Annotated in this window: 50 protein-coding genes and 2 pseudogenes (1 of these 52 running past the window's edge); 20 read left to right on the top strand and 32 right to left on the bottom strand. The window is 66.0% G+C overall.

From position 1 onward, the window contains the following. Both AC1DKD_RS00260 and AC1DKD_RS00255 read right to left on the bottom strand, forming a co-directional pair. Nucleotides 1–789, bottom strand: partial view of a cytochrome P450 gene (locus AC1DKD_RS00260; protein WP_477142805.1) — the 5' end (the start) only. 1,560 nt of this gene lie to the left of the window's left edge; 789 of the gene's 2,349 nt are visible here — the first part of the coding sequence; it begins with the start codon at nt 787–789; its stop codon lies off the left edge, out of view. Between the two features lie 54 nt (nt 790–843). Then, on the bottom strand, nt 844–1,794 hold the full coding sequence (locus tag AC1DKD_RS00255) for a Bug family tripartite tricarboxylate transporter substrate binding protein (RefSeq protein WP_414629495.1): 951 nt from the start codon (nt 1,792–1,794) through the stop codon (nt 844–846). 218 nt (nt 1,795–2,012) lie between these two features. Between AC1DKD_RS00255 and AC1DKD_RS00250 the strand changes: the two genes are divergently transcribed. Further along, nucleotides 2,013–2,864 carry an IclR family transcriptional regulator gene (locus AC1DKD_RS00250; protein WP_441625564.1) on the top strand — a complete coding sequence of 284 codons (852 nt, stop codon included), beginning with the start codon at nt 2,013–2,015 and terminating at the stop codon, nt 2,862–2,864. Nucleotides 2,865–2,904: 40 nt separating this feature from the next. On the opposite strand, the gene AC1DKD_RS00245 is transcribed toward AC1DKD_RS00250, so the two are convergent. Both AC1DKD_RS00245 and AC1DKD_RS00240 read right to left on the bottom strand, forming a co-directional pair. Next, the gene (locus AC1DKD_RS00245) at nt 2,905–3,804 is read right to left on the bottom strand and encodes a recombination-associated protein RdgC (protein ID WP_035875521.1); all 900 of its coding nucleotides are present in this window, start codon (nt 3,802–3,804) and stop codon (nt 2,905–2,907) included. Between the two features lie 179 nt (nt 3,805–3,983). Beyond that, nucleotides 3,984–4,562, bottom strand: coding sequence for a BPSL1445 family SYLF domain-containing lipoprotein (locus tag AC1DKD_RS00240; RefSeq protein ID WP_441625562.1), 579 nt, complete (start codon nt 4,560–4,562; stop codon nt 3,984–3,986). A 311-nt stretch (nt 4,563–4,873) separates the two neighbouring features. On the opposite strand from AC1DKD_RS00240, the gene AC1DKD_RS00235 reads away from it, so the two are divergent. Continuing rightward, on the top strand, nt 4,874–5,269 hold the full coding sequence (locus tag AC1DKD_RS00235) for a hypothetical protein (protein WP_428178970.1): 396 nt from the start codon (nt 4,874–4,876) through the stop codon (nt 5,267–5,269). A gap of 189 nt (nt 5,270–5,458) precedes the next feature. Further along, on the top strand, nt 5,459–5,707 hold the full coding sequence (locus AC1DKD_RS00230) for a DUF6388 family protein (protein WP_441625559.1): 249 nt from the start codon (nt 5,459–5,461) through the stop codon (nt 5,705–5,707). On the opposite strand, the gene AC1DKD_RS00225 is transcribed toward AC1DKD_RS00230, so the two are convergent. The 5 genes from AC1DKD_RS00225 to AC1DKD_RS00205 form a co-directional block, all read right to left on the bottom strand. Then, nucleotides 5,704–7,332, bottom strand: coding sequence for an MFS transporter (locus AC1DKD_RS00225; protein ID WP_441625557.1), 1,629 nt, complete (start codon nt 7,330–7,332; stop codon nt 5,704–5,706). The two genes, AC1DKD_RS00230 and AC1DKD_RS00225, sit on opposite strands and share 4 nt — an antisense overlap. Before the next feature lie 28 nt (nt 7,333–7,360). Beyond that, on the bottom strand, nt 7,361–8,764 hold the full coding sequence (locus tag AC1DKD_RS00220; protein WP_441625555.1) for an FAD-containing oxidoreductase: 1,404 nt from the start codon (nt 8,762–8,764) through the stop codon (nt 7,361–7,363). A 49-nt stretch (nt 8,765–8,813) separates the two neighbouring features. After that, the gene (locus AC1DKD_RS00215) at nt 8,814–9,647 is read right to left on the bottom strand and encodes an aldo/keto reductase (protein WP_441625553.1); all 834 of its coding nucleotides are present in this window, start codon (nt 9,645–9,647) and stop codon (nt 8,814–8,816) included. Between the two features lie 130 nt (nt 9,648–9,777). Further along, nucleotides 9,778–11,169: a GntP family permease gene (locus tag AC1DKD_RS00210; RefSeq protein ID WP_441625551.1), complete on the bottom strand. Its 1,392-nt coding sequence runs from the start codon at nt 11,167–11,169 to the stop codon at nt 9,778–9,780. A 141-nt stretch (nt 11,170–11,310) separates the two neighbouring features. Beyond that, nucleotides 11,311–11,703 (bottom strand): tautomerase family protein, encoded by a 393-nt coding sequence (locus tag AC1DKD_RS00205; protein WP_441625549.1) that lies wholly within the window; start codon nt 11,701–11,703, stop codon nt 11,311–11,313. Between the two features lie 140 nt (nt 11,704–11,843). On the opposite strand from AC1DKD_RS00205, the pseudogene AC1DKD_RS00200 reads away from it, so the two are divergent. Further along, nucleotides 11,844–12,449 (top strand): annotated as a pseudogene (locus AC1DKD_RS00200) (LysR family transcriptional regulator); the annotation flags it as partial. Between the two features lie 184 nt (nt 12,450–12,633). Next, nucleotides 12,634–14,751 (top strand): TonB-dependent receptor, encoded by a 2,118-nt coding sequence (locus AC1DKD_RS00195; RefSeq protein ID WP_477142804.1) that lies wholly within the window; start codon nt 12,634–12,636, stop codon nt 14,749–14,751. 56 nt (nt 14,752–14,807) lie between these two features. Here AC1DKD_RS00195 and AC1DKD_RS00190 read toward each other — a convergent pair whose 3' ends face one another. The 7 genes from AC1DKD_RS00190 to AC1DKD_RS00160 form a co-directional block, all read right to left on the bottom strand. Then, the gene (locus AC1DKD_RS00190) at nt 14,808–15,494 is read right to left on the bottom strand and encodes a Fe2+-dependent dioxygenase (protein ID WP_477142803.1); all 687 of its coding nucleotides are present in this window, start codon (nt 15,492–15,494) and stop codon (nt 14,808–14,810) included. 90 nt (nt 15,495–15,584) lie between these two features. Then, nucleotides 15,585–17,825: a TonB-dependent receptor gene (locus AC1DKD_RS00185; protein WP_441625541.1), complete on the bottom strand. Its 2,241-nt coding sequence runs from the start codon at nt 17,823–17,825 to the stop codon at nt 15,585–15,587. A 344-nt stretch (nt 17,826–18,169) separates the two neighbouring features. After that, nucleotides 18,170–19,153 (bottom strand): Bug family tripartite tricarboxylate transporter substrate binding protein, encoded by a 984-nt coding sequence (locus AC1DKD_RS00180; RefSeq protein ID WP_441625539.1) that lies wholly within the window; start codon nt 19,151–19,153, stop codon nt 18,170–18,172. A gap of 169 nt (nt 19,154–19,322) precedes the next feature. Beyond that, nucleotides 19,323–20,225, bottom strand: a complete 903-nt coding sequence (locus AC1DKD_RS00175; RefSeq protein WP_441625537.1) for a LysR substrate-binding domain-containing protein — start codon at nt 20,223–20,225, stop codon at nt 19,323–19,325. 266 nt (nt 20,226–20,491) lie between these two features. Next, nucleotides 20,492–21,724, bottom strand: coding sequence for a metal-dependent hydrolase family protein (locus AC1DKD_RS00170; protein WP_477142802.1), 1,233 nt, complete (start codon nt 21,722–21,724; stop codon nt 20,492–20,494). 38 nt (nt 21,725–21,762) lie between these two features. Beyond that, nucleotides 21,763–23,085, bottom strand: a complete 1,323-nt coding sequence (locus tag AC1DKD_RS00165) for an MFS transporter (RefSeq protein WP_441625533.1) — start codon at nt 23,083–23,085, stop codon at nt 21,763–21,765. Nucleotides 23,086–23,461: 376 nt separating this feature from the next. Further along, nucleotides 23,462–23,914 (bottom strand): DUF2147 domain-containing protein, encoded by a 453-nt coding sequence (locus AC1DKD_RS00160; protein ID WP_441625687.1) that lies wholly within the window; start codon nt 23,912–23,914, stop codon nt 23,462–23,464. A 1,785-nt stretch (nt 23,915–25,699) separates the two neighbouring features. Here AC1DKD_RS00160 and AC1DKD_RS00155 point away from each other — a divergent pair. Together AC1DKD_RS00155 and AC1DKD_RS00150 are read left to right on the top strand one after the other, a co-directional pair. After that, nucleotides 25,700–26,278: a histone H1-like DNA-binding protein gene (locus AC1DKD_RS00155; protein WP_441625531.1), complete on the top strand. Its 579-nt coding sequence runs from the start codon at nt 25,700–25,702 to the stop codon at nt 26,276–26,278. Between the two features lie 205 nt (nt 26,279–26,483). Beyond that, the gene (locus tag AC1DKD_RS00150; protein ID WP_441625529.1) at nt 26,484–26,801 is read left to right on the top strand and encodes a DUF167 domain-containing protein; all 318 of its coding nucleotides are present in this window, start codon (nt 26,484–26,486) and stop codon (nt 26,799–26,801) included. Between the two features lie 244 nt (nt 26,802–27,045). Here the strand turns inward: AC1DKD_RS00150 and AC1DKD_RS00145 are convergent, their stop codons facing one another. The 10 genes from AC1DKD_RS00145 to AC1DKD_RS00100 all read right to left on the bottom strand — a co-directional run bounded on the left by AC1DKD_RS00145 (nt 27,046) and on the right by AC1DKD_RS00100 (nt 36,196). Further along, nucleotides 27,046–27,513 carry an outer membrane lipoprotein gene (locus AC1DKD_RS00145; protein WP_441625527.1) on the bottom strand — a complete coding sequence of 156 codons (468 nt, stop codon included), beginning with the start codon at nt 27,511–27,513 and terminating at the stop codon, nt 27,046–27,048. A 21-nt stretch (nt 27,514–27,534) separates the two neighbouring features. Continuing rightward, a complete protein-coding gene (locus AC1DKD_RS00140; protein ID WP_477142801.1) occupies nt 27,535–28,482 on the bottom strand; it encodes a carbohydrate kinase family protein in 948 nt (315 codons plus the stop codon). 114 nt (nt 28,483–28,596) lie between these two features. Continuing rightward, the gene (tpx, locus tag AC1DKD_RS00135; RefSeq protein ID WP_035875481.1) at nt 28,597–29,097 is read right to left on the bottom strand and encodes a thiol peroxidase; all 501 of its coding nucleotides are present in this window, start codon (nt 29,095–29,097) and stop codon (nt 28,597–28,599) included. A gap of 71 nt (nt 29,098–29,168) precedes the next feature. Next, entirely contained in the window at nt 29,169–31,019 is a 1,851-nt protein-coding gene (locus AC1DKD_RS00130) for a DUF3426 domain-containing protein (protein WP_477142800.1), read from the bottom strand. Between the two features lie 9 nt (nt 31,020–31,028). Then, entirely contained in the window at nt 31,029–31,943 is a 915-nt protein-coding gene (gene prmA, locus AC1DKD_RS00125; protein WP_276291423.1) for a 50S ribosomal protein L11 methyltransferase, read from the bottom strand. Between the two features lie 43 nt (nt 31,944–31,986). Continuing rightward, the gene (gene accC, locus AC1DKD_RS00120) at nt 31,987–33,354 is read right to left on the bottom strand and encodes an acetyl-CoA carboxylase biotin carboxylase subunit (RefSeq protein WP_477142799.1); all 1,368 of its coding nucleotides are present in this window, start codon (nt 33,352–33,354) and stop codon (nt 31,987–31,989) included. Nucleotides 33,355–33,545: 191 nt separating this feature from the next. Further along, on the bottom strand, nt 33,546–34,004 hold the full coding sequence (gene accB, locus AC1DKD_RS00115; RefSeq protein ID WP_441635543.1) for an acetyl-CoA carboxylase biotin carboxyl carrier protein: 459 nt from the start codon (nt 34,002–34,004) through the stop codon (nt 33,546–33,548). 160 nt (nt 34,005–34,164) lie between these two features. Then, on the bottom strand, nt 34,165–34,659 hold the full coding sequence (gene aroQ / locus AC1DKD_RS00110; protein WP_441635545.1) for a type II 3-dehydroquinate dehydratase: 495 nt from the start codon (nt 34,657–34,659) through the stop codon (nt 34,165–34,167). 206 nt (nt 34,660–34,865) lie between these two features. Beyond that, a complete protein-coding gene (locus tag AC1DKD_RS00105; protein WP_441635547.1) occupies nt 34,866–35,414 on the bottom strand; it encodes a TlpA family protein disulfide reductase in 549 nt (182 codons plus the stop codon). Between the two features lie 77 nt (nt 35,415–35,491). Beyond that, the gene (locus AC1DKD_RS00100; protein ID WP_441635549.1) at nt 35,492–36,196 is read right to left on the bottom strand and encodes a UDP-N-acetylmuramate--alanine ligase; all 705 of its coding nucleotides are present in this window, start codon (nt 36,194–36,196) and stop codon (nt 35,492–35,494) included. A 351-nt stretch (nt 36,197–36,547) separates the two neighbouring features. Here AC1DKD_RS00100 and mpl point away from each other — a divergent pair. From mpl to mtgA, 8 genes and pseudogenes are all read left to right on the top strand, one after another. Next, nucleotides 36,548–37,505 (top strand): annotated as a pseudogene (gene mpl, locus AC1DKD_RS00095) (UDP-N-acetylmuramate:L-alanyl-gamma-D-glutamyl-meso-diaminopimelate ligase). A 12-nt stretch (nt 37,506–37,517) separates the two neighbouring features. Further along, nucleotides 37,518–38,138 carry a YqiA/YcfP family alpha/beta fold hydrolase gene (locus AC1DKD_RS00090; protein WP_441635553.1) on the top strand — a complete coding sequence of 207 codons (621 nt, stop codon included), beginning with the start codon at nt 37,518–37,520 and terminating at the stop codon, nt 38,136–38,138. A 7-nt stretch (nt 38,139–38,145) separates the two neighbouring features. Further along, nucleotides 38,146–38,766 carry a chorismate--pyruvate lyase family protein gene (locus tag AC1DKD_RS00085; protein WP_441635555.1) on the top strand — a complete coding sequence of 207 codons (621 nt, stop codon included), beginning with the start codon at nt 38,146–38,148 and terminating at the stop codon, nt 38,764–38,766. Nucleotides 38,767–38,831: 65 nt separating this feature from the next. Beyond that, nucleotides 38,832–39,572, top strand: coding sequence for a 3-oxoacyl-ACP reductase FabG (gene fabG, locus AC1DKD_RS00080; RefSeq protein WP_441635557.1), 741 nt, complete (start codon nt 38,832–38,834; stop codon nt 39,570–39,572). A 181-nt stretch (nt 39,573–39,753) separates the two neighbouring features. Continuing rightward, a complete protein-coding gene (locus AC1DKD_RS00075; RefSeq protein WP_477142798.1) occupies nt 39,754–41,877 on the top strand; it encodes a ribonuclease catalytic domain-containing protein in 2,124 nt (707 codons plus the stop codon). 161 nt (nt 41,878–42,038) lie between these two features. Next, entirely contained in the window at nt 42,039–42,908 is an 870-nt protein-coding gene (locus AC1DKD_RS00070) for an energy transducer TonB (RefSeq protein WP_441635566.1), read from the top strand. After that, nucleotides 42,908–43,801: a shikimate dehydrogenase gene (gene aroE / locus AC1DKD_RS00065; RefSeq protein ID WP_081862466.1), complete on the top strand. Its 894-nt coding sequence runs from the start codon at nt 42,908–42,910 to the stop codon at nt 43,799–43,801. Before AC1DKD_RS00070 ends, aroE begins: the two co-directional genes overlap by 1 nt. A gap of 93 nt (nt 43,802–43,894) precedes the next feature. Beyond that, complete coding sequence (gene mtgA / locus AC1DKD_RS00060; RefSeq protein ID WP_477142820.1) at nt 43,895–44,596, top strand: monofunctional biosynthetic peptidoglycan transglycosylase; 702 nt, start codon at nt 43,895–43,897, stop codon at nt 44,594–44,596. 29 nt (nt 44,597–44,625) lie between these two features. Here mtgA and corA read toward each other — a convergent pair whose 3' ends face one another. Together corA and AC1DKD_RS00050 are read right to left on the bottom strand one after the other, a co-directional pair. Then, nucleotides 44,626–45,588: a magnesium/cobalt transporter CorA gene (gene corA / locus AC1DKD_RS00055; protein WP_035875456.1), complete on the bottom strand. Its 963-nt coding sequence runs from the start codon at nt 45,586–45,588 to the stop codon at nt 44,626–44,628. A 499-nt stretch (nt 45,589–46,087) separates the two neighbouring features. Then, nucleotides 46,088–46,990 carry a DMT family transporter gene (locus tag AC1DKD_RS00050; protein WP_477142797.1) on the bottom strand — a complete coding sequence of 301 codons (903 nt, stop codon included), beginning with the start codon at nt 46,988–46,990 and terminating at the stop codon, nt 46,088–46,090. Nucleotides 46,991–47,160: 170 nt separating this feature from the next. Between AC1DKD_RS00050 and pyrF the strand changes: the two genes are divergently transcribed. Next, nucleotides 47,161–47,979 carry an orotidine-5'-phosphate decarboxylase gene (gene pyrF, locus AC1DKD_RS00045; protein ID WP_441635561.1) on the top strand — a complete coding sequence of 273 codons (819 nt, stop codon included), beginning with the start codon at nt 47,161–47,163 and terminating at the stop codon, nt 47,977–47,979. A 39-nt stretch (nt 47,980–48,018) separates the two neighbouring features. Here the strand turns inward: pyrF and AC1DKD_RS00040 are convergent, their stop codons facing one another. The 3 genes from AC1DKD_RS00040 to thiL form a co-directional block, all read right to left on the bottom strand. Further along, entirely contained in the window at nt 48,019–48,516 is a 498-nt protein-coding gene (locus AC1DKD_RS00040) for a CinA family protein (RefSeq protein WP_035875451.1), read from the bottom strand. A gap of 36 nt (nt 48,517–48,552) precedes the next feature. Then, nucleotides 48,553–49,119, bottom strand: coding sequence for a phosphatidylglycerophosphatase A family protein (locus AC1DKD_RS00035; protein ID WP_035875449.1), 567 nt, complete (start codon nt 49,117–49,119; stop codon nt 48,553–48,555). A 105-nt stretch (nt 49,120–49,224) separates the two neighbouring features. Then, nucleotides 49,225–50,205, bottom strand: a complete 981-nt coding sequence (gene thiL / locus AC1DKD_RS00030; protein WP_441635564.1) for a thiamine-phosphate kinase — start codon at nt 50,203–50,205, stop codon at nt 49,225–49,227. A 350-nt stretch (nt 50,206–50,555) separates the two neighbouring features. On the opposite strand from thiL, the gene AC1DKD_RS00025 reads away from it, so the two are divergent. After that, the gene (locus AC1DKD_RS00025; RefSeq protein ID WP_477142796.1) at nt 50,556–52,892 is read left to right on the top strand and encodes an NADP-dependent malic enzyme; all 2,337 of its coding nucleotides are present in this window, start codon (nt 50,556–50,558) and stop codon (nt 52,890–52,892) included. Nucleotides 52,893–53,015: 123 nt separating this feature from the next. On the opposite strand, the gene AC1DKD_RS00020 is transcribed toward AC1DKD_RS00025, so the two are convergent. Continuing rightward, nucleotides 53,016–53,576: an LbetaH domain-containing protein gene (locus AC1DKD_RS00020; RefSeq protein WP_441628424.1), complete on the bottom strand. Its 561-nt coding sequence runs from the start codon at nt 53,574–53,576 to the stop codon at nt 53,016–53,018. A gap of 342 nt (nt 53,577–53,918) precedes the next feature. Here AC1DKD_RS00020 and AC1DKD_RS00015 point away from each other — a divergent pair, with 342 nt between their 5' ends. The 3 genes from AC1DKD_RS00015 to AC1DKD_RS00005 form a co-directional block, all read left to right on the top strand. Then, nucleotides 53,919–55,001, top strand: coding sequence for an enolase C-terminal domain-like protein (locus AC1DKD_RS00015; protein ID WP_441628422.1), 1,083 nt, complete (start codon nt 53,919–53,921; stop codon nt 54,999–55,001). Between the two features lie 131 nt (nt 55,002–55,132). After that, nucleotides 55,133–56,200: a carbon-nitrogen hydrolase family protein gene (locus AC1DKD_RS00010; protein ID WP_045240866.1), complete on the top strand. Its 1,068-nt coding sequence runs from the start codon at nt 55,133–55,135 to the stop codon at nt 56,198–56,200. A gap of 201 nt (nt 56,201–56,401) precedes the next feature. Then, the coding region (locus AC1DKD_RS00005) for an L-lactate permease (protein ID WP_477142795.1) at nt 56,402–57,671 on the top strand (1,270 nt) is incomplete at its 3' end.

Here is a 57,671-nt window from a genome sequence, read left to right as displayed (position 1 = left end):
CGTCACGATCTCCGGGTGCTCCTGCTGCTTGCGGATGCCGTAGCGCATCCACCCCGGCCCGGACGGGTCCTGCCGCATCTTGTCGAGGATCTTGCCGGCGAGCTGCCAGAAGTTGCCCACCGCATGCGCGACCTCCACCTGCTCCTCCGGCTTGGGCCGCCCCCAGGTGTTCACCGTATGCGCGATGGAATACTTGCGCAGCAGGTCCATGTCTTCCTCGGGCACGCCGAGAAAATGCAGCGCCACGGTCAGCGGCACTTCCCACAGCATCTGGTCGACCAGGTCGGCGCGGCCGTCGTCGATAAAGCGGTCGACATACTCGCGCGCCAGCCTGCGCACCATGGGTTCGTGATGCTTGAGTTCCTCCGGCGTGAAAGGCTCCATCAGCACGCGGCGCCGCGGCATGTGCGCGGGCTCGTCTTCGTTGACGAGCGTGCGGTTCATGGCGTAGCCGTAAGAGGCCAGCACGGCGTTGGCCTCCGGCCCGGTCGGCGTGATCTTCTCCAGCGCGATGGAGGGGCTGAACGTGAGGTTGTCGCGGAAGATCGCTTTGATATCGTCGTAGCGCGTCACCRCCCAGTAGCCCAGATTCGGGCTGTAGAAGACGGGCTCCTGTTCGCGCGCCCAGCGCACGTATTCGGGCGGGTCCTGCTGGTAGGCATCCTCGAAGGGATCGAAGCCGGCGGCGCCCTGGCTGACCGGGCAGCCGGTTGGCGTGCGTTGCGCCGCCAGCAAGCTGTGGTCAACGGGGCATCCCGAGGCGCGCGGATTGGGGGTGGCGTTGGCCATGCTTGTTGCTCCGGTGTTCGTTTTGCGGGGTCCTTGCGCGACAAGGCGCGGCGGTCAGTCCAGGGTGATCTTCAGGTCGCGGATCAGCTTGTGCCAGCGTGTGGTCTCGCTGCGCAGCAGCTCAGCGTATTGCGCGGGCGTGTTGCCCACAGGCTCCACGCCGAAGTCCACCAGCCGCTTGTTGACGGCCGGCTCCTTGATGGCGGCCACCACCTGCTTGTTCAGCGTGGCGATGATGTCCGGCGGCGTGGCGGCCGGCACTACCATGCCGACCAGGGCCGCGGCTTCCACGTTCTTGTAGCCCGCCTCGGCAAAGGTTGGCACGTCCGGCAACTGGGGCAGGCGGGTCGGGTTGGCCACGGCCAGCGCCTTGACCTTGCCGCCCTTGATAAAGCCCGCGCCCGCGGCGAGGTCGACCATCATGGCCGGGACCTGCCCGCCGGCCACGTCGGCCAGCGCGGGCGCCGCGCCGCGATAAGGGGCGTGGACCATATTCAGTCCGGCTTCCACCTTGAGCAGTTCCATCGCAAGATGGTGCGGGCTGCCCGCGCCCGCGGAGGCATAGTCGATGCCGCCCGCCTTGGACCTGGCGCGGGCGATGAACTCCTGCACGTTGCTGACGTTCATGCCGGGGCCGACCACCAGGATCATCGGGAAGCGGCCCAGCAGGGTGACGGGTGCCAGATCCTTGACCGGATTGTAGGAAAGGGTCTTGTACAGTGCCGGGTTGAACACCAGCGTGCCGTTGTCCGCCGACAGCACCGTATAGCCGTCCGCCGGGGAGCGTGCGGTCTCCGCCGCGGCAATTGCCGTGTTGCCGCCCGGCTTGTTGTCTACCACCACCGGCTGGCCAAGCCGGGCGGAAAGCGCCTGGCCGATGGAGCGCGCCAGGAAGTCAGATCCGCCGCCGGCCGCATAGGGCACCACCCAGCGGACCGGCTTGGACGGGAAGGCGGTTTCCGCGCTGGCGGTGGCCGCCAGCAAGGGGATGGCGGCCAGGCCCATGGCGATGCATTTGCGGACTGTGATCATCTTGTCTCCTGTTTCCCGTTTTGTTGTCGGCAGCGGCTTGGCGGCTGTTTGCGTCTTCGACTTCGTTATGCGTAAATGATATACGCATTGCGTAATCTGGCGATGCGGGTTAACGTGGATTAACGCGGGTTTGCGGGCGCCGTGCCAATGTTCCTGACGCGGCGGCCCGCACCGCACTAGAATCTCCGGCCATGAAGACAACACTCGATCCAGACGACGCCGCGTTGCCCGCGGAGCCGCCGGCGCGCGAGCGGCGGCAGCGCGTGCAATCGGCGCAGACCGGCATGACCGTGCTCAAGGGGCTGGCCAATCTCGGCGGGCGCGCCAGCCTGACCGCGCTGGCCGCGCATATCGCCGAAAGCCCGGCCAAGGTGCACCGCTACCTGGCCAGCCTGATCGATGAGGGGCTGGTGGCGCAGGAGTCGGGGTCGCAGCAGTATTTTCTCGGCGTGGAGGCCATGCTGATCGGCCTGGCGGCGATGCGGCAGGTGGATCCGGTCCGGATCGCCGAGCCGTCGCTGATCCGCTTGCGCGAGAGCCTTGACGTCACCTGCTTCGTGGCCGTGATGGGGAACAAGGGCCCGACCATCGTGCGTTTCGAGGAGCCCGGGCTTCCCGTGACGGTCAATGTGCGCGTGGGATCGGTGTTGTCGATGTTGTGGTCGGCCACGGGGCGCACGCTGCTCGGCCTGCTGGACGAGCCGCGCGTGCGCGCGATGGCGGAAGAAGAGCTCGCCGCGGCGGCGCCGGAGTTGCGCGCGCAGCTCGATCGTGACGATCCTGTCGGGGTGCTGCGAGAGGAAGTGCGGCGAGCGGGGTGCGCGGTGGTGCGGGATACCAACCTGAAGGGCATCAGCGCCGTGGCCGCGCCGTTGTACGACTACACAGGCCGCATCTGTGGGGTAATCACGGCGCTGGGCGCCACGGGCGGCTTCGATGCCGCGATGGACGGGCCGATTGCCATCGCCGTGCGCCGCGAGGCGCAGGCGGCCAGCGCGCTGCTGGGATACGCCGCGGCACCGCAGGGCGGCGGTGCTGTTTAATGCTTGCCAGGGCGCGGGCCTGTCAATCAGGCCCGCCGGCTCAGGCCTTGCGCTCGCCGCCCAGTGCTTCGGTCAGATCCGACAACATATTGGCCAGTTCGCCGGCCATCATGGTGAAGTCGCCGTCGAAGCGTTCGTCTTCATCGCTTGCGCTGGCGCCGGCCTGTTCCTTGATCACGTCCAGCGGCGCCACGCGCTTGATCGTCAGTGACTCGGTCAGCACGAAGGACACGCGGTCGTTCCAGGTCATCGCCAGGCGCGTGCAGCGCTTGCCGGCGGCGATATGGCGGCGCAGGTCCTCGGCATCCAGCGGGTGGCGCACATAGCGCACCGTGGCTTTGCTTTCGGCGCTGGATTGCAGTTCCATCTCCTGGTCGACGGTGAAGCCGGCCGGCGCCGTGTCGGTGGCCAGCCAGTCGGTCATGGCGGCGACCGGCGACTGGTTCACATGCAGGTTTTCCAGCGGCAGCGGGTCGATCGCCTTGAACAGCAGGCCGCGCACTTCGTCGGCCTTGGCGGGGGCGGCGGCGTCGATGGCAAGCCAGCCGTTGACCGGATCGATCCACACACGGGTGTCCCGGCGGATGCTGAACGCGCGCGGCAGCAGCTCTTCGGTGATCTGTTCCTTGAGTTCGCGCATCTGCTTGCGGCCCGGCTTGAAGCCTTGCTGCTCTTCCAGCTCGGCGGCGCGCGCCTTGGTGACCTGGTTGACCACGGTGGAGGGCAGCAGTTTTTTCTCGGTGCGCATGGTCAGCAGCATCTGCTTGCCGACCTGATGCACCAGGGCGCCGTTTTCACGCGGCGAGGCCCAACCCTGGGTCTGCATTTCCAGGCTGGTGCCGGGGAAGAAGGCGTGGCGCGCCAGGCAGGCTTCGACCTCGTCGGCGGCGAGGGACCACGGTGCGGACAGACGGTGCAGCTGGAGATTCTTGAACCACATGGGAATTCGGCCAAAGGGAGCGATTCTAGCCGGTTAGCGTGTCGGATGCGGTAACAATGCGTGAGGGAGTTTGGCCGGAGTGGCGGCGCAGTGGCAGCAGGGCCGGAAAAGACAGGGGCCGGGCTGCTTTCGCAACCCGGCCCCGCATGCAGGCCGGCGTCAGGCCGGCTTGCGTGGCTTCAGATATCGAGCTTGCTGATCTTCGAGCCTGTCAGGCTTACGCCGCCCATCAGGCCCGCGTTGGTGACCACGAAGCCAACGATAGGCTGCTGGGCGGTATTGGTGTCCAGCTGTCCATTCGCGCCGATCGTCGCCAAAGCCACGGTGGCGTCCACGCCAGCGGTCCAGCCGCTGCTGGCGACGAACTTGTCGAATGCATCCTGCGTAATGAACATGAGGATGACGGCCTTGGACTGCGCCCCGAACTGAAAGCCGAACGAGCCCGTGATGAGACGGTAATAGCCACGGTTGGCGCCGCCCGCGCGCAGTGCGCCATCGCCATATTCGCCGCCCACGAAGAAGCCGGCCGAGATGACGTTGGGGAAGACCAGGATGCCGCGCGCGCGGTTGGCGAGTTCGTGCGAACCCTTCGCCGTCTCGTACAGCTTGTTGAGCGTACCGTCCACGCCGCCATCGATCTCGCGGCGCTTGGCCGCCTTGTCGGTGGGGGCATTGGGTGTGGTGGTACACGCGCCCAGCAGGCCTGAACTTGCCACCACCAGTCCAGCCCCTACCGTCAGAAACGATCTGCGTTCCATGCTCACTCTCCTGATTGTTTTACCTCTCACTGCACCGGATACCCCGGAGCCACTCTGCGCACCCCACATAAAGGATAGGCGTAATCGGCACTTGTAGAAACTTGAAATCTCGCCGCTAATCTTGTTCTCGGGTTTTCCCGAAAAGCCGGCGTACTCCCACCGTTTCTGGAGCAATATACAAGGCATTCTTGCGAATGGCTGTAGGACGGAGAATGCATTTTTGAGGCGCGGCGTCCTACAAGCGTGGGCGCTTTGCAACAACCTGTTTCATCTGGACAGGAACCCGGCCGCGCGAGATAAGTCCATGACACATGAAATCCGTTCTCGCCCTCATTCCCGTTACCTTGCTGGCAGCGGCTTGTGCTTCGCACGCGCCCGCCGATCCGCAAGCCTCCGCCGAAGCCAACGAGCAATGGCAATCACTGCGCGCCGCGTACACCACGTGCGCCAAGGACCAGGCCGATGCCGGCATGTCCGGCCGCGCCTCGGCGCAGGATCTCGCCGCCTCCGCGCTCAAGGCTTGCCAGCCGCGGCTGGACGCCATGCGCACGGCATTTCGCGAGTACCTGGACGCGCAGATGGTGTCCTCGCATGGCCGCGACGGCGCGCGCCAGGCCGCGGACCGCGTGAGCCGGGATACCGAAGCCAAGACCCGCAACTATCTGGTTCGCTACGTGGAGCGGGAGCGCTACACCGCCAGGCAGTAACGGCATGGATGGGCGGCGTGCATGGGCCGCCGCTCACGCCGTTCTTGCCTCGCATGCCTGAGGGGGATCGCGTACTGTGGTGTAATGCGCGGGCCCTGGCGCGCAAGTCCGGTCCCGTCCGGTTCCGTTCCGGGCCGCGTCGGCCGACGCGGCAGCCGCGCCCCACCAACCTCAAAGCGGTCCCTTCCGATGACTCTCTCTCCCGAACGCCTGCAGCTAGCCCACGAGCGTTTTCTTGCCGACAATCCCGAAGTGGTGGCGCTGCTCAAGGTGATCACTGAGCGCCATGCACGCGCTGCCGGCATGAGCGTGGAAGCCTTCCAGCGCTCCGAACTGGAGCGTGCCATCGGCCGCGAAGCCAGGCTTCGGCGCCTGAGCGTCGAAGAACTGCTGCTTGTGTACCTGGGCGAGCGCGCGGCGCCGGCACCCAGACGCTAAGGGCCCGGGGCTTGCTTTACCGGGCCGCGCGCCGGGCGCAGAAATAGCCAGGCGCAGGCCGCTCCGCCGGTGGCCAGCAGCGCCGAGAGCAGCATGACCCAGCGAAAACCTGCCACGAAGGCGTTGTCCACTGCTTGCCGGACGGCCGCTGTCACGAGGGGATCCGCCACCATCGGGATCTCTATGGCGGCGAGCTTCCCGCGTTGTGCCAGTACGGCCAGCGTCACCTGTGGCGGCAGGGCGCCGGCCGCCGGCGATTGACCAGGCGGCGCGCCAAGCGCCCGCTCCAGCCGGTGGTCGAACACGCGCGCCATCACAATCCCCAGCACCGCAATCGCCAGCAGCGTGGCCACGCGTGCCGCCGCATTGTTGATGCCCGACGCGGTACCGGCCGCGCCCGGCGGCACCGCATTCATGACCGTGGTGGTTAGCGGCGCCACGCTGATCGTCATGCCGACGCCCAGCACCAGCACCGCGGGAAAGAAGGTCAGCCAGTAACTGCCGCCGCTGGCGGGTAGCGCGAACAGGGCAAAGCCCGCTGCCGCCACCAGCGGGCCCACGATCAGGGGTTTGCGCGCGCCGTGCCGGTCCACCAGCCCGCCGGCCCAGCCTGAGAGCAGGAACATCAGCAGGATAAACGGCAGCAGGGCGGCACCGGCGGCCGTCGAGGAATACCCCTGCACCTGGATCAGGTTGAGCGGGAAAAAGAACAGGCCGCCGCCCAGCGCGGCGTAGAGCAGCAGGGTGAGCAGGTTGGCGCCCAGGAAGGCGCGCGAGCGGAACAGCGCCGGCGGCATGACGGGATTCGGTGCGCGGGCCTCCACGATCACGAACAGGCCAAGCGCAAGCACGCCGGCGGCAGCCGGTATCCACACCGCAGGGTGGCCCCAGCCCAGCGCCGGCGATCCGATCAGGCCATAGACCAGGCCACCCAGGCCCAGCGCGGCGAGCAGGCTGCCTGCCCAGTCGAGGCCGCCCGCTTGCCTGGGGCCGCGGCTGTCCGGCACGCGCCAGAACACGATCAGCAATACCGCCGCAGCCAGCGGCAGGTTGACCAGGAAGGCCGCGCGCCACGACAGGTGCTCGATCAGCCAGCCGCCCACCACCGGGCCTAGCGCGGTGGTCATGGCGGTGGCGCCGGACCAGGTGCCGATGGCCTTGCCGCGCCGGCTCTCGTCGAAAGAAGCCGACAGCAATGCCAGGCTGCCCGGCACCAGCAGCGCCGCGCCCACGCCCTGCGCCGCACGCGCCGCGATCAGGTGGCCGATGTTGCCGGCCAGGCCGCACCATGCCGAGCTGGCGGCAAAGATCGCCACGCCCAGCGCGAAGACGCGGCGCCGCCCGAAGCGGTCACCGGCGGCGCCCCCAACCAGCAGCAACGCCGCCAGCAGCAGCGCATAGGATTCCACCGCCCATTGCATGCCGCTCAGGCTGGCGCCGAAGTCCTTCTGCAGCGCGGGCAGCGCCAAGTTGACCACGGTGCCATCGATAAAGGCCATGCTCGAAGCCAGGATGGTGGCGGCCAGCACCCACGGCTCGTCGGCCCTGGCGCAGGGCGGCCCGCCGGGACTGGCCCGGATCGCGGCGTCGTCGCACGGGCCCTGGGCCAGCGGGGTTGTGGACATGTTCAGCGGCAGGCTCGCCGCCCCCCGGTCACGGTGCCGCCGGTTCCAGCGGGCGAAGCTCGCCCAGCATGGTCGGGATCAGCTCGGCCACCGTGGGGTGGATGTGCATGGCGCGCTGGACCACGGTGTACGGCGCGCGCGCATACATCGCGTCGAGGATGCAGTGAATCACCTCGTCGCCGCCCACGCCCAGCACCGCCGCGCCAAGGATCTCGCGGCTGCCGGCATCGACCAGGATCTTCATGAAGCCCTGCGTCTCACCCTTTTCCACGGCTCGGCCCACCCGGGTCATCGGCCGCATGCCCACCAGTACCTTGCGCCCGGACTGCCTCGCCTCGTGCTCGTTCATGCCGACCCGGCCCAGCGGCGGATCGGTGTAGAGCGCATAGGCCGGGATGCGGTCGCCAACGGTGCGGGCGGCTTCGCCGGGCGCCGCGTCCAGCAGATTGGCGGCGACGATCTCGAAGTCGTTGTAGGCGGTATGGGTGAAGGCGCCGCGGCCGTTGCAGTCGCCCAGCGCCCAGATGCCCGGCACATTGGTGCGCAATTGCTCGTCGACCTGGATATAGCCGCGCGCGTCGACGGCCACGCCGGCGCGGTCCAGGCCGAGGTCGTCGGTATTGGGCCGCCGGCCCACCGCCAGCAGCACGTGCGAGCCGACGACTTCGGGCGCGCCATGCGCGCAATCCATCTTCACCGCGACCTCGCCGCCGCGCTGCTCCAGTTCGATGCACTCGGCGTCCAGGCGCAGGCCGATGCCCTCGGCGGCGAGGATGTCGCGCACGGCGTCAGACACATCGGGGTCCTCCCGCTCGATCAGGCGCGGGCCGCGCTGCACAATGGTGACCTCGCTGCCGAAGCGGCGAAACATCTGGCCGAACTCCAGCCCGATATAGCTGCCGCCAACCACCAGCAGATGCCGGGGCAGCGACTCCACACGCATCATGCCGGCGTTGGTCAGGTAATCCACCTGGTCCAGCCCCGGCATCGGCGGCGCCGATGCGCGCCCGCCCACGTTGATGAAGATCTTGCCGGCGCGCAGCACGGTGTCGTTCACGCGCACGGTATCGGGGCCTTCGAAGCGGGCGTGGCCGAGATAGACGGTGCCGTGGTCCAGCTTGCGCATCCACGTTTCCACGCCATGCCTGGCGTTGCCGACCACGCCATCCTTGCGTGCCTTGACCCGCGCCATGTCGACCGTCACCGGCCCGGTGGGCACCACGCCGTATTCGGCCCCGCGCCGCGCCAGGCGGGCGGCATAGGCGCTCGCCACCATGGTCTTGGTAGGGATGCAGCCGTTGTTGACGCAGGTCCCGCCAAACGCCTGGCGCTCGATCACGGCCACTTTCTGTCCGTCGGCGGCGAGGCGCGCTGCCAGCGGGGGACCGGCCTGGCCGGTGCCGATGATGATGGCGTCGTAGTCGATGGTCATGGCGGGGGCTCCTGGGACGGACTGCGATGTGATGGGCCAGCGCCTGGAATCACAGCATTTCGAGCGGATGCGGGCCGCGCGGCGGCGGGAAAGCCACGTCGAGCGCGGCCAACTGCTGTGGCGACAAGCGCAGCGCCAGCGCGCCGTGATTCTCGCGCAGGCGTTCGCGGTGGCTGGTCTTGGGAATTGCGATGACGTTGTCCTGCGCCAGCAGCCAGCCCAGCGCGGCTTGCGCCGGCGTGATCCCGTGCTGCCCGGAGAAGCGGACGAGCCCGGCATTGCGCAGCAGCGTGGCCTGCTCGATCGGCGAGTAGGCCATCAACGGCACCCCGTGCTGGCGCAGCCAGGGCAGCAGGTCCCATTCGATGCCGCGGCGGGCGAGGTTATATAGCAGCTGGTTGGCCGCGACCTGGTTGCCGCCGGGCACGCGCCAGAGCGCCCGCATATCGTCCAGGCTGAGGTTGCTGACGCCGAAATGCCGGACTTTGCCCGCCTTCTGCAGCGCCATGAAGGCCTCCATGGTCTCGGCCAGCGGCACGCCCCCGCGCCAGTGCAGCAGGTAGAGATCCAGCCGGTCGGTGCCCAGCCGGCGCAGGCTGCGCTCGCAGGCGGCCACGGCGGATTTGCGCCCGGCGTTGTGCGGGTACACCTTGCTGACCAGGAAGACCTCGTCGCGCCGGCCCGCGATGGCTTCGCCGACCAGTTCCTCGGAGCGGCCCTCGCCGTACATCTCGGCGGTATCGATCAGGGTCATGCCGAGATCCAGGCCAAGCCGCAGCGTGGCGAGTTCCTCCGCGCGCGCGGCCGGATTCTCGCCCATGTTCCAGGTGCCCATGCCAAGCGCGGCAACGGTTTCGCCGCCAGGCAAAATCGCGGTCTTCATGTGGTAATCCGGTGAAGGAGCAGGCAGGGGCGGGCAGCGTGCGCCGCAAACAGCACGCACGCGACGCCCGGTTACTCACACACACTAGGTAAGGACGGCGCGATGCACAAGGTGCGGCGCAGCGCCGCATTCAGACCACGCCGGTCAGGTAGTACACCGTGATCACGAAGAACACGGCCATGGTCTTGATCACCGTGACCGCGAAGATGTCGCGGTAGGACTCCCGGTGGGTCAGGCCCGTCACCGCCAGCAGGGTGATCACCGCGCCGTTGTGTGGCAGCGTATCCATGCCGCCGCTGGCCATCGACACCACCCGGTGCAGTACGTCGAGCGGGATGCCGGCAGCCTGCGCGCCATGGATGAAGGTGTCCGACATGGCGGCCAGCGCGATGCTCATGCCGCCGGAAGCCGAGCCGGTGATGCCGGCCAGCGTGCTGACGGAGACGGCCGCGTTGACCAGGGGATTGGGGATGCTCTTGAGCGCGTCGCTGACCACCAGGAAGCCGGGCAGGGCGGCGATCACGCCGCCGAAGCCATACTCCGAGGCCGTGTTCATGGCCGCCAGCAGCGCCCCGCCGATGGCGCTCTTGCTACCCTCGGCAAAGCGGTCGCGCACCGCGCCGAAGGCGGTCGCCATCACCACCACGATGCCCAGCAGCAAGGCCGCTTCCACCGCCCAGATCGCGGTCACGGTGGCGATCTGCGTTTCCACGGGCTTGGCCAGGCCGGGCAGCGACACACTGTAGCTGCTGCCGTACCACTGCGGAATCATCCGCGTGAAGACGAAATTGGCCACGCCTACCACCACCAGCGGCAGCAGCGCCAGCGCGGGGTGCGGCAGGTGCCCGGTCTGGCTGCGCTCCGGCTCGTTGCGCAGCGCCGTGCCGTAGCCTTCGCCGCGCGCCATGGCCGCGCGGCGGCGCCACTCCAGGTAGGACAGGCCGACCCCGACGATAAACAGTGAGCCAAGCACGCCCAGCAACGGCGCTGCCCAGGTCGTGGTCTTGAAGAAGGTGGTGGGGATGATGTTCTGGATCTGCGGCGTACCCGGCAGCGAATCCATGGTGAAAGAGAACGCGCCCAGCGCGATGGCGCCCGGCATCAGGCGCTTGGGAATATTGCTCTGCCGGTAGAGCTCCGCCGCGAAGGGATAGACGGCGAACACCACCACGAACAGCGAAACCCCGCCGTAGGTCAGCAGCGCGCAGACCGCCACGATTACCGCATTGGCGCGCGAGCGGCCGATATAACGGATGGCGGCGGCGACGATGGACTCCGAGAAGCCCGACAGCTCGATCACCTTGCCGAATACGGCGCCAAGCAGGAACACAGGGAAATACAGTTTGACGAAGCCGACCATCTTCTCCATGAAGATGCCGGAGAAGACGGGCGCCACGGCGGCGGGCTCGGTCAGCAGGACGGCGCCGAGCGCGGCCACCGGGGCGAACAGGATGACGCTGTAGCCGCGGTAGGCGGCGAACATCAGGAAGGCCAGCGCGGCCAGGACAATCAGGAAAGACATCGGTTCTCCTTGTGTTTCCCGTGCGCGCGGTGCTTTTGGCTCCGCGCGCAACGGACCAGGTGCCGACTTTGCCACAGCTTGCTGCGCTGCGGAATGTCCTGCCTCAAAGGCCGGTGCCGGCCGGTAGCTCCGGCCCGCTGCTCAACCGTGGTGATAGCGGTACTCCTGCGTCAGCCCGCCATAGCCGTAGGTGGCCGCGCGCGCGTCGACAACGTGGATGTACGAGACCGGATGGACGTTGCCGATCAGCTCCGACAGCGACTCGAACACTTCCTTCAGGAACTGCGCCTTCTCGCCTTTCGTGTTCGTTTCATCGGTCACGCTGATATCGAGATGGAAGGCATTGCGGCCGAGCTCCGAGAGCGGTTCGCCGCCGACGATCCAGGCGTCGCGATCGATGTATTGCACGGAGACGACGATGACTTCCGGCTTCTTGCCGAGTACGCGCTGCGTGATCCCGGCCACGGCGGCGGCGCTGCGGCGGGTCAGCGATGCATCGGGTTTGCCGGAGATCTGGAGGTTGATGTGGGGCATGACGGGCTCCTTGGCCTGAGGTTGGCGTTGCTTCGGTTCAGCGGGTAAGTGATGCCATTCTAGGTTTCTGCCTTCCATCGGGAAAACGGGAATTTGCGATATTATCCATCGTCAATACCGAAACATGAGGGAGGTGGTCGATGCGCGCCCTGGAACTCGATCAGCTACGCACCTTCGTCACCGTGGCGGAGGCCGGCAGCCTGTCGGCCGCCGCGCCGCGGCTGTTCCTGTCGCAGTCATCGGTCAGCGAGCAACTGCGCAAGCTGGAGGAGCGCGCGGGCGTGCCGCTGCTCACGCGCGGCAAGCAGGGCGCCTCRCCCACGCCCGCCGGCATGCGCCTGCTGGAACATGCGCGGCGCATCCTGGCGCTGTCCGAACTGGCGTTGCAGGACTTGCGCGGCCATACGCTGGACGGCGAACTGCGGCTGGCGGTGACGGATTACTTCCGGCCTGGCGAGATCGCCGGCATGCTGCGCCGGCTGCGCGAGCGCTATCCCCACCTGCGGCTGCATGTCACCGTGATGAAGAGCGGCATGATCGACGCCGGAGCGCTGACGGATGCCTTCGATATCGGCCTGTCGATGCGGCTGCCGGGCGCCCGCGGCGGCCAGCGGGGAGCGCGCGGCACCGTGCTGCGCCGCGAGGCGCTGGCGTGGGTGGCGGCCGAAGGGGAGGCCGAGGGCATCAGCGCGCCGCTGCCGCTGGTGCTGCTGCCAGATACCTGCTGCATGGACCTGTTTCCAATTGCCTCGCATTTTTGGTCTTTTCGGTATTTTCTCTTTTCCTTAATCGACTAACAGCATGTTGGGTGCTGTTTTGGCCGCTTTTATCGCGCCCGGATATGCATCCGCGTTTTTCATTGACAATTGTTGCCAGTGAAAATGATAATGCGTCGCATTTGTATTTCAATCGTTACAAATCATTACATCGATGCGCCTTATTCTTCGCCCAATCCATGCCGCCGTGCTCGGCGCCTTTGTTTCCCAATCCGCCGTCTTCGGTACCGCGCAGGCGCAGGCGAATAGCACGGCCAGCCTGCCCGAAGTCACTGTGAAGGCCGCCGCTGGCAGCGACCCGGGAGAGGGCTACAACCCGGCCAGCACCGGCAGCGCGACCAAGATCGACGCACCGCTGCGCGATATCCCGCAGACCGTCAATGTGGTGACCGCCGAAGTGATGCGCGACCAGCACGCTACCTCGATCCAGGACGCGCTGAAGAATGTGCCGGGGGTGAGTTTCTCCACCGGCGACGGCCAGCGGGATCAGGTCAGCATCCGCAGCTTTTCGGCCATCGCCGACCAGTTCGTCGATGGTATCCGCGACGATGCGTTGTACTTTCGCGATCTGTCCAACGTCGACCGCATCGAAGTCGTCAAAGGCCCGGCAGCGGTGCTTTACGGGCGTGGCTCGTCCGGCGGCCTGATCAACCGCGTCACCAAGAAGCCCGGCCTCGATGTCACGGATCTGGCGCTCAGCTATGGCTCCTGGCAAAGCCGGCGCGCCGAAGCCGATGTCGGCCGCGTGGTGAACGACGCTGCCGCCTGGCGCATCACTGGCGCCGTGGAGAAGGGCAACAGCTACCGCGACCAGCAGTTCATCGACCGCTTTGCCGTGGCGCCGTCGCTGGACCTGCGCCTGGCGCCCGAGACCACGCTGCTGCTGCAGGCCGACTACCTGCAAGACCGGCRCGTGACCGATTTCGGCATCCCGGCGTACCAGGGCCGCCCGGTCAACGTGCCCGCTTCCACCTACTATGGCGCCGCCAACGCGCGCGACGTGGACTACAGCCAGTCGCGTGTGTACTCCGGCACCGCCACGCTGAACCACCGCTTCAACGAGCAATGGTCGCTGCGCAATGCCACGCGCTACTACCACTACACGCTGGACCGGAACAACACGCTGCCGGGCTTGGTCAACGAGGCGCGCCAGACCGTCACGCTGACGCGCTCGAACGTGGCGCGCGCCGAGCGCGGCTGGTTCAACCAGACCGACCTGATGCAGAAGACCACGCTGTTCGGCATGAAGCACGAGTTGCTCTACGGTGTGGAGATCGGCCAGCAGAACAAGGACCTCGTCAGCTATTCCGCGGGCACGGTGGCCACCGTATCGCTGTTCAATCCTGTGCTTCCCACGCTGCCGCTGAACGGCGGCGCGCTCACCGCCAACAGCCTGGGCACCTTCAAGACCCTCGGCGTCTATGCGCAGGACATGGTGAGCCTGACCGAACACTGGAAGGCGCTGATCGGCCTGCGCCACGACCGTTTCCAGCAAGAGACCGTCGATCATCGCCCCGGCCAGCCTGGCCTGTCGCGCACCGACAACGCCTGGAGTCCGCGCGCGGGCCTGGTGTGGCAGCCCACCAGGACGCAGTCCTACTATGTCTCGTGGAGCCGTTCGTTCCAGCCCTCGGGAGAGGCCTTCGCGCTGGCGGCCAACAACGCCGATATCGCGCCGGAAAGCACGCGCAATACCGAGGTAGGCGCCAAGTACGACTGGCTGGATGGCCGCGCCAGCACTACGGTGTCCGTGTTCCGCCTGGAGCGAAACGGTATCAAGGCAACCAATCCGCTCACCTTGCAGCTGGTGCCGATCGGCGAGCAACGTACCGACGGCGTGGAGCTCACCACCTCGGCGGACCTGTCGCAGGGCTGGCGCGTGCTTGCGGGCTATGCGTATCTTGACGCGCGCGTGACCAGATCGGTTGCGGTCGATGCCGGCCAGCAGGTACAGGGCAAGCGCGCTACGCTGACGCCGATGCACAGCGGCAACGTGTGGCTCACCAAATCGCTGGGCTATGGTTTTGGCGTGGGTGGCGGCCTCAACCTCGTCGGCGCGCGCTTTGCCAATCCGGGCAATACGGTCACGCTGCCGGGCTACGTCACCGCCGATATGATGGCGTGGTACCGCCGTGGTGCGTTCGAGGCGCAGCTCAACCTCAATAACGTGTTCAACCAGGGCTATATCGTCTCAGCCCACGGTACCAGCCCCAACCTGAACATGCCCGGCGCGCCGCGCAGCGTGATGGCGACATTGCGCTACCGGATGTAAGGCTGGCACGGCGGCGCGCCGCGCCGCCGCCAGCCATCAGGTGGATACAGGCGGATTCAGGTGTCGGTCCACTGCCGCAGGAGGTTGTGATAGCAACCCACCAGCGAGCGGCGCGCGCCATCGTCGGCGCCGGTCTGGTTGAGTTTCTGGATGGCGTTGTCGAGGTCGAACAGCAGTGTGCGCTGCGCGTCGTCGCGCACCAGGCTCTGGATCCAGAAGAAGCTCGCCACGCGCGTGCCGCGCGTGATCGGCGTCACCTGGTGCAGGCTGGTGGCGGGATAGACCACCATGTCGCCGGCTTCCAGCTTGACGCTGTGCACGCCGTAGGTGTCTTCCACCTGCAACTCGCCGCCGTCGTAGCTGGCGGGGTCGCTGAGGAACAGCGTGGCCGAGATGTCGGTGCGCAGCTTGCGGCCGTTATGCGGATGGATGCGTACGCTGCCGTCCACATGCGGGCCAAACGTCATGCCCTCGCCGTAGCGGTTGAACATCGGCGGGTAGACGATATTGGGCAGCGCCGCACTGATGAACAGCGGATGCCGTTCCAGCACGCTCAGGATCAGTTGCTGGCACTGCAGCGCCACGTCGGCGCGCTCGTCGATCTGCTGGTTGAACTTGACCGGGGCGCCGGAGTAGCCGCCCGATACGCGGCCATCCACCCAGGCGTCGCCGGCCTGGTCGAGCAGCTCGCGCAGTACGGCGAGCTGTTCCGCATTGAGGACCTTGGGAATGCAGACAAGCATGACGATCTCGGCAGGGTTCGATAGCGGCGCCGGGAGAGGTCCCGGCGTTGCCGCGTGGCGCGACATGGCGCCACGCCACTCTACCTTAGCTTACATGCGGTAGATGAGGGACAGCATCGCCGTGCGGCCGGTGCCCGGCACCGAACGGCCGCCGTCCGACTGGATCAGCGCATCGTAGTACTTCTTGTCGAACACGTTGAACAGGTTCAGGCGCACATCGTACTTCGGCTGGTGGTAAGCAATCATGCCGTCCCAGCGCACGAAGCCGCCCACCTGCACGGTGTTGGTGTTGTTGGCATAGCGTTGCGACATATAGAAGGCGCCGCCGCCCACTTCCCAGTCCTGCAGCACGCGGTAGCTGGTCCATGCCGTCGCGGTGTGCTTGGGCGTATTGGTCGGGACCATGCCCTGGGTGCCGGCGGCAATGCCGTTGACGATCTCGCCGTCCAGGTAGGTGTAGCCCGCGAAGACCTGCCACTTGTTGGTGATGCGGCCGGTGGCGCCGGCACGGAAGCCGCGCACGCGGATCTTGCCGGTCAGCGCGTAGGTGGTGGTATCGATCTGGCTGCGGGCATTGTCCTTGGTGATCTGGAACAGCGCCGAAGTCAGCGACAGGTCGCCGCCCATCAGGTCCCACTTGCCGCCTACTTCATATGACTTGTTCTTTTCCGGGTCCAGGTTCGTCTGGCCCACGGTACCGACCAGTTGCTCCAGCGACGGATTGAACGAAGTGCCGTACGACAGGTAGTAGGACTGCGCCTCGGTCGGCTGCCAGAGGCCACCCACGCGCACGCTGGTGAAGTTGACGGTCTGCTCGGCGTTGGCCAGCGCAGTGTTGCCCTTGGTATTGTTCGAGTTGACCGAGTTGGTGATGCTGGCGAGATATCGGTCGTAGCGCAGCCCGCCCACCAGCTTCCATTGCTTGCTGAATTCGATCGAGTCATTGGCATAGACCGCCAGGGTATTGGCCGAAGCGCCCTGCCGGTTGCCAACTGCGCTCGGCGCGGTAGCCGGCGAGTTGATGTAGGTCGGGTTGACCACCGGTTCGCATGCGGCGTAGCCGCTGGTGCCCGCTGCCGCAGTGGCGGTAGCGCCGGGGTTCAGCGGCACGCCGTTGCAGGTGCCGTTGCGGTAGTAATTCTGGTTGTCATAGCCATCGTGGCCGATCTCGGCGCCCATCAGCACGGTGTGCTTGACCGGGCCGGTGTCGAACTTGGCGGTCAGCTCGGTCTGGTTGAAGATCGAGTAGTCGCGGATATGGCGGTCGTGGCTTTGCTGGCGGACAAACAGCGAACCCAGTGGCAGGGTGGTGGTGGTCAGGGGGGTGAAGCCCTTGGCGTTGACCGTGCCGACGGCATTCGGCGCCGTCTCGCGCGCATTGGTGTTGACGTAGTTGTACTGGGTCTGGTTGCGCAGGCGCAGGTTGGGCGAGATCTTGTGATCGACCGTGCCATTGAGCGCGACGACGTCCTGGATGGTGCGGTCGTCATTGAAGCCGTACGCCGTCTTGCGGTCGACGTTGACCGGATGCCCGTTGATCGCCGGCAGGCCGTAATCGGGCTGGTCCTCGTTATGCTGCAGCAGCGCCGAGAGCGTGATCTCGGTGGGCGTGCCGATGCCCAGGCGCCAGGACGGAGCAAGGCCGAAATCCTTCACCTTGGTCTGGTCGCGCGTGCTCGGTGCGCCGTCCTGCGCCATCGCCGAGATGCGGAATGCCGAAGTCTCGCCGGTGGGCGTGTTGTAGTCGGCGGTGGCGCGCACCAGGCCATTGGTGGTGACCGACCCCGTGACCTCCGTGGCGGCCTTCAGCGACGGCTTCTTGCTGACCTGGTTGATCACGCCACCGGTCGATCCGCGCCCGAACAGCATCGACGACGGTCCCATCAGCACTTCCACCGAGTCCAGCGCGAAGACGTCGCGATAGTACTGGCCGCGGTCGCGGAAACCATCGAGATAAATGTCGGTACGCGCGGAGAAGCCGTTGAGGTTGATGTTGTTGCCGATCTGGCCGCCTTCGGCGCCGCCGATGGTGATGCCSGGSACGTTGCGCAGTGCATCCGTCAGCGAGGTACCGCCCTGTGCATCGATCAGCGCCTTGTTGACCACCGTTACCGATTGCGGAATGTCGCGCAGTTCCTCGGGCAGCTTGCTGATCGAATTCTTGACCGCGTTGTAGTCGTCATTGACGCGTCCGCTTTGCACCACGACCTCTTGCAGCGTTGTCGCGCCCTGGCTGGCGGCAGGCGCGGGAGCGGCCGTCTGGGCCAGGGTGACAACGGGGGTGGCGAACAGCGCGAGCAGTGCAGTCGCGATCGGAGTGCGGCGGTTCATGTCGATTCTCGATTCCGGTACGGCCGTAGGTACGAGTCAGCCGGCGGTTGCAAGAAGTGCAAGCCTGCGGTTCGGACAACGGCGGGAAAAATACGTTTGGGCGATCCGGAATATAAATGCGAATGATTAGCGTTGCAATTCGCGTTGGCTTTTTTTCACAGACATTGGTGTTGGTGTTGAATGTATTTGTTGGAAGACATTAATGCTGTATTTCACAGCTATTACAGCACTTTAATTTCTAATTGCGGAGMATGGGGCGCATTTCAGAAATGAAACAGGCCTGTACGTAACAGGCCTGATGCAGACATTTGCAGTCCTGGCAGACAGGACTGGTAGAAAATTTATTAATCCGCCGTCATATTGGCTTTCTTTGCAATGCGTCCAAGGCGCTCGCGCTCCGACTTGATGAAGGCAATGAAGCTCTCCTGCGTGCCGCCCGCGGGCTCGATGCCGTTGGGGATCAGGCGGTCGCGCGTTTCCTGCGTCTGCATCGCAGCGCTCATCTCGGTGTTCATCTTCTTCAGGATGGCGGGGTCCGTACCCTTGGGCGCGAACACGCCGGCCCAGTGGCCGATGCGCACTTCCGGCATGCCTTGCTCGGCGGTGGTCGCGATATTCGGTGCCGCGCTCATGCGCTTGTCCCAGGTCGCGCCCAGCGCCTTGAGCTTGCCGGCCTTGATGTTGGGCAGCACCACCACGCTGGCCTCGGAGGTGGCCGTCACCTGGTTGCCGATCACCGCGGTAATGCTCTCCGAACCGCTCTTGTAAGGCACGACAGTCAGCACAGCGCCTTTCTCCTTGAGCATCTCTTCGACAAAGTGCGGCGTGCTGCCGCTGCCTGCGGTAGCGAAGTTGGCGCCCGATGCCTGCTTCTTGGAATACTCGACCAGTTCCTTGAGGTTGTTCACGGGTAGCGACGGCGATACCACGATCACGGAGGGGCTCACCGCTACCAGTGAGACCGGCACCAGGTCGTCCGGCGCGTAGGGCATCTTGCTGCGGATCAGGCTGTTGGTGACGGTGCCAACCGCGCCGACCAGGAAGGTGTAGCCATCCGGTTTGCTCTTGGCCACATAGTCCGCGCCCACCACGCCGCCGGCGCCGGGTCGATTCTCGATCACCACCGCCTGGCCGAGCCGCTTGCCAACCGCGTCGGCGGCAGCGCGCGCCACCAGGTCGTTGGCCCCGCCCGCGGTGAACGGCACGACAAACTTGATCACATGCGTCGGCCACGCATCGGCGGCGTGGGCCGGCATGGCGAGGCCGGCGGCGGCGAACAGGGCGGGAACGGCAAGGGTCAGCGCGCGGCTGGTGGCGGGGATACGCATGGTTGTCTCCATTGGCTGTTTTAGGTACCGGGCGCCTGGCCAGGCCAACGTTGTGGCCAGCGCTACGCCGAGCGACCGATGATAACCAGCGAAGCTGTCAATTCGCTGAATCTGCGCATGCGCTTCCATAAGCGCTCCACTGCCTCCTCCCGCTTGCCGGGGTTGGCGACTACTGGCCGTCCACGGTCTGTTGCGCCAGCCAGTTGCGGAACGCGCGCGCCGCCGCGGCTTCCGCGCGGTCCTGGGGCCACACCGCGTAGTAGCCGCCGCCCAGGCTTGCGCTCGCTTCGCAGGCGCGCACCAGCAGCCCCTCGTGCAGGCAGCGGTCGATCATGTGCCGCCACCCGAGGGCGATGCCCTGGCCCTCGATCGCGAGTTGCAGCAGGATGGGATATTGGTTGGCCACCAGCTTGTGTGGCGGGCGCGCATCGGCTACGCCGTTATGGGCCAGCCATGTCTGCCACGACATCCATTGGCGCTGTCCGTCTTCCAGCATCAGCAAGGTCTCGCCGGGGAGGTCGGCAGGCTTGAGCCGGCGGCCGTCCAGGTACTGCGGGGCGCAGACGGGGAACACGTCCTCGTCGTAGAGGCGGCGCGAAGCCAGTCCCGGCGGCGGGCCTTCGCGCAGGTAGTACAAGCCCACGTCGAACTCCGCAGGCGACAGCGACGCCAGGCTGTCGTTGATGAGCAGGCGCAGGTGGATGTCGGGATGCGCGGCACGGAATCGCGACAGCCTGGGCGTGAGCCATAGCACCGCCACGCCGGAGGAACAGGCCACCGTCAGCTCGCCATGGCCTTTGCGCTTCATCACCTCCTCGGTAGCTTCGGCGCATGCTGCCAGCAGCCGCTGCACTTCCTCGGCATAGGCCTGGCCGCTCACTGTCAGGCGCAGCGCGCGCGGCTCGCGGATAAACAGCTTCTTGCCCAGGAAGTGCTCGAGCTGGGCAACCTGCCGGCTGATGGCGCTTTGCGTCAGATGCAGTTCGGTGGCGGCGCGGGTGAAGCTGCCGTGGCGCATGGCGGACTCGAAGGCGACCAGGCAGGGCAGGGGAGGAAGGGGGGAGATGCGCATGGCGGCGAGTGGGAGGGTTCAGTCGCCATGATAGTGCGCGGAGGGCTTGATTCGGTGCTACAGGTTTGCTCCCCCCCGCTTGCGGGATGGGGCGGGTGCTCGTTATGCCGTCGTGCTGAAGAAAACTGTTGGCTTTGCTTCAGGTGGTTCCTAGCTAAGCCACCCCTCTCCCCAACCCTCTCCCCCGAGGGGAGAGGGCGTGACAGCCGTCGTCATTGCAGACGGTTCTGGCGCATCTTTGTCGGCTTCGTCTAGTGCCTTGGGGTTCAGCCAGGCTGGCGATGCAGTTGCCCCGCCTGCATCACCATCGTCAGGTGCTCGCCCTGGCCGCAGAGCAGCCCGATGTCCGCCAGCGGATTGCCATCCACCGCGATCAGGTCGGCCAGCGCGCCTGCTCGCACGGTGCCCAGCTCGCCTTCGCGCTGCAGGATGGCGGCCGCAATCGAAGTGGCGCTGCGGATCGCTTCCAGGTTGCCGAGCAGTTCCGCGCGGATGCGGAACTCGTCCGACTGGTCCTGGTGCATCTCGCCCAACAGGTCGGAGCCAAAGCCCATCGGTACGCCCGCTTCCGCATAGATGGCTAGCGAGTCGCGCCCGGCCTGGCGCACGGTCTCGATCTTCGCCACCGATTCCGCCGGCAGGCCCAGCCGCGCACCGTCGCGCGCAAGCGACTCGTAGGTGACAAGGGTGGGCACCACGAAGGCGCCATGCTCGCGCATCACGCGGGCGGCGGYGCGGTCGACCAGGTTGCCGTGCTCGATGGTGCGTACCCCGCAGCGCACCGCGCGCGCGATGGCGCGGCCGGTGTAGGCGTGCGCCATGACATAGGTCTGGGCCGCCTCGGCCTCGGCCACGATGGCGCGGATCTCGTCTTCGCTGTACTGCGTGTTGCCGATCGGATCGGTGGGCGAGGCCACCCCGCCGGATGCCATGATCTTGATCTGTGTGGCGCCTTTCTGGATTTCTTCGCGCACCGCCAGGCGAACCGCTTCCACGCCATCGGCCACACGGGCGATAGCGCCGGCGCGGAAAGCGCACGAGCATGGCTCCAGCACGTCGGCGCGCGGGCGGAAATCGCCGTGCCCGCCGGTCTGGGACAGCGCCTTGCCGGACGGGAAGATGCGCGGGCCGGGCACCAGGCCGGTCTCGATCGCCTGCGACAGGCCCCAGTCGGCGCCGCCGGCATCGCGCACGGTGGTGAAGCCGCGCTCCAGCATGGCCTTCATGATCGGCATGGCGCGGAACGCCACCAGCACATTGGGTTGCACCGCGTTCAGTCCGAGGTTGGCCAGCGACGCCAGCACGTGCACGTGGCAGTCGATCAGCCCGGGCATGACGGTCTTGCCGGCAAGGTCGATCACCTGCGCGGCGGGCGCGTGGATCGGCGTGGCCGACACCTCCGCGATGCGCTCGCCTTCGATCAGTACATCGTGGCGTTGCAGGAGACTGCCGCGGGCGGGGTCGAGGACGTTGCCGCCCCTGAGTAGGATCTGTTTCATACGAGATACCAGATGAACAAGATGAACAAGAGCTGGAACTAGACGGGTTGCGCGGCTTGCACTTGCACGGTTTGCAGGTAAGCGGGCTCGCGCACCAGGCGCGTGCCGGCCAGGCTGATGGCGGCGGCAAACATCACATAAAAGGCCGGCGCCATGGTGCTGCCCGTGCTGGCGATCAGCCAGGTGATGATGAAGGAAGCGAAGCCGCCGAAGATGGTGACCGCCAGGTTGTAGGCCACCGACAATCCGGTCGACAGCACCTTGGCCGGGAAGAGTTCGGAGAACGCGGCCAGGATGGGGCCGGTGTAGGTGGCGATCAGCACGCCGAACACCAGTTGGAAGACCACCAGCGAAGCCAGCCCCGGCGCCTGGTTGATATAGACGAACATCGGATAGGCCAGCACCAGGATCAGCAGCGCCGAGCCGGACAGCAGCACGCGGCGTCCGATGCGGTCCGCCAGCATGCCGACCAGCGGCGCGCATACCATGATCGCCAGGCCGCCGACCATGCCGGCAATGAAGCCGGTGGACTGCGGCACATGGAGCACTTTGACCGAGTACGTCGGCATATAGAACAGCAGCACGTAGGTGCAGACCGTCCACAGGATCACCATCGAGAAGCTGGCCGCGGTCTGGCGCGGGTAGTCGCGCAGCACTTCGGCCAGCGGCGACTCGGACTTGTCGGTGGCCTCGCGGAACGTCGGCGTCTCGTCGAGGTGATGGCGGATGTAGTAGCCCACCGGACCAATCACGATGCCGAGCAGGAAAGGCACGCGCCAGCCCCAGCTATTGAGCGATTCGGTGCTCAGCGCGGAGGTCACGAAGGTGCCGACCGCGGCGCCCAGCAGCACCGCCACGCCGATGCTCGCCTGGATCCAGCTCGAATAGTAGGCGCGACGTTCGACCGGTGCGTACTCGGTCAGGAAGGCGGTCGCGCCGCCCATCTCTCCGCCGGCGGAAAAGCCCTGCAGCAGGCGCGCCACCACGATCAGCAGCGGCGCGAAGACGCCGATCTGATCAAAGGTGGGCGCCAGGCCGATCATGGTGGTGCCCAGCGCCATCAGCAGGATGGTCAGAGACAGCGCTGCCTTGCGGCCGACGCGGTCGGCGTACACCCCGAGGATGATGCCGCCGACCGGCCGCATGAAGAATCCCACGCCAAAGGTGGCAACCGCCAGCAGGAGCGAGGACAGATCGTTGCCGGTGGGAAAGAAGAGCTTCGCGATGATGACGGCGAAGAAACTGTAGACGGTGAAATCGAACCACTCCAGACCGTTCCCGATCACGGTGGCGACGATGGCGCGGCGGCGCTGCGAGCCGCTGACGTTCGGTGGCGCTTCTGGACGGGCGCTTGCGTGCATGACTTCCTCCTGGTTGGCGGCGCCGGTGCGCGAACCGCTTCGGTACCGGGTCGGCGTGGCAGCGCCGCCCGGCGCGGTGGGGGGATGAAACGGCGCACGGCAGGTAAGGCCGATGTTAGGAGCCGCGCCGTCACCCTGAAAACGAATTCTGCGCATGTCGTCATGCGGGCAGCGCATGGCAATCGGCTGGCTGAGTGGTCGGGCGGGAAGCGAGGCGGCAGAGCCGGAGGCGGCGCGAAGGCGGATCGGCCGGGACGGGTTGCCGAAGGACGGAGAGGCAGGCGAGGCGCTGAGACGATGCAACGATGAAGGCAGGGACGGCGCAAGGACTGCGCCGTGGGTTGCCAGGCGGTGCCGGTACCGCCTGGCACGCAGGCTAGCGTTCGCGTTCCCAGGTCTGGGTGCGTCCCAGCAGGCTGATGCCGATGAAGCCGCGCACCTTGAGCTTGTTGCCGTCGTCCGCCAGCGACATCTTGGTCTTGTAGAGCTTGCCGCTTTCCGGATCGAGGATCTCGCCGCCACTCCACTCGTTGTCGCCGGTCTTGCGCAAGCCCGTGATGATGGTCATGCCCATGATGGGCTGGTCGCGGCGCGAGTCGGTGCACTTGTCGCATACCTTGGGCTTGCCGTCGCTCTTGCCGTCACTCTCGCCGAAGCTCTTGACGAGCTTGCCGCTGTAGACGCCGTTATGCTCGCTGATCTCCACCAGGCCGCGTGGCTTGCCGGTGGCGTCGTCGATGGTCTTCCATGAACCAGCCGGGGTGGCCTGGGCCAGCGCCGCGGCGCTACCCAGCAGCGCACCGGCGAGCACGGTGACGCGTGCCGCCATGACGGCGGCGCGTGCGACGGAGCGGGGGGCAGTAAAGTGCATCGGGATCTCCTGTTTGGGTTGGGGCGCGCCATGACTGCGTGCCGTGGCGCTACCAGGATCGTCACCGGCCGGATTCGGCGAGCCTGGCGGCGCGGGTACGCCAATCTACTGGTGATAGGCTCGCGCCGCAATCTCCCGGCCGTGTTTGCGTACGCATCAAAGCGAGCTGGTCGCTCGCCGGAAACCGGCGTGGTTGCTGGTTGCTGGCGTATTCTGTCATGCAGCAAAATTGTCTGCCGGCGGCACTTGAAGCAATCCTCTAGGCGGCATGTTCCGTGCGGCGCCGCCATGCCTGCGGCACCTGTCCGGCCACGCATCGTAGTCGCCATCGCGGAGTCTCGCTTTGCTTTGCGCGACGAGTGCGCGCATCGCATTGAACGCCTGGCGAACCTCTTCATCACGCACTGCGCGTTCGGCCTGGTAGAGAGTGCCCGACTCCGCGCGACACTACATGCAGGGTCCGGGATGCCTCGTCGGTGAACAGGTCGATGCTGTCGATTGCGGATGCCGGCCGATGGAGGGCACGCAGTCGTCTCGCGTGCATCGATGGAGCCGCGCGATGCATGCAAGACGCTGTGTCCGAACCTCGCTTGCGTGCGTGTGTCGCAATGACGATTCTCAGACCGTTGCGTCGGCGYATCACTGTTCAAGCAGCACGCGAGCGTGCGAGCCGGACTTCGATGCGCGCATCGTCCGCGCATCGCGCCGTGTCTTCCATGCACGGCTGCACGAAGGCCCGGTAGCTGCATGCGCGGCGCTAGTTCGTACTCGCGCGAAGTGTGAGAGGACGATGCCGCGACGCGTGCGCGCAGTTATCTGTCGGGCATTCTTGGTTTCCCGAAAAGCCTTTGTTCATGCGGGTTTCCGGCGTTCGTGAAACGTCGTGAAGCGCGCCGTCGCCGCGCGTCGAGTGCGTACCGGCAGCGATGCTCGCGTGAATAAAACGGAGCGCGCCGGCGATGGTTTTTCATTCGCTCGACGCGGCATCAGCGATGCGTCGATCGTGTGCGCGAGGAGCGATGCGCATTCGCGTCCGACGCGGTGAGAGCGTGTCGCGCGCATGCAAAGACGAGGCGAGCGGAGCGCGGCGATGAAGACGATGAAGTTGTCATGCTCGCGCGCAAGTTTTTTTGCACTTTTTTCTTAACATCGCGCAACAAACGAATTATGATTCGCCTTGACAAGAGTCTCACTTCATTGCATGGCTGCGAGGCAGGCAAGGCAGCAGATGGAACGATGATGTTGGACGTGATGCCGATCGACGAGCGCCACCCACTTCGATGCAATGGAACAGGTAGCTCAGGAGCACTAGAACTTTGACGCAGACCAAGCCGTACTGGTTTACTAAAACGCGTGCAGTCTCCTTTGGCCCAGTAACGGGATGGGCGAACTACCCCCAAACGAATGCCGTACGTGGTGCGCGTGGCTTTGCCCGCATCATGGAAATGCCGGCCGATATCTCTTCTTTTCATGCCGCGTGCCGATCCGGCGGATGGCGCGGGCAGATCGAATATTCCAGGGCGCGGCAAGCGTCAGAAGCCCGGCTGCGGGCTCCGCTTGGCCACTATCGCACCGCTCGCCGCGGTGCCCCTGACACCGAATTCATTAGCGTGGGGTCGCAATGTTTCCGTGCGCCGATGAATCGCTCGCTCGATTGGGGTCGCATCGCGGTAACGCGCCTCGGGTCGGTCGGGTCGCCAACTTAGGTCATTCGATATTCACTCTCTAGTGAAGGAGTTATCCATGGCAACGACTGCAAAGAAGAAACCGGCGGCTAAGAAGGCCGCCAAGCCGGCCGCCAAGAAGGCAGCCGCCCCGGCCAAGAAGGCCGCTGTGAAGAAGGTCGCCGCCAAGAAGGTAGTGGCGAAGAAGGCTGCGCCGGCCAAGAAGGCTGCAGCACCGGCCAAGAAGGCCGCCGCCAAGAAGGTCGTAGCGAAGAAGGCAGCGCCGGCCAAGAAGGCAGCGCCGGCCAAGAAGGCCGCCGCCAAGAAGGTCGTAGCGAAGAAGGCCGCACCGGCCAAGAAAGTTGCAGCCAAGAAGGTTGTCGCCAAGAAGGCCGCACCGGCCAAGAAGGTAGCCGCCAAGAAGGCCGCACCGGCCAAGAAGGCAGCTGCACCGGCCAAGAAGGCTGCTGCTGCCAAGAAGGCCGCACCGGCCAAGAAGGCTGCTGCCAAGAAGGCTCCGGCCAAGAAGGCTGCCGCCAAGAAGGCTGCGCCGGCTTCGAAGCCTGCCGCTGCGCCTGCTGTCGCACCCGCTACGGCTGCCAAGACCGCGCTGAACCCGGCTGCGGCATGGCCCTTCCCGACGGGCACCCGTCCGTAAGCGTGCCGGCAACGGCCAGCGCTGGGAATTGCCAGGGCACGCATCGCGTGTCGCACTGACCGGATACTGCGTATCCGGTCCGCAAGACGTCAGTCTTGCCAACCCGCCGATGGTGAAAGCCCGGCGGGTTTTTTCATGCGCGCCCGGGCACCGGATCACCCTGGCGATTGCGCATTTGAACATCCGGAAAGCAGGAGAGGCGTAGATGGCCGCATGGTGCCGCCAGGGCAAGGGCTCCGGGCAAGATGAGATCGTGGTGACGGTGCATGTGCAGCCCGGCGCCAGGACGACCGCGGCCGCGGGCGAGTATGACGGTGTGCTGAAGATCAGGTTGGCGGCACCGCCCGTGGACGGCAAGGCCAACGAAGCCCTGTGCCAGTGGCTGGCCGCGTCGCTGGGCCTGCCGCGCCGTTCGGTCACGCTGAAGAGCGGTCAGGCCTCACGACGCAAGACCCTGGTGCTGGCCGCGGCGGGGCGGGATCCCGACGAAGTGGCCGCGACGTTGCTGGCGACAGGAAGCTGAGTGCATCCGGACGGCCAGGCCGTCGGCCTGCTTCCACAGGCGAGGCTCGGGCGGGCGCGGATCGCGGCAAGAAAAAAGCGCTGCCTCCGTAGAGGAGGCAGCGCTTTGGCAGGTCAGGGTCGGGGTTGCGGCCCGAGGTCGCCTTAAACTGTCGCAGGCGCCGTTGGGCGGCCTTCTCGTACCCGTGTAGCGCCAGCCCCCGCTGCAGCGGACAGGCGCGCTGCGCGCGGCCCGGGTGCCGTGCTCAGTGCGTAACGCGGGTCGTGCCGCCGGAAGACAGCAGGCGCACGCGTTCGCCCGGGCGGAAGGCTTCGTCGGCGTCCTGGACAATGGCGCGCATCTCGCCGTTGTCCAGTCGCACGGTGATCTCCAGGCCACGGCGCTGGTTGATCTTGTTCTCCGCCATGCTGCCGGCGATACCGCCGAGCACCGCGCCCAGCACGCCCGCGGCTACCGAGCCGCCGCCGCTGCCGATGGTGCTGCCGGCGGCGATGCCGCCGATGGCACCGCCGGCGATGGTGCCGGCGCCCGTCTGGTTACCCTGGATCAGCACCTCGCGCACGGTGTCGACCACGCCGTAGCGCAAGGTCTGCTCGCGCTGAGCCTGGCCCGGCGTATAGATGCTGGCGGAGTTCGACTGCGAAGCGCAGCCGGCCACCAGGGTGGCGGCTGCAGCGAGCGCGATGGCGCTGGTGCGAAGCAGGGTATGCATGGGATCCATCCCGTAAAGGTGTTACTCGTAGCGATAACCAAAAGCCGACTGGAAGCGTTCACCGATTTCGTCGCGCGACGGTTTGTGGTTCTGCGGACCCTGGTGCGCGATCTTGATGGAACCCATCAGGCTGGCAAGGCGGCCTGTTGTTTCCCAGTCGAAGCCCCGTTCGATGCCGTAAAGCAGGCCGCCGCGGAACGCATCCCCGCAGCCCGTGGGATCGATGACCCGATCCGCTTTTACGGAAGCGATATTGTACTTCTGCTTGTTGGCGAAGACGCTCGCGCCCTGCTCACCGTGGGTCACGATGAAGGCCTGGACTTGCGCGGCAACTTCCTCGCTGGTCCAGCCGGTACGCGACAACAGAACTTGCGCTTCGTAGTCATTGACCGTCACGTAGCTGGCGAGTTCAACGAACTGGCGGAGGTCKTCGCCGTTGAACAGSGGCATGGCCTGGCCCAGRTCRAAGATGAAGGGCAYGCCGGCCTCGGCGAACTGACGGGCGTGGTGCAGCATGCCTTCGCGGCTGTCCGGAGCGACGATGCCCAGGGTAGGCGCGTTGCTGCCGCCGAGCGCATCCTGCACCTGCGAGAGCTGCGACTGGTTCATCGCGCCCGGGTGAAACGCCGTGATCTGGTTGTTGTCCAGGTCGGTGGTGATCATGGCCTGCGCCGTATAGGTATCGGGCAGGGTACGGATGTGCTCGGTGCTGATGTCGAGCGCGCGCAGGTACTGCAGGTAAGGCTCGGCGTCGGCGCCCACGGTGGCCATGACCACGGGCTCGCCGCCCAGCAGCTTCAGCGAGTAGGCGATATTGCCTGCGCAGCCGCCGAACTCGCGGCGCATGGACGGGACCAGGAAGGACACGTTCAGCATGTGGATCTGGTCGGGCAGGATATGTTCGCGGAAATGCCCCTCGAACGTCATGATGGTGTCGTAGGCGACGGAGCCACAGATCAGGCTGGACATGCTCTCTCCAATTCTTGCAGTGCTTGCTATGGGGCGCCCGCTCGTGGCGGTGCCCACTGAATGTAAAAACGGCCACCCGGTCATCCGGGTGGCCGCGCCTGGCTGGTGGCGCGCTTACTTCAGCGCGGCCAGTGCGGCGTCGTAGTTCGGCTCGTTCTTGATTTCCGAGACCAGTTCGCTGTACTTCACGTTGTCGTTTTCATCGAGCACCACCACGGCGCGCGCTGTCACGCCGGCGAGCGGGCCAGTCTTGACGTCCACGCCGTAGTTACCCTTGAAATCGGCGCCGCGCATCAGCGACAGCGGCACCACGTTGGCCAGGCCTTCAGCGGTGCAGAAGCGGCCCATGGCGAAGGGCAGGTCGGCCGAGATAGTCAGCACCACGGTGTTGGCGAGGCCGCTGGCGGCTTCGTTGAACTTGCGCGCGGAGGCCTGGCACACCGGGGTGTCCAGGCTGGGGACGATATTGAGCACCTTGCGCTTGCCGGCGAAGTCGCCCAGCGTGACGTCCTTCAGGTCCTTGCCGACCAGCGAGAACGCGGGGGCCTTGTCGCCTGCTTGCGGAAATTTGCCGCCGACTTCGATGGCGTTGCCGCCGAGGGTGACGTTGCTCATATGTGCTCCTGTGTGAAATGCGGGCCCGTGATTCGGGGGCGCCCGGGATGAGCGGCGGGCCCGTGTGGAATTCAGGGGTAGAAGATCAGCACGCGGTAGTTCGCCGCCGCCTGCTGCGAACGGAATCGTACCCGAACCGGAAGCTCCGTGCCTGCGCGCAGGCCGTGCGTGGCAAAGGCCTGCTGTCCGGCGTCGAGATAATCGGCCGGCTGCAGTACCTTGCGCAACAGCAACTGGTCCTGCAGGTCGGTCATGACCAGCTCGATGGCCGGCAGTGCCACGGTCGCCCGGCCCTGGTTGCGCAAGGTGACGGCAAGCAGGTATGCGTCGGAGTCCTCGTCCTGCTTTTGCAGCAGCGAGCTTTCGATGCGCAGGGCGTCGATGTCGCGCCACGGCGCCACCTCGCATCCCAGCGGTGCGCAGACCGCCTCGAAGGCCGKGCGCAGCATCGGGAAGCGCCCCGACAGCTGGCTGCGCGCCAGATAGGTTACTTGCACCAGTCCTGCCAGCACCAGCAAGGCGATCGCCAGGCGTTGCAGCGTGCGCTTGCGCCGGGCCGGGCCCGGCCCGCGCTCGCGTGCGTGCCGCAGGAAGTCCGGCGCGAAGGCCGGCGCCGCGGCCTCCTCGCTCGCCGCCCGCAGGCGCGACGCCTGTTCGCGCGCCACGGGCTCGGGAATCTCGGGAAAGTCGCTTTGCGCTTCGGCGCGCAGGTAGCCGCTCGCGCTCGGGACCGCCGCGGCGTCGGCTTCGGCGCGGGCACTGGCGGGGGCGTGGCCGGCGGTGGCTACGTCGTTCACCGCATCGCTGGCTTGCGCCGTGTCCGCGGTATCGGCGATGTCCGCGGCATGCGTTGCATCGTTGTCGCCGGCCGCTAGTGGCGGCAGTTGCGCCGCATGTCCATGGGCGGCCTGCGCTTCACGTTCCGCATCGTCGTCCAGGGCGGTGGCCCCGGCGATGGCCTGGGGCGCGGCCTGCGGTGGCAGGTCGTCGGCCAGCGTCCCGGGGTCCAGTTGTGGCCAGGGGGTGGCTTGCGGCGTGGCGGCGGGTGTGTCGCCCGCTGCCGGGACGCCGGCTTCGTGCCAGGCGTCGGCGGCGGCACCGGCTATGTCGGCTACGCTGGCTGTATGCGTTGCATCGGATGCTTCGGTTGCATCGGCTAACTCGGTTGCCTGGGTTGGTTCGACTGCTTCAGTTGCGCCAGATGCTTCGATTGCCTGGTCCGTGGCGGAAACGTCAGCCTCCTCGCCATCGACAATGCCGGGCACGAACACGGCGGAAGCCGCTTCCTCGGCCTCCACGGCGCCTGTTTCCGGCTCCGCCTGCAGGTTGACGGCGTGCGCAGCCTCATCGGCTTCCGCTTGCGTCTGGTACAGCATCACGGTGGGCGCGTCGAGCGCCGGCACGTCGTAACCGGGATCGAAGCCGGGATCGAAAGGAGGGATGTAGGGGCGGTCCTCACCGGATTCGGCAGCCTCGTCATGCGGCGCTTCCTGGGGCGCGGCGAGGGCCTCGGCAGCATGCGGGCCAGGCGCGTCAGGTGCTGCCGTTTCAGGGGGCGCCTCGGCATGGTGCCGTTTGCGTGGGGTTCGCGGCGCGCGCCCGTGTGCCGTGTCGTGAGCACCCTCGATCGCTTCTTCGTGGGACTTCTCGTGCGGCGTGCGCGGCGAGCGGCGGTGGGGCTTTTCCGGGGCCGTCTCCTGCGGCGGCGCTGGGGCAGCCACGCTTGCGGCAGCCTCGGCGGCGACCGCGGCCTCGCTGGCCGGTTCGGGCGCCGGCAGTTCGATCAGGTGTTCACGCGCGTCGAAAACGGTGTCGCACTGGCCGCAGCGGACCAGGCCCTGCCGCAGCCGCAACTGATCGGCAACCAGCCGGAACGCCGTGCGGCAGGCCGGGCAACGCGTGACGAGCTTGGCTGCGGCCATTGGCGGGGCTCAGGGCTGGACGCCGGGGCCTTCACCGCGGGTGCCGTGCAGGCACACCCAGCCTTCCTCGCTGCGCCAGACTGACATGGGCAGCCAGGGCGCGTAGGCAGCGGCGACTTCCTCCGCCTGCCGCTCCAGCACGCCCGACAGCACCAGTCGGCCGCCGGGACGCACGCGGGCGCTCAGCATGGCCGCCATCAGCTTGAGCGGATTGGAGAGGATATTGGCGACGACGAGGTCGTAGCTGGCCTCGGAAACGGTTTCCGGCAGCGCGAAAGTGGCTTCCACGCGATTGCGCTCAGCGTTGTACCGCGAGGCTTCCACCGCGTTGGGGTCGATATCGATGCCGAGCGTGTCGCCCGCGCCGAGCTTGCGCGCCACGATGGCGAGGATGCCCGAGCCGCAACCGTAGTCGAGCACGGTTTCACCCGCCTTGATGTTCTGTTCCAGCCACTGCATGCACAGCCGCGTGGTGGGATGGCTGCCGGTACCGAAGGCGAGGCCGGGATCGAGTTCCAGCACCACCGCGTCGGGTTCGGGCGCTTCGTGCCACGACGGCACCACCCAGATGCGCTCGCCGATGCGGATAGGCTCGAACTGGGATTGCGTCAGGCGCACCCAGTCCTGGTCCTCGACCGGCCGCAACTGGTACGGCGGCACCGGGTCGATACCCAGCGCATTGGCAGCAGCGGCCACCACCAGCACGGGATCGGTGCTGTCGTCGAACAGCGCCACCACGCGCGAGCGGTTCCATGCCAGGCGAGTCGGCTCCATGCCGGGCTCGCCGAACAGCGGCTGCTCGTCGGGCGTGTCGGCATCGGCGTCTTCCACCGATACCGACAGCGCGCCGAGGTCGAACAGTGCGTCAGACCAGGCTTCTGCCTGGTCTTGTGCGATTTCGATCACACATTCCTGAAATGCCACAGGCGATCCTTGTCGATCCGTTAATGCTGGCCGCGCCGGGGCTTCAGATCTTGCCGCCCTTGGCCACGTTCTTCTGGGCCAGGCGGTGTTCGAGATAGTGAATGCTGGTGCCGCCTTCGACGAAGTTGGCATCGAGCATCAGCTCGCGGTGCAGCGGTACGTTGGTCTGGATGCCGTCCACCACCATTTCCGACAGCGCGATCCGCATGCGGGCAATGGCCTGCTCGCGGGTAGCGCCGTAGGTGATGATCTTGCCAATCATCGAATCGTAGTTGGGCGGCACAAAGTAGCCATCATACGCGTGCGAGTCGACCCGCACGCCGGGACCGCCGGGCATGTGCCAGGCGGTGATGCGGCCGGGCGACGGGGTGAACTTGAACGGATCYTCGGCATTGATGCGGCATTCGATGGAGTGGCCGCGCAGTTGCACGTCCTTCTGGCGCCAGCGCAGCTTCTCGCCAAAGGCGATGCGGATCTGCTCCTGCACGATGTCGATGCCGGTGATCATCTCGGTGACGGGGTGCTCCACCTGCACGCGCGTGTTCATCTCGATGAAGTAGAACTCGTTGTTCTCGTACAGGAACTCGAAGGTGCCGGCGCCACGGTAGCCGATCTTCTTGCAGGCCTCGGCGCAGCGGTCGCCGATACGCTCGATCAGGCGGCGCGGGATATGCGGCGCGGGCGCTTCCTCGATCACCTTCTGGTGGCGGCGCTGCATCGAGCAGTCGCGCTCGCCCAGCCAGATCGCCTGGCGATGCTGGTCGGCCAGGATCTGGATTTCGACGTGCCGGGGGTTCTCCAGGAATTTCTCCATGTAGACCTCCGGGTTGCCGAAGGCACGGCCGGCTTCCTCGCGCGTCATGTTGACCGCGTTGACCAGGGCCGCTTCAGTGTGCACCACGCGCATGCCGCGGCCACCGCCGCCGCCCGCCGCCTTGATGATGACCGGGTAGCCGACGGCGCGCGCGATCGCCAGGATTTCCTTGGGATCGTCGGGCAGGGCGCCTTCGGAGCCCGGCACGCACGGCACGCCGGACTTGATCATGGCTTGCTTGGCCGAGACCTTGTCGCCCATCAGGCGGATGCTTTCCGAGGTCGGGCCGATAAAGACGAAGCCGGATTTTTCCACGCGTTCGGCGAAGTCGGCGTTTTCCGACAGGAAGCCGTAGCCTGGGTGGATGGCTTGCGAGTCGGTCACCTCGGCGGCCGAGATGATGGCCGGCATATTGAGGTAGGACAGCGGCGAAGGCGCCGGGCCGATACAGACKGCTTCGTCGGCCAGCTTGACGTATTTGGCTTCCTTGTCGGCTTCCGAATACACCACTACGGYCTTGATGCCAAGCTCGCGGCAGGCGCGCTGGATGCGAAGGGCGATTTCACCGCGATTCGCGATCAGAATTTTTTCAAACATAGTCACTCTCTGCGAGGAGAAAGGCGGTCCCACCGCGGCGGATCATGGCGCCCCCGGCGCGGTGGCCGGAGTGCGGGCGGGGGAGCTGGCACCGGGGCGAGGCCCGTGCGGCACGTCCGGTTCGCCTGCGCCGGCGCGGTCGGCCGGAACATCCGGCGCAGGCTGCGGGCGGCGCGGCATGCCGGTCAGTATCAGCCGATGATGAAGAGCGGCTGGCCGTATTCCACCGCCTGGCCATTCTCGACCAGGATTTCCTTGATCACGCCAGCCTTGTCGGACTCGATTTCGTTGAGCAGCTTCATCGCTTCGATGATGCAGACAGTCTGGCCTTCCTTGACGGTATCGCCCACGTTGACGAAGGCCGCGGCGCCCGGCGAGGGGGCGCGATAGAAGGTGCCGACCATCGGCGAGGTCACCACATGGCCAACCGGCAGTTGCGGTGCGGTCGGCTCGGCGCCGGCAACGGGCGCCGCGGCGGGGCCGGCGGCCGGGGGCAGTGCCTGCATCGGTTGCATCGCCATCGGCGCGGCGATGACCTGCGGCGGTGCCTTGACAATTCGCACCTTGCCTTCGCCTTCGGTGACTTCCAGCTCGGAGATGCCGGACTCGGCCACCAGGTCGATCAGCGTCTTCAGCTTGCGCAGGTCCATCTTCTATCCTCCTGAATCGGGTTGTCCGGCTTGCCGCTCTGGCGGCTTCGTCCGGGAAAAACTCATGCGTCCGGCGGGCTGCCTACGTCCGCCGCGCGAGACAGCGGGGACGTGACAGGCGCCGGGGGCGCGGTAAATGTCATGAAATAAAGCGGCCGGGTCAGGCCTTTAGGGGCGCCTGCTCCAGCTCCTGCCCGAGGGCATAGTCCAGCGCCAGCAGGTAGCCTTGCCAGCCAAGTCCGCAGATCACGCCGATCGCCACATCCGAGAAAAAGGAGTGGTGACGGAAGTCCTCGCGCCGATGCACGTTCGACAAGTGGACCTCCACGAAAGGGATCGCCACCCCGGCCAGCGCATCGCGCAACGCCACGCTGGTATGCGTGTAGGCGGCCGGGTTGATGATGATGAAGTCAACGCCCTCGTCGCGCGCTGCATGGATACGATCGACCAGTGCCCCCTCGTGGTTGGACTGGAACGTAGCCAGGGCGATATTGGCCTGCCTTGCGCGCTGTGCAAGAGCAAAGTCGATATCGACCAGTTTCGTGTGTCCATAGGTTTCCGGTTCGCGCGTGCCCAGCAGGTTCAGGTTAGGTCCATGCAGGACCAGCACCTTGCGGTAGCGGGCGGAGCGGCGTTCGGGAGGCGTATCGATCACGGCGGCTCGACCATTTCAACGAAATTGCGCGGAGATTACCGTAGCTTAGAGTGATTTGTCTAGCAGCGCAGACATAGGCAGCTTCCAGGCGGGCGAGTTTTTTGGTCTGATCCGGCACTTTCGATCTGTGCCATCGGAAATCGGTTAATTTGCCTGATGATCGCTAAAGATTAGATGAAAATGGCCCCAAATCAAGAATCTTATGCCTAGCCGCGAGGCAGCGCGGCGCGCAGCTCATCAGGGGAAACCCTGCCCATTTTGCGGTAGCTGACCGTGCCGTCGGGCGCAATGATCACTGTATAGGGCAGCCCGCCGGCGGCATTGCCGAAATTACGCGACAACTCCGTACCGGCAAAGCCCGCCACCACCAGCGGGTAAGAGACCGGCACTTTCTGGATGAACTGCTGGATATTGTTGGCCGAATCGATGCCGATGCCGACAAATTCCACCTTGCGCCCCGAGTACTCCTTGTGCAGCGCGGTCAGGTCGGGCATCTCCTCGACGCATGGCCCGCACCAGGGTGCCCAAAAGTTCACAACTACGGTTTTGCCCCGCAACTTCGCGAAATCGACCTGCGCGCCGGTCGGGTCAGGCAGTTGCGTACGCAGGAACGCCTCCACCGCCTCGTCGGATGCTGGCTTGGGCGAGAACACATAATGACCGGCCAGTGCGCCGGCAGCGGCAGCGACGACAGCAACGGCGAGCCAGACCCAGAGGCGGCTGCGGCGGACGGAAGTGCTATTGGAAGGGGGCATGGCAGCAGGAAGTTAGCGGCTGATAGATGGCAGAAAAGGCCCGGGGCGGAACGGAAGGCACCACGCCGTTCGGGTGCTCAGGCTGCTTCGGGCGTGTCGGGCGTGTCGGACGCGGCCGCCGCCGCGAGTGCCTGCACGGCGCTCAGGTCGGCACGGGCAACGCGGCCGCCGGCATCTGCCCGGACCGCGCCACGTTCATCATCCGCATCATACAGCGCTATATGAATGCCAACGGGCTGGCCAAGCTCGGCGCGGATTTCCCCCGCCAGCAGCCGCGCCTCCCTCTGGGTGGGCCACTGGCCCTTCCAGAGGAAGCTCAAGGTCTCGACCTCGCCACGGCCGGCAAAGTGCCGGCTTTCGCTGGTATCGAAATCGACACCGGCGTTGAGCAGGTGGAGGGTGAGGTCCTTGGGGCTGTCGCAGAAGCACTGGAGGTAGACGTCCGAATGCTCGGTGGCAGTGCCGTTGAGTACCGCCCCGGCCAGGTAGGGGCGGAATGCGGCCAGGTCACTCATGACCAGTATGGCCAGGCGGCGCAGGAGCGCCAGCACGCGCGGCTGGCTGTCCGAATGGAACAGCGCCTGGTAGGCGCGGACCTCGGCCTCGACCATCTCGTTGTCGGGGAGCCACTCGCCGGTTACGCGGATGTCGCCCAGCAACTGGCGCGCGGCCTTGCGCTTGGCGGTGGCGTAGTCGGCACCGTCTTCCGCGATCATGCGGGCGGCGGCCTGCGCAATTTCTTCGCGCAGGCGGATGGGGTCCAGGGTGGGGCGGCGGGGCATGTGGAGATGATACCGGAGGGATTGGGGGAAGCGCCCCGAGCGGGGTTTGGTTTCTTAGAGTGGGCTGGGAGGCTTGAGATTCCGTTGGCTGGCGGATTTCCCGTTAAAGCCAGCTTTAGCGGTTTAACTTCAAAGTCAAAGACGGCTCCCCCTGCGGGGAGCGACCTTCCGGGGCGGGTTGCACGGCTCGAACCGAACGGCTTCCGGGGCTCGCTGGGCACCCTGCGGAAGTGGATTTCCGCCCGGTGCCGCAGGCATCCCTCGGGATTCCCCCTGCCCCCCTCAGGTACAATTCCCCCTCATTCAGAAGCCACAGGCCCGGCCGCCCAGGCCCGCCGAATCCCAAATCCCATGCATATTCACATCCTCGGTATCTGCGGCACATTCATGGGCGGCCTTGCCGTACTGGCCAAGCAGGCTGGCCACCGCGTGACCGGTTGCGATGCCAATGTCTATCCGCCCATGAGCACGCAGCTCGAGGCCCAGGGCATCGAACTGATCGAGGGCTTCGATCCGAGCCAACTGGCGCTGGCGCCGGATCTGTTCGTGATCGGCAATGTGGTCTCGCGCGGTAATCCGCTGATGGAAGCCATCCTCAACCGCAACCTGCCCTATACATCCGGCCCGCAGTGGCTGGGCGAGCATGTGCTGCGCGGCAAATGGACGCTCGCGGTGGCGGGAACCCACGGCAAGACCACAACGACTTCCATGCTGGCCTGGATCCTGGAGGGTGCGGGCTACAACCCGGGTTTCCTGGTTGGCGGCGTGCCCCAGAACTTTGGGGTGTCGGCGCGCGTGACCGAGTCCGATTTCTTCGTGATCGAAGCCGATGAATACGATACGGCGTTCTTCGACAAGCGCAGCAAGTTTGTCCACTACCGTCCGCGCACGGCCATCCTGAATAACCTGGAATACGATCACGCCGACATCTTCCCGGATCTTGCCGCGATCGAGACCCAGTTCCACCACCTCGTGCGAACCGTGCCGGAGCAGGGCCGCCTGATCGTCAACGGGGCGGAAGAGAGTCTGGCGCGCGTGCTGGAGCGGGGCTGCTGGAGCGAGACGGAGCAGTTCGGCATGGGCGACTGGCGTGCCGGGGAGCGGCAAGGATGCCCTGGGCTGGGACCTGGCCGAATCACTGGCGCCGCTGGGCGAGCGGGCTGCCGCCTTCAGCGATCTTCCCGCGCTGGTGCGGGCGGTGCGCGCCGCGGCGCGCCCTGGCGACCACGTGCTGGTGATGAGCAACGGCGGTTTCGGCGGCGTGCACCAGAAGCTGCTGGATGCCTTCGCTGCCGGCGCCACAGCCTGAGCGGGGGCCGGCATGTTGTTGTACCTGCACGGTTTTCGCTCCTCGCCGCAGTCGTTCAAGGCGCGGCTGATCCAGGAGCGCATGCGCGAATGGGGCGTTGGCCGCCATTACGCCTGCCCCGTGCTGAATGTGTCGCCGGCGGCGGCCATCGCCCAGGCGGAAGCGGCGATCGCGGCATCCCAGGCGGGCGGCGCGCAGCCGCTCACCATCGTCGGGTCTTCGCTGGGCGGTTTCTATGCCCGCCGGCTGGCCGAGCGCCACGGCTGCCGCGCGGTGCTGCTTAATCCGGCGGTGCATCCGTGGACCGACCTCGAGCGCTACCTGGGCGACCAGCCGCTCTGGCATGGCGGAGGTTCGGTGCGCGTGGAACGACATCATCTGGACGAACTACTGGCGTTGCGGGTCGAAGCCATCACCCGGCCGGAGCGCTATTTCCTCATGGCCGCCACCGGCGACGAGGTGCTGGACTATCGCGAGATGCTGGCGGCGTTCCCCGGCGCGCATACGCGCGTCATTGAGGGCAGCGACCACGGCATCAGCGAATTCGCCGGCTACGTCGACCAAGTCCTGGCCTTCTGCGGCTATGGTCCCGCTGGACAGATCAGCCCGGCCAACCTGGAGCCGCAGGCATGAGCGCGGTATGAGCGGGGCGCATGTGCGCCGCAGCGGTTGGCACTCCCATTTACCCGAAGATCCCGCCATCAGCGCGAACCTGCGCCGCTGGGTCATTGGTGACGGCTCGCTGACTGCACGGCTGGTGGCGGCGTCGAGCCGGTTCCGGGTGCGTTGCCTGGCGCAGCGCATGGAGCTTGCCCTGGCCGACGAATGGCAGGCGCTGGGCCTGCCAGCGCGCCATCGCGCGCTGGCGCGGGAGGTACTGCTGGTCTGCGATGGCGTCCCGGCCATCTTTGCCCATACGGTGGTGAAACCCGACCATGCCCGGCGCGACTGGCCGTTCCTGCGCGGCTTGGGCGAGCGACCCCTGGGCGGTGCACTGTTTGTCGATCCCCGCGTGCTGCGCGAGCCGTTCGCATTTGCGCGCTTGTTGCCGCATCACCCGTTGCGGCGCCGGCTGGAGCAGGCGGTCCCGGCGATGCGCGAACCGCCGCCGTCCTCCATGTTGCCGGCGCGGCGCTCGGTCTTCCGGCGCGGCGGCGGGGTCATGCTGGTGACCGAGGTATTCCTGCCGGACCTGCGGCAGCGGCCCGCGCCGGAAAGCCCGAATGCGCCCGCGTCCGATCAGGGCGGTTCGGACCAGTAGCTCGCAAGTACCCATCCAAAGCAAGAACATCCCACGACCACTACCAAGAAGAAGAGACCAACATCATGAAATTGCAGGGACGTGTTGCCATCATCACCGGCGCTGCCGCCGGCATCGGCTTTGCCACCGCGCAGCGCTTTGCCGCAGAAGGCGCGCTGGTGGTGCTTTGCGACGTGAAGGACGAGCGCGTGCGTGCCGCCGCCGGGACCCTCGCCGCGACGGGTGCCACCGTCAGTGCCTTCAAGGTCGATGTGACGCGCCGCGACGAAGTGGACGCCATGGTCGCGGCCACGCTCGCCAAACACGGCCGCATCGACATCCTCGTCAACAACGCCGGCATCACCAAGGATGCGCGGCTGGCCAAGATGAGCGAGGCTCAGTTCGACGCGGTTATCGACGTCAACCTCAAGGGCGTATTCAATTGCGCGCAGGCGGTGGCTTCGATCATGACCGAACAGGGCAGCGGTGTGATCCTTAATGCATCTAGTGTGGTGGGCCTGTACGGCAACTTCGGCCAGACCAACTATGCGGCCAGCAAATTCGGCGTGATCGGCTTTACCAAGACGTGGGCGCGCGAGCTGGGTCCGAAGGGCGTGCGCGTCAACGCGGTTTGCCCGGGCTTCGTCGCGACCGAGATCCTGCAGACCGTGCCGGAGAAGGTGCTCGACGGCATGAAATCGTCCTGCTGGCTGCGCCGGCTGGCCGAACCGGCGGAAATCGCCAGCATCTATACCTTCCTGGCCAGCGACGACGCTAGCTACGTCAATGGCGTGGCGATCGAGGCCAGCGGCGGCATGTCGCTGTAACAGCTTGACCCGCGCCGGGCTTGCGGCCGGCGCGGTGCGGTATCATCTCAGGTCCGGTTGCCGTCTCGCCTGAGGGCGGCCTTGCACCATTTCCCTCACCGGGCCGTTCCCACAGGCGTTACAAGGCGCCAGGGCGCTTGTTTTCCAGAACGGTTCCCGGCATTTCTGAAAGTACCGATCCATGCAGTTGCTGTTCGAAGAAGGCGGCGAGATTCGCGCCGGCACCGTGCTGACCCAGCAGGGCGAGTCGTACCAGGTGGAGCTGCCCGCGGGCAAGCGCACCAAGGTCAAGTCGCGTGACGTACTGTTGCAATTCGCGCAGCCGTCGGCGATCGAGCTGGTGCGCCAGACCGCCGAGCTGGCCGGCGAGGTCGACCTGGAATTCCTGTGGGAATGYGCGTCGGAAGAAGAATTCGGCTTTGTCGACCTGGCGACCGAATACTACGGTGCGGGTGCGAGCGTGGTGCAGCAAGCTGCGCTGGCGCAGACGCTGCACGGCAATCCCGTGTATTTCCGCCGCAAGGGCCGCGGGCGCTACCAGCGCGCGCCGGAAGACCAGTTGAAGGCTGCGCTCGCCGCGCTCGAGCGCAAGAAGCAGCAAGCCCTGGTGCAGGCCGAGTACGAAGCCCAGCTCAAGGCCATGACGTTGCCCGACGCCTTCCGCGGCAAGGCACTGCAACTGCTGTTCAAGCCCGACAAGAACAGCCTCGAATACAAGGCGATGGACGCCGCCTGCACCGCGCTTGGCATGTCGCCGATGCGGCTGATGGTGGCAGTGGGCGGCATTGCCAGCCCGCGCGCGCTGCATGAGGCCAAATTCCYCTCCGAATGCTTTCCCAAGGGCACGGGCTTTCCCGACGTGCCCGTGCCGGAACCCGTCGGCGACCTGCCGCGCGCGGAGGTGGAGGCGTTTTCCATCGACGACGTCACTACCACCGAGATCGACGATGCGCTGTCGGTCACGCCGCTCGACGGTGGCCAGATCCGCGTGGGCATCCATATCGCGGCCCCCGGCCTCGGCATCCGCCGTGGCGAGCCGCTCGATGCCGTGGCGCGCCAGCGCTTGTCGACCGTGTATTTCCCCGGCGACAAGATCACCATGCTGCCCGACGACGTGGTGGAGCGCTACACGTTGCAGGAAGGGCGCGAGTGCCCGGCCTTGTCGCTGTACGTGGTCTACGATCCGGCCCAGCAAGCCATCGTCAGCAGCGAGACCCGTGCCGAAATGGTCATGATCGCGGCCAACCTGCGCCACAACCTGCTTGAGGACGTGGTGACCGAGGCCGCGCTTGCCGCGGGCACCGGCGACTACCCGTTCCGCGAGGCGCTGACCCAGCTGTGGCACTTCTCCGGATGGCTGCACGATGAACGCCAGAAGGCGCGCCTGGCGAGCGGGCTGCGGCCCGAGTCGCACAACCGCGCCGACTACAACTTCTACCTCGACGAACTGGCCGACGGCGGCGAGCGAGTGCGCATCGAGCAGCGCCGGCGCGGCTCTCCGCTCGACAAGATCGTGGCCGARCTGATGATCYTSGCSAACAGCACCTGGGGCAAGCTGCTCGCAGACCACGGCGTGCCGGGCATCTACCGCWCGCAGAAGGCCTGGGGCATGCACCGCACCCGCATGCAGACCTATCCGGCCCCGCATGAAGGGCTGGGCGTGGCGCAGTACGCCTGGAGCACTTCGCCGCTGCGGCGCTATGTCGACCTGGTCAACCAGTGGCAGATCCTGGCGGTGGCCCAGCATGGGATCACGGCCAAGCTGGTGGCGCCGTTCAAGCCCAAGGACTCCGACCTGCTGGCTGCCGTAGCCGACTTCGAAGGCACCTACGCCGCTTATGCCGATCACCAGTCGACCATGGAACGCTACTGGTGCCTGCGCTGGCTGCAACAGGAAAAGCGCGAACGCCTGATGGGCTCGGTGCTCAAGGAAGGCGCGGTGCGCTTTGCCGAGATCCCGCTGGTCACGCGCGTGCCCGAACTGGTCCAGGCCTCGCGCGGAACCCAGGTGCTGCTGGAAATCGGCGCAACCGACGAAATCTCGCTGGAGGTGTCGTGCCGGGTCCTGGAGATCTTTGCCGGCGAAGGCGAATTGCCGTCGGAAGAACTGGAAGGCGACGACGAAGCCAGCGAAGTGTCGGCCGAAGCTGCCGCTGAAGCTGCCGCCGAGGAGGTRGCCGAAGCCGCCGCCGAGGGCGTGGCCGCGGAAGGCAGCGCCGAGGGCGACGCCGCGAGTGCCGAAGGTGCCACAAGCGAAGGCGCTTCGTCGGAGACACGCGACACCGGCGCCGGCGGCGCGGGCTGAGGTTCTCGGAAAAAACGAGGCGCTCCCTTACAATCGCAGTCTGAACCGGGGTCCGACCGACCCCGGCCCCGGTCTTGTCCCATCGACGCCGTCCAGCCAACGTCCCGCCCATCGTGAAAGCCGCTTTTTCTCCCCGCCAGTGGTGGAACGCCAGCAGCACGATGGCCAAGGCGCTGGTCGTCTCGGTGCTTGCCCATGTTCTGCTACTGACCGTGCGCGTGGTGGCGCCGGAGGCGTTCGAGATCAAGCGCACCGATGCCGCGCTCGACGTGGTGCTGGTCAATTCCAAGTCGGCGCAGCGTCCGCAGAATCCCACCGTGCTGGCCCAGGCCAACCTCGACGGTGGCGGCGAGCAGGACCAGCAGCGCGCGACCACGCCACTGCCGGCCCAGACCGTCACCAAGGACGGCGACCTGGTGCGCCAGATGCAGCGCCGCGTGGAGCAGATGGAGCAGGAGCAGCAGCGCCTGATGACGCAGTCGCGCGAAGCCGCGCCGTCCGTGCACAGCCAGCCGCTCAAGCCCGGCCAGCAGCGCATGGAGCATCCACTGCGCGGGCAGGACGAACGTACCTCGCTCGATGAGATGGCCAAGCTCGAAGCCGAGATCGGCCGCAACCTCGAGCAATACGCCAAGCGTCCCAAGCGCTATCAGCTCACCGCCACCAGCGCGCAGGAAGTGGAATATGCGCAGTACTACGACCGCCTGCGCCAGAAGATCGAGGCGCGCGGCACCACCGATTTTCCCCAGCGCAACGGCAAGCCGCTGTACGGGCAACTGATCCTGGTGATCAACGTCAACCGGCAGGGCAAGCTCGGCTATAACCGCGACGGCTACAACATCGATGCCATCGACGTGGTCAAGAGCTCGGGCGATCCCGCGCTGGACCGCCAGGCGGTGGCGATCGTGCGGGCCGCGGCGCCGTTTGGCCAGTTCTCAGCGCAGATGCAGGCGCGCCAGGATATTCTCGAAGTCATCTCCACCTTCAAGTTTTCGCGCAGTGGGCTGGAAACTCGCTTACAGGCCCGATGATGTCCTCTACTACGACTATGCAATCCCAGACCCAGGCCGACCGCTATGTGGTGATCGGCAATCCCATCGCACACAGCCGCTCGCCCGCCATCCATGCCGCTTTCGCGCAGCAGACCGGCGAGGCCGTCGAGTACGAGCGCCTGCTGGCGCCGCTGGACGGATTCGTTGCCACCGTGCGTGCCTTCTTCGAGGGTGGTGGCCACGGCCTGAACGTGACAGTGCCCTTCAAGCTCGAAGCCTATGACCTGGCGGAGCGCCTGACGCCGCGCGCCGAAAGCGCCGGCGCGGTCAATACCATGTGGATCGAGGACGGCGTGATCCATGGCGACAACACCGACGGCGTCGGCCTCACGCGGGACATCGAGATCAATCTCGATACCTTGCTCGAAGGCAAGCGCATCCTGTTGCTGGGCGCCGGCGGCGCGGCCATGGGCGCCATGCTGCCGCTGATTGCCTGCCGGCCCGATCGCATCGTGGTGGCTAACCGCACACCCCAGCGCGCCAGTGACATCCTGGAAAACGTGGCTCAGCAGGCCGACGAGTACGGCGTGGAATTGTGGGGCGGCGGCTTCGACGCGCTCGCGGGTTTGTCCGAGGACGACGCCTGCGACGTGGTGATCAATGCCACCAGCAGCAGCCTGCAGGGCGAACTGCCGCCGGTGCCGGCGGAACTGCTGGGCAAGGATGTGCTCGCCTACGACATGATGTACGGCGCCGAGCCCACGGTGTTCCTGAAGTTCGCCGCCCAATGCGGCGCGCGCACCGCGGATGGGCTGGGCATGCTGGTCGAGCAGGCCGCCGAAGCCTTCTACAACTGGCGCGGCGTGCGGCCTGCCACCGCCCCCGTGCTGGCAGCGCTGCGCGCCGAACTCCAGGCCGAAGCCGCGCGTTGAGCGCGGCGCTGCGGCCTGCAGGCATCGAACATGGCTGAGCGCAAGCGTACCGACCGTTCGGGGCCTGCCACGCGCGGCGGCGGTCTGAAGCCGCTGCGCTGGCTCGCCTACCTGCTCGGCACGCTGATCGCCGGCGTGCTGGCCATGCAGGTCTATTTCTTCCTGCAGATCGCTGCCTGGCAATACGTGAACCCGTCGTCCACGGCGTTCATGCGGGCCGAGCAGTGGCGGCTGTGCGGCTTTCAATTCTGGAGCTGCCAGGTGGACCGCCGCTGGGTCGGCTATGACGATATCTCGCGCAGCCTCAAGCGCGCGGTGATCGCCAGCGAGGACGCCGATTTCGTCAACCATCCCGGCTACGAACTCRACGCCATGCTCGAAGCGTGGGAGCGCAACAAGAAGCGCGGCCACATCGTGCGCGGCGGCTCCACCATTACCCAGCAACTGGCGAAGAACCTTTTTCTCTCATCAGAGCAGCATTACCTGCGCAAGGGGCAGGAACTGGCCATTACCTGGATGCTCGAGTTCTGGCTCGACAAGCAACGCATCTTCGAGATCTACCTGAATTCAGTGGAGTGGGGCGAAGGTGTATTCGGGGTCGAGGCCGCTGCCCAGCACTACTTCAAGACCAGCGCGGCCAGGCTCAGCGTGGGCCAGGCAGCGCGCCTGGCCGCCGCGCTGCCGGCGCCGAAGTGCTTCGACAAGAAGCAGTACTGCGCCAATGTGCGCGTGAACTTCAAGGCCAAGGCCAATATCATCGCGCGCCGCATGGGCGCGGCCACGCTGCCGGACTGAGCTGAGCGCGGCGGCAGCCGCGCCGCCACTTAGCTCAGCCAGCCTTTGCGCTTGAAATACACCAGCGGAATCGCCGCCGACACCGCCATCAGCCCGATCGCCCACGGATAGCCCGCGGACCAGTCCAGTTCCGGCATCAGCTTGAAGTTCATGCCGTAGATGCTGGCGATCAGCGTGGGCGGCATCAGCGCCACCGACACCACCGAGAACAGCTTGATGATCTTGTTCTGGTTGATGTTGATGAAGCCGACCGTGGCATCCATCAGGAAGTTGATCTTGTCGAACAGGAACGCGGTGTGGTTCTCGATGGAGTCGATATCGCGCAGGATCTGGCGGGCTTCGTCCTGCTGCTCGGCCGACAGCAACTGGCTGCGCATCAGGAAGGAGACCGCGCGGCGCGTATCCATGACGTTGCGGCGGATGCGGCCGTTCAGGTCTTCCTCGCGGGCGATGGTTTCCAGCACGTCGGCGGCGGCGGCATCGGTCACGTTTTCGGCCAGCACGCGCTTGCTGGCTTCCTCCAGCCGTTCGTAGACTTCCTCGATGGAGTCCGCCGAGTATTCCGCATCGGTGGCGTACAGATCCATCAGCACATCCTTGGCGTTGCGCACCGAACCCGGCCGCATGCGCGCGCGCAACCGCACCAGCCGGAACACCGGCAGGTCTTCGTCGTGGATGGAGAACAGCACGTCGCGGGTCAGCACGAACGCCACGCGCACGTTGCGCGAGATCTCTTCCTCATCGAGCAGGAAGTCGGTGCGGATATGGATGTTCTCGTCTTCGCCCTCGAAGTAGCGGGCCGAGGCTTCCAGGTCGCCCAGGTCTTCCAGTTCCGGCAGGGCTACGCCGTACGCTTCCTTGATCCAGGCGAGTTCTTCTTCATCGGGGCTGATGACGTCGATCCAGATCGGCTTGTGCTGCAGAAGTTCATTGCGATCGTCGACCTGCTCCTGTGCGAGCCGGCCTTTCTGCAGGACGAACAGGTTGATCATCCCAGGGCTTCCTTGTTGCGTTTGGCGAAGAAACGCGCAGGCTAGGCTTGGCCGGCCCCGGGCGAACTCACGCTTCGCGCGCAATGGCGAAGCATGAGCCCGCTGGCAAGCGTGATCGCGCTGCGCGCTTTTGCGAGCGTGCAAGGCGATGGCGTTTGCCGTTCATGGCTGGCAAGCCGGGAGAGGGAAAGTCCGGGACGAAGCGGCGCGCGCGGCGGCGGCCGTCAGGGGCACGGAAGAACACTCACCCGCAGTATGTGCTGCGGGCGAGTCCGACGAGGCGGTGGAGCGGGATGGTCCGGCTCCGGCGGTCGTCGTTACGCAGCCCGCAGTGACATGGCATTCGGTGCGATCGCAATCTGGCTGCGGCAACACGAACACCCGATGCTACTGCCCACGTAGTTTCTCCGGGATTATGATGGCCGCGAGTGTAGCCCAACGAGGGGGGCTTGTTAAGTGAAATCTGGGTGAATGCAGGCCCCGGCGCACAGTGTTGCCGTCATGCCGCCCGCGCGCTCCGGCGCCAGCGGCGCAACAGCGGCACCAGCAGCACCGAGGCCATGGCGGCGAACATCAGCACGATCGCGGCATAGTCCTGCCAGTGCGGCTGCTCGCCCAGCATCCACATGCCCGAGAACACACCGACCACCGGGATGAACATCATCGACAGGCTCGACACCACCGGCGGCAGGCTGCGCGCCAGCATGAACCAGACGAGATGGCAGTAGGCGAACACCACTACCGCGTTATAGGCGATCGCCCCCCACTCCACGGCATTGGGCAGGCGCCAGCCGTGCTCGAGCAGCAGCGTGCCGAGCAGCAGGAAGGGCAGCGTGACCACCAGCATCCAGAAGGTCAGCACGCCGATCGGCATTTCGATCTTGCTGCGCTTCATCATCTGCGTGCCCAGGCCCCAGCCGGCCGCGGCGCCCAGCATCAGCAGGGTGCCGCCCGGGCTGCCGGTCAGCGCSGCGATCTCGCCCGASAGCAGCAGCRCSGTGCCGGCCAGCGCGCAGGCRATGCCGATCCAGGCGGCGGCGCCAATGCGTTCGCGGAACAGCACCAGSCCCCAGACCACGGCCCAGATCGGCATGGTGTAGCCAAGGATGGCGGCGCGCCCGGAAGACAGCATCTTGACGGCGCAGATCGCCAGCAGATGCCAGAACACCATGTTGGGTATCGCCAGCTTGATCACGGTCGGCCACTGCCCCGCCGGGACCCGCAGCGATTCGCCGCGCAGGCGCAAGGCCAGCCCCAGCGCCAGCACGCCGCCGGCCATGCAGAGCAGACGGAATCCCATGGCCGGGAACTGCGCCACGCCGAGTTTCATGATGGGCCAGTTGATGCCCCAGGCGAGTGTGAGGATGACGAGCAGCACCAGGCTGCGGCGGTCGAGAGACATGGCGGGGTGGCGGCTGTGTGCGACGCCGCTCTTTGTATCGAGGAAGAACGGCAGAAGATAGCACGCAACGGGTAAAATCGCAGAACGACTGTTGCCGCGGGGGAGCGCCGACCCGGCCCACAGGGCTCGGCGCGCAGCCGATGCGGCCGACCCAGATTAGCGAGCATTCCATGACATTCACCGAGCAGTTGGCTGCAGCCTGGCAGCGCAACGATTCCCTCCTATGCGTCGGGCTCGACCCCGATCCCGGCAAGCTGCCCCTGTCGATGACGGGCGCGGGCGGCGCCATTTTCTCCTTCTGCCGCGAGATCGTTGACGCCACCGCCGACCTGGTCTGCGCCTTCAAGCCGCAGATTGCCTATTTTGCGGCGCAGCGGGCCGAAGACCAGCTTGAGCAGCTGATCGCCTATATCCATGACGCCCACCCCGGAATTCCCGTGATCCTGGACGCCAAGCGCGGAGATATCGGCTCGACCGCGCAGCAATACGCCATCGAAGCCTTCGAGCGCTACCGTGCCGATGCGGTCACGGTCAATCCGTACATGGGCCTGGATTCGATGGAGCCCTACCTGGCTTATCCCGATCGCGGCGTGATCGTGCTGTGCCGCACCTCAAATCCTGGCGGCTCGGATGTGCAGTTCCTGCCGGTGAACGGCAAGCCCGTGTACCAGGTGGTGGCCGAAGCGGCCGCCACGCGCTGGAATACCAACGGCCAGATGTCGCTGGTAGTGGGGGCGACCTTCCCCGCGGAGATTGCCAAGGTGCGAGAGATCGTGGGCGACATGCCGCTGCTGATCCCGGGCATCGGTGCCCAGGGCGGCGATATCGAGGCTACCGTTCGCGCCGGGCGTACTGCCGCTGGCACTGGCATGATGATCAATTCCTCGCGCGCCATCCTCTATGCCAGCCGCGAGAAGGATTTCGCCAGCGCCGCGCGCAACGTCGCGCTGCAGACACGCGAAACCATCAACCGCTACCGCCAGGGCTGAACCGCCGCATCGTTGGCGGCCGTCAGGCCGCTGCATGCCTCAGGCCTCGTTGCGGACCAGTTCCAGCAGGCCGCGGATGGCGTACTCGGCGGCCTGGCGGCGGATCTGCTGGCGGTCGCCGCGAAAGCGCTGCGTTTCCACCGTGGTGGTGATGCGGTTGCTCCAGCCGAAGCAAACCATGCCAACCGGCTTTTCCGGCGTGCCGCCGGTCGGTCCGGCCACGCCGGTGATGGACAGCGCCACCTGGGCGCGGCTGTTGAGCAGGGCACCTTCGGCCATGGCGCGCGCCACTTCCTCGCTGACAGCGCCGTGATCGCGGATCAGCTTGGCCGGCACTCCCAGCATGGTCGACTTGGCTTCGTTCGAGTAGGTGACGAAGCCACGCTCGAACCAGCCTGACGAACCCGATACATCCGTAATGGCCGCGGCCACGAGCCCGCCGGTGCAGGACTCCGCCGTAGCGAGCAACAGCGACTTCTCGTTCAGGGAAATACCGACCTGGACGGCAAGCTGGTCGAGCAAGCGGCTGACGGACATGATGGCGGATTCAGTAAGGGTTGCGGGAAGTGCGGATTACAGCGAACGCCACAGGGCGAACACCAGCAGCGTGTAAAAGGCGGCCATCACATCGTCGAACATGACGCCGAAACCGCCGCGCAGGCCGGGTCCCTTGAGCGTGCGGTCGAGATGCCCGATCGGCGCCGGCTTGGCGATATCGAACAGGCGGAACCACAGGAAGGCCGCAAGCTGGCCCCAGAATCCGGTCGGCATCACAAAGGCCATGACCAGCCAGAACGCCACGATTTCGTCCCAGACCATGCTGCCGTGGTCGTGCACGCCCATGTCGCGCGCAGTGCGGGCGCAGGCCCACAGCCCTAGCAGGAAGCCGCCGGCGATCAGCCATAGCCAGGCCTCCGGCTGCACCCACATCGAGATCACCAGGTATGACAGCCACGCATACAGGGTGCCGACCGTGCCGGGGCCAACCGGCGACAGGCCGGAGCCGAAGCCCAGCGCGATCAGGTGGGCGGGGTGGGAGAGCATGAAGCGCGCCGTGGGGCGCAGGACCTTGGCGGCCTGGCCGGCTTCCAGGGTCAGGGCGGGATCGTGCGCGGAAGGCCCGGGCGGGTAGGCGGACATCAAGGATTGGCTCGTATGGTTCGGATGGGATTTTTCCGGACAACGGGTCCGGGCAGGGTCTGGCGCCCGGCATGGCTGCATGATGACACGGCGGACGCTGGCTTGTCAGGAGGAAGCGAAGTGATCGAAGCTGCTGCCCGAGTAAGCGCTCGGGTCGCCGTCCTCGTTGACCAGGCGCAAGCCGGGTTCGGGGGTGATGGCGCCGACACGCGTCAGCGGCAGCCCCAGCCGCGCGCCGATGGCGGCGACGGCATCGCGGGTGCCGGCGGGCGCGGTGAAGCAGAGTTCGTAGTCATCGCCACCGGCCAGCGTGCATTCCAGCTGGCGCGCCTCGGGTTGGCCGGCCATCACCTCCGAGCGCGGCAGGGCATCGACGTTGAGCAGGGCGCCCACCTGGGAGCGTGCCAGGATATGGCCGAGATCGCCAACCAGGCCGTCGGAGATATCTAGTGCGGCATGAGCCACTCCGCGCAGTGCCATGCCCAGCGCCACGCGCGGCGTCGGCGTCTCCATGCGCGGGCGCACCTCGGTGAAATCGGGCTCGGGCAGCAGCCATTCGCCGCGGCAGTCGCCCAGCGCCAGGCGGGCATCGCCGAGTGTGCCGGAGATCCAGATGTCGTCGCCGGGGCGCGCGGCATCGCGTCGCAGCGCCTTGTGCGCGGGCACGTCGCCGAACACCGTCAGGCTTAGCGTGAGGGGGCCGCGGGTGGTGTCGCCGCCGATCAGCTCGCAGCCGTGGGCATCGGCCAGTTCCAGCATGCCCGCGGCCAGTTCGGCCAGCCACTCGGGATCGGCTTCGGGCAAGGCCAGCGCCAGCGTGAACGCGCGGGGTTCCGCGCCCATGGCCGCCAGGTCGGACAGGTTGACGGCCAGCGCCTTGTGGCCCAGCGCCCGCGGCGCCACGTCGGGGAAGAAGTGGCGTCCGCTGACCAGCATGTCGGTGCTGATGGCCAGGTGGTGCCCGGGCCGCCCCTCGATCAGCGCGCAGTCGTCGCCCACACCCAGCACGGCCTTGTGCGCGGGCCGGGTAAAGAAACGGCGGATCAGGTCGAACTCGGAGAGCTGGGCGCTGGAGGTTTCGGGCATGGGGAGGTTTCGAGGCGGCGGAGATTCGGCGAAGGGCTGGGTAATACCGCCACACGAATGGCTTGCGGTGGCAAGCTGGCGTCATGCGGTGCGGCAGCTCGCCGGCGTGACTCACATCCCGGCTCCAGGACCGCGCCGGGGCGGGTTTCGCCCTGCTGGTCAGCCCTGGCGGCTTGCGGCATATTGTACCGAAACGCAAAGGTGCTCCGCGCAAAACGCTTATTGTGAAATAATATTTCACAATATAAAATGCGGGGTTCCAGAGGAAGAGACCGCGGGTACGTGGAGCCGGCCCGCCATTTCGTTTCCAGTAACGTCAATAACGGCTCCACCGACCGGAAGATGCGCCGATGACCAGTCCCCAGCAGCCCACGCCCCCAGAAGACCTGAAGCAGCAGCAGCGTGAGGCGCTGCGCAAAGCTGCCCTGGAATATCACGAGTTTCCGACGCCGGGCAAGATCTCGGTCACGCCGACCAAGCCGTTGTCCAACCAGCGTGACCTGGCGCTGGCCTACTCGCCGGGCGTCGCCGCCGCGTGCGAGGAAATCGTGGTCGATCCGGCCAATTCCTTCCGCTACACCGCGCGCGGCAACCTGGTCGGCGTGATCACCAACGGCACCGCCGTGCTGGGCCTGGGCGACATCGGTCCGGCGGCTTCCAAGCCGGTCATGGAAGGCAAGGCGGGCCTGTTCAAGAAGTTCGCCGGCATCGACGTGTTCGACATCGAACTCGACGAGAAGGACCCCGAGAAGCTGGTGCAGATCATTGCCGCGCTCGAGCCTACCTTCGGCGGCATCAACCTGGAAGACATCAAGGCACCGGAGTGCTTCTACGTCGAGCGCAAGCTGCGCGAACGCATGAAGATTCCCGTCTTCCACGATGACCAGCATGGCACCGCCATCGTGGTCGGCGCGGCCGTCGTCAACGGCCTCAAGGTGGTCGGCAAGGACATCGACAAGGTCAAGCTGGTGGCTTCCGGCGCGGGCGCCGCGGCGCTGGCGTGCCTGGACCTGCTGCTCGACCTGGGCATGAAGCTCGAAAACATCTGGGTGACCGACCTGGCCGGCGTGGTCTACGAAGGCCGCACCGAGCTGATGGACCCGGAAAAGGCCCGTTTCTCGCAAAAGACCGACAAGCGCAAGCTGGCCGAAGTGATCGACGGCGCCGAYATCTTCCTGGGCTTGTCCGCCGCCGGCGTGCTCAAGCAGGACATGGTCCAGCGCATGGCCGACAAGCCGCTGGTGCTGGCCCTGGCCAACCCCAACCCGGAAATCCTGCCGGAGCTGGTCAAGGAAGTGCGCCCGGAYGCGGTGATCGCCACCGGCCGTACCGACTACCCGAACCAGGTCAACAACGTCCTGTGCTTYCCCTTCATCTTCCGCGGCGCGCTGGATTGCGGCGCGACCACCATCACGCGTGAGATGGAAGTCGCCGCGGCGCATGCGATCGCGGARCTGGCGCGCCAGGAGCAGAGCGACATCGTCGCCACCGCCTACGGCATCCAGGACCTGTCGTTCGGCCCCGAGTATCTGATTCCCAAGCCCTTCGACCCGCGCCTGATCGTCAAGATYGCGCCGGCGGTGGCCGAGGCCGCCATGCAGTCCGGCGTGGCCGCGCGCCCGATCAAGGACATGGACGCGTACCGCCTGCAGCTGCAGCAGTTCGTGTACCACTCGGGCACGCTGATGAAGCCGATCTACGCGGCTGCCCGCCAGGTCGACATGGAGAAGAAGCGCATCGTCTTCGCCGAGGGCGAAGAAGAGCGCGTGCTGCGCGCGGTGCAGGTGATCGTCGATGAAAAGCTGGCCAACCCGATCCTGATCGGCCGCCCGGCCGTGATCGCCCACCGCATCGAGCGCTTCGGCCTGCGTCTGCGCGGCGGCATCGACTTCACCGTGGTCAACCCGGAACACGACGCGCGCTTCCGCGACTACTCCGAGGCGTACTTCAAGATGATGGCCCGCCAGGGCGTCACCCAGCAGTACGCCAAGCTGGAAATGCGCCGCCGCACCACGCTGATCGGCGCCATGCTGGTCAAGCAGGGCGAGGCCGACGGCATGATCTGCGGCACGGTCAGCACCACCGCCGCCCACCTGCGCTACATCGACCAGATCCTGGGCGGCACCAAGGAGGTGTACGCGGCGATGAACGGGCTGGTGCTGCCGGGCCGCCAGATCTTCCTGGTCGACACGCACGTCAATATCGACCCGACCGCCCACCAGCTGGCCGAGATCACGCTGATGGCCGCCGAAGAGCTCAAGCGCTTCGGCATCGTGCCCAAGGTGGCGCTGGTGTCGCACTCGAACTTCGGCTCGTCCGAAGCGCCGTCGGCGCAGAAGATGCGCGAAACGCTGGCGATCCTGCGCGAACGCGCGCCGGAACTCGAGGTGGATGGCGAGATGCACGGCGATTGCGCCCTCGACCCGAAGCTGCGCGACACGCTGGTGCCGGACGGCGCGCTCAAGGGCGAAGCCAACCTGCTGGTGTGCCCGAACATCGATGCGGCCAACATCGCCTACAACCTTCTCAAGGTCGCGGCGGGCAACAATGTGGCGATCGGACCGATCCTGCTCGGGGTCAAGGCGCCGGTGCACATCCTGACGCCGTCGGCGACGGTGCGGCGTATCGTCAATATGACGTCGCTGGTGGTAGTGGGCGCCGCGGCAATGCAATCGCCCAAGGACTGAGTCGCCGGGTACCGGCGCCAGAAGCAAGCGATCACCGCCGGGACTGCGGATGCCCGGCGGTGATCAGCGATACATGAAAGCCAGCAGGGGGCAAGCCTTGTCCGATGCGCGAGCCCCCTCCCCTCACAGCTCGTTCTGGATGCGTTTGTAGCCGCTTACAAACTGATTGTTCGTACGTGCGACATCTTCAGAGAATTCGGCGGCATCCGCTGTCACTCGCGGGATCTGTTCCAGATCCGTTGCCGGCCCGATCCGCTCCGTGGACGGCACATGGAATCCGCGCGGCAGGCGGCAGCCATCCACCACGGCGTTGTGCCGCACAACGCAGTCATGGCCGACCGAGCAGTTGTACAGGACACTGTTGAATCCGATAAAGACGCGGTCCCCCACGTCGCAGGGTCCGTGGACGATGGCGCGGTGGGCAATGGACGTGTCCGACCCGATCAGCACCGCCGCACCCGCCCGGGAATGAATGATTACCCCATCCTGGATATTTGAGTTCGCGCCGATGACGATCGGCTGCATGCCGCCGTCCGGCCCGACCTCATCCGCCCGGATAACGACATAGGGTCCGATGAACACATTCTCACGGACCACCACGCGCCCGCAAATGATTGCGGTGGGGTCGACAAATGCACTCTCGTGAATAACCGGTAAATCTCCGCTTGGGTTCTTTCGAATCACAGCATGGTCCCTTGGCATGTTTTATCGCAGTGCATGGTCAAGGGCATCCCGCGGAGCACCCCGTCCCGCACAGTCTCCGCGCGCACTGGCGCCTGGCATGAGCACCATACAGCGGCGCCACCGGCTCAGGCAACGGAAAGGCGGCCGCCGGCGAATATTTCAATCCCGCTTGATCGTATTTCAAGGCACTTCGTTTTTATTCAAAGCGACGGACGAATACGAGCCTAATGATTACGGGCTCAATGATTCGTGAAATACTTTCAAAGCACTCCCATACTGCCGCTCCCGATTCTCAACGCATACTAGCGTCATCCGTTTTTGAGAAACCCAGCGAGAGCGATTATGTCCAACTCCCCGTTGATCACCGGCTTCGATGTGCGCCCGGTCATTGTTCCACTGCACCCTCCCCTGCGAACCGCAAGCGGTGTCATGGCGACCGCGCCGCTGGTGCTGCTCGATATCAAGACCAGCAGCGGCATCGCCGGCAGCGCGTACATCTTCACGTATACGCCGCTCGTCCTGCGGGGCATTGTCCAGGTACTGAAAGACGTCCTGCCGGTGATGGAGTCATGGGCACTCGAACCGCGGGCGAATATGGAAGCGCTCCGGCGCAAGTTCGTCCTGATCGGCACGCCAGGCCTCCTCGACATGGCCCTGGCTGCGATCGACATGGCCCTGTGGGACGCACATTCGCGCGTCATCGGACTGCCGCTGGTGCGGGTGCTCGGTGGCACGCCGTCAAAGACCGTTGCCTATGCGAGCTTCGGCATGGAGCGTCCGAATGATGCCGCGCCGCTGATCGAAGCCGCCGTGCGGGCGGGCTTCCGCGCCATCAAGATCAAGATTGGGTACCCGACCCTGGAGGAAGACCTCCGGGCCGTGCGCGCCGCCAGGGCACTGATCGGCACGGACGGCAAGCTGATGGTCGACTACAACCAGTCCCTGTCCGTCCCCGAATCCATCCGCAGGGGCGAGGCCCTCGACGAAGAGGGCATCGAGTGGATAGAGGAACCGACAAGGTACGACGATTTCGCCGGCCACGCGAAGATCGCCGCCGCGGTCAGGACCCCCATTCAGCTTGGCGAGAACCTCTACGGCCCGCGCGAGGTGCTCCGCAGCATCCAGCAAGCGTCATCGGACCTCATGATGCTCGACCTGATGAAGATCGGCGGCGTATCGGGCTGGCTCGACGCCTCGGCGGTCTGTGCCGCTACCGCCATCCCGGTCTCCACGCACTTCTTCCAGGAGGCGAGCGCGCATCTCCAGAGCCTTACCCCGACCGCGCACTACCTGGAGTACTTCGGGCTCGCTGACGCGGTCCTGCTGGATCCCTTGCAGGTAACCGAAGGCGCTGTCGAGCCCGGCGAGCTTCCCGGACTGGGCATCCGGTGGAACGAAGACGCGATCCGCCGTTTCGCCGCCTGATTTTCCTGGTGCCCGGTTCCCGGAACCCGGCTTTCGAACGCCAGCGCCCGAATGTTCAGGCACCCAAGGCACCTAAAGCAGCTAAAGCACCCAACTGCCGGCAACGGCATTTCTTTCGGAGACAACCTCAAATGAAAACCTATCCCAAGTTCAAAGCCGCCGCGTGCCATGCGGCACCGATCTACTTCAATACGCCGGCGACCGTCGACAAGGCCTGCGCATGGATCGCCGAAGCCGCCGGCAACGGCGCCGAGCTCATCGCGTTTCCGGAAGCCTTCATCTCTTCCTTCCCGGTCTGGTCCGGCGTCTGGGCGCCGGTGGATGTGCATGAGTTCTTCGTCAAGCTGGCCTCGTCGGCAGTGGAAGTGAATGGCCCCGAGGTCAGGCAGATCCGCGATTGCGCCAAGCGGCACGGTGTCTTTGTTTCACTGGGCATCAACGAGGGCACGCCGATCAGCCCCGCCTGCATCTGGGACACCAACATCCTGATCGGCGACGACGGGTCCATCCTGAATGCACACCGCAAGCTCGTTCCCACGTATTGGGAGAAGCTCACGTGGACACCGGGCGACGGTAACGGCCTGCGCGTGTCGGACACCCGCATCGGCCGCATCGGTGCGCTGGTTTGCGGCGAGAACACCAATGCCCTCGCACGCTTTACGCTGCTCGCGCAAGGTGAAAACGTGCACGTTTCGTCCTTCTCTCCGCGCTGGCCGACCAATCCGCCGGGAGAGTCGGGCTACGACCTTGAAGCGGCGATCCGCCTGCGCGCCGGCGCGCACGCCTTCGAAGGCAAGCTCTTCAATATCGTGGCATCGGGCTTTCTTCCCCCCGAAGCCATCGACATGATCAGCCGCGACAATTCCAGGGCTCGCCAGTTGCTCGAAGAGTCGCCGAAGAGCGTTTCCATGATCCTGGGACCGGATGGCCAGCCCATCAGCGAGGTGATCCGCGACGAGGAAGGCATCGTCTATGCGGATATCGACCTCGCGAAATGCGTGGTGCCGAAGCAGTTCCAGGACGTGGTCGGCTACTACAACCGCTTCGATGTGTTCCAGTTGAAGGTCAACCGGCGCGCGCTGGCGCCAGTTGAATTCTCCTCGCATCCGGAGGAGCGCACTGCCGGGGCCGAGGACGACGACCTGAACGATCTCCTCTTCAATTCCGCGGGCACCGTCCCCGCGCGGCACAATGCCTGACCCGAAGCGCGATGGCGCGCTATTGCGATAGTGCACTAGTCAATATTGCAATGGTCAATCGCGGTCCGGCCCCCCAGCGCCGGACCGCCGATCTCTTCACGGCGTGAATTAAAACCAGTCTGAAACCACTCCGTGCCCCACCGGCGAAGTATCGAAACATATCGATTCAGCCGCATAAAAATGCATTGCTAGGAGACAAACATGGCATGGAGTCAAATCTATGATCCATTGGGAAGCCCGTTGCTCTCGACACTCGTCGCAGCGATCCCGATCGTCGTACTGTTGGCCGCACTGGCCTTCTTTCACATTCAAGCGCACCTGGCCGCGGGCCTGGCCCTGCTGGCCGGCGGCGTCGTTGCCTGCACGGTCTTCGGGATGCCGGCGAGCATGGCGGGAAAGGCAGCCGCATACGGCATTGCCTCCGGCCTCTTCCCGATCGGCTGGATCGTCCTCAACATCATCTTCCTGCACCGGCTGACCACGCAGAACGGCTTCTTCAAGGCGCTCCAGAATTCGATCTCCGKGGTCACGGAAGACAAGCGCATCCAGCTATTGCTGGTCGCGTTTTGTTTTGGCGCCTTTTTTGAAGGCGCCGCCGGATTCGGCACGCCGGTCGCGGTCACTGGCGCCATCCTGATCGGCTTTGGCTTCTCCCCGCTCGCCGCATCCGGGCTCGCGCTGATCGCCAATACGGCGCCGGTGGCATTCGGCGCGCTTGGCTCCCCTGTCCTTGCCCTCGCTTCCGTCACGGGGCTGGATCTCTTGCAACTTTCGGCCATGATCGGAAGGCAGTTGCCCTTCTTCTCGGTCCTGGTGCCGTTCTGGCTGATCTGGGCGTTTGCCGGTTTCCGGGGCATGAAAGAGATCTGGCCGGCCATCCTGGTCGCAGGTGTCAGCTTCGCGGTCCCGCAGTATCTCGTTTCCAATTTCCACGGGCCCTGGCTTGTCGACGTCATCTCCTCGCTCGTCTCCATGAGCTGCCTGGCCCTGTTCATGAAGGTCTGGAAGCCCCGCAAGATCTGGACATCCGCAAAGCTGTTCAACCGTCACGATGATTCCAGGGTCGAGAACCACGAGCCGCCGCAAACGGAAGCCCCGGAACGCCGCATCTCCGCGGCGAAGGCGTGGATGCCGTGGGTCATCCTGACTGTGTTTGTCTTCCTGTGGGGGATTCCGCAGGTCAAGAAGTCCCTGGATGTCCTCTGGACCTGGAAATACAGCATCCCCGGCCTGGACAAAATGGTGCTCAAGATGCCGCCGGTGGTCGCCGCGGCGATTCCCGAATCGGCCGTGTACTCGTTCAACGTCCTGTCGATGGCCGGCACCGGCATCCTGGTCGCGTCGGTGATCGGCGGCATCCTGATGGGATACTCGCTGCCCAGGCTGCTGCGGGAGTACTGGCAGACCATCAAGCTGGTCCAATATTCGCTGCTGACCATCTGCGCCATGTTCGGCATTGGCTACCTGACCC

This window comes from Cupriavidus sp. 05T313 (assembly GCF_056396665.1).
Note: the sequence above shows the minus strand (reverse complement) of the source record. Positions and strands in the feature narration are given on the sequence as shown.

Coding starts and splice junctions, on each gene's coding strand:
- AC1DKD_RS00255 (WP_414629495.1), bottom strand. CDS start 1,794: ATGGGCCTGGCCGCCATCCCCTTGCTGGCGGCCACCGCCAGCGCGGAA.
- AC1DKD_RS00250 (WP_441625564.1), top strand. CDS start 2,013: ATGAAGACAACACTCGATCCAGACGACGCCGCGTTGCCCGCGGAGCCG.
- AC1DKD_RS00245 (WP_035875521.1), bottom strand. CDS start 3,804: ATGTGGTTCAAGAATCTCCAGCTGCACCGTCTGTCCGCACCGTGGTCC.
- AC1DKD_RS00240 (WP_441625562.1), bottom strand. CDS start 4,562: ATGGAACGCAGATCGTTTCTGACGGTAGGGGCTGGACTGGTGGTGGCA.
- AC1DKD_RS00235 (WP_428178970.1), top strand. CDS start 4,874: ATGAAATCCGTTCTCGCCCTCATTCCCGTTACCTTGCTGGCAGCGGCT.
- AC1DKD_RS00230 (WP_441625559.1), top strand. CDS start 5,459: ATGACTCTCTCTCCCGAACGCCTGCAGCTAGCCCACGAGCGTTTTCTT.
- AC1DKD_RS00225 (WP_441625557.1), bottom strand. CDS start 7,332: ATGTCCACAACCCCGCTGGCCCAGGGCCCGTGCGACGACGCCGCGATC.
- AC1DKD_RS00220 (WP_441625555.1), bottom strand. CDS start 8,764: ATGACCATCGACTACGACGCCATCATCATCGGCACCGGCCAGGCCGGT.
- AC1DKD_RS00215 (WP_441625553.1), bottom strand. CDS start 9,647: ATGAAGACCGCGATTTTGCCTGGCGGCGAAACCGTTGCCGCGCTTGGC.
- AC1DKD_RS00210 (WP_441625551.1), bottom strand. CDS start 11,169: ATGTCTTTCCTGATTGTCCTGGCCGCGCTGGCCTTCCTGATGTTCGCC.
- AC1DKD_RS00205 (WP_441625549.1), bottom strand. CDS start 11,703: ATGCCCCACATCAACCTCCAGATCTCCGGCAAACCCGATGCATCGCTG.
- AC1DKD_RS00190 (WP_477142803.1), bottom strand. CDS start 15,494: ATGCTTGTCTGCATTCCCAAGGTCCTCAATGCGGAACAGCTCGCCGTA.
- AC1DKD_RS00180 (WP_441625539.1), bottom strand. CDS start 19,153: ATGCGTATCCCCGCCACCAGCCGCGCGCTGACCCTTGCCGTTCCCGCC.
- AC1DKD_RS00175 (WP_441625537.1), bottom strand. CDS start 20,225: ATGCGCATCTCCCCCCTTCCTCCCCTGCCCTGCCTGGTCGCCTTCGAG.
- AC1DKD_RS00165 (WP_441625533.1), bottom strand. CDS start 23,085: ATGCACGCAAGCGCCCGTCCAGAAGCGCCACCGAACGTCAGCGGCTCG.
- AC1DKD_RS00160 (WP_441625687.1), bottom strand. CDS start 23,914: ATGGCGGCACGCGTCACCGTGCTCGCCGGTGCGCTGCTGGGTAGCGCC.
- AC1DKD_RS00155 (WP_441625531.1), top strand. CDS start 25,700: ATGGCAACGACTGCAAAGAAGAAACCGGCGGCTAAGAAGGCCGCCAAG.
- AC1DKD_RS00150 (WP_441625529.1), top strand. CDS start 26,484: ATGGCCGCATGGTGCCGCCAGGGCAAGGGCTCCGGGCAAGATGAGATC.
- AC1DKD_RS00145 (WP_441625527.1), bottom strand. CDS start 27,513: ATGCATACCCTGCTTCGCACCAGCGCCATCGCGCTCGCTGCAGCCGCC.
- tpx (WP_035875481.1), bottom strand. CDS start 29,097: ATGAGCAACGTCACCCTCGGCGGCAACGCCATCGAAGTCGGCGGCAAA.
- accB (WP_441635543.1), bottom strand. CDS start 34,004: ATGGACCTGCGCAAGCTGAAGACGCTGATCGACCTGGTGGCCGAGTCC.
- AC1DKD_RS00105 (WP_441635547.1), bottom strand. CDS start 35,414: ATGCCCCCTTCCAATAGCACTTCCGTCCGCCGCAGCCGCCTCTGGGTC.
- AC1DKD_RS00100 (WP_441635549.1), bottom strand. CDS start 36,196: ATGCCCCGCCGCCCCACCCTGGACCCCATCCGCCTGCGCGAAGAAATT.
- AC1DKD_RS00090 (WP_441635553.1), top strand. CDS start 37,518: ATGTTGTTGTACCTGCACGGTTTTCGCTCCTCGCCGCAGTCGTTCAAG.
- AC1DKD_RS00085 (WP_441635555.1), top strand. CDS start 38,146: ATGAGCGGGGCGCATGTGCGCCGCAGCGGTTGGCACTCCCATTTACCC.
- fabG (WP_441635557.1), top strand. CDS start 38,832: ATGAAATTGCAGGGACGTGTTGCCATCATCACCGGCGCTGCCGCCGGC.
- AC1DKD_RS00070 (WP_441635566.1), top strand. CDS start 42,039: ATGGCCAAGGCGCTGGTCGTCTCGGTGCTTGCCCATGTTCTGCTACTG.
- aroE (WP_081862466.1), top strand. CDS start 42,908: ATGTCCTCTACTACGACTATGCAATCCCAGACCCAGGCCGACCGCTAT.
- corA (WP_035875456.1), bottom strand. CDS start 45,588: ATGATCAACCTGTTCGTCCTGCAGAAAGGCCGGCTCGCACAGGAGCAG.
- pyrF (WP_441635561.1), top strand. CDS start 47,161: ATGACATTCACCGAGCAGTTGGCTGCAGCCTGGCAGCGCAACGATTCC.
- AC1DKD_RS00040 (WP_035875451.1), bottom strand. CDS start 48,516: ATGTCCGTCAGCCGCTTGCTCGACCAGCTTGCCGTCCAGGTCGGTATT.
- AC1DKD_RS00035 (WP_035875449.1), bottom strand. CDS start 49,119: ATGTCCGCCTACCCGCCCGGGCCTTCCGCGCACGATCCCGCCCTGACC.
- thiL (WP_441635564.1), bottom strand. CDS start 50,205: ATGCCCGAAACCTCCAGCGCCCAGCTCTCCGAGTTCGACCTGATCCGC.
- AC1DKD_RS00015 (WP_441628422.1), top strand. CDS start 53,919: ATGTCCAACTCCCCGTTGATCACCGGCTTCGATGTGCGCCCGGTCATT.
- AC1DKD_RS00010 (WP_045240866.1), top strand. CDS start 55,133: ATGAAAACCTATCCCAAGTTCAAAGCCGCCGCGTGCCATGCGGCACCG.